60 protein-coding genes and 1 tRNA gene (1 of these 61 only partly in view) are annotated in these 54,822 nt (G+C 65.5%); 26 read left to right on the top strand and 35 right to left on the bottom strand.

Going from position 1 to position 54,822, the window contains the following annotated elements; translation table 11 throughout:
* The 3 genes from C479_RS12340 to C479_RS12330 form a co-directional block, all read left to right on the top strand.
* Nucleotides 1-1,203, top strand: the 3' portion of a protein-coding gene (locus tag C479_RS12340) for an ABC transporter permease (protein ID WP_007703066.1). The gene continues 135 nt to the left of window position 1, outside the view; 1,203 of the gene's 1,338 nt are visible here — the last part of the coding sequence; the start codon falls outside the window, past its left edge; it ends in the stop codon at nt 1,201-1,203.
* Nucleotides 1,200-2,417 carry an ABC transporter permease gene (locus C479_RS12335; RefSeq protein ID WP_007703064.1) on the top strand — a complete coding sequence of 406 codons (1,218 nt, stop codon included), beginning with the start codon at nt 1,200-1,202 and terminating at the stop codon, nt 2,415-2,417. The genes C479_RS12340 and C479_RS12335 overlap by 4 nt, the downstream gene beginning before the upstream one ends.
* An 80-nt stretch (nt 2,418-2,497) precedes the next feature.
* A complete protein-coding gene (locus tag C479_RS12330; protein ID WP_007703061.1) occupies nt 2,498-3,223 on the top strand; it encodes an alanyl-tRNA editing protein in 726 nt (241 codons plus the stop codon).
* A gap of 136 nt (nt 3,224-3,359) precedes the next feature.
* Here the strand turns inward: C479_RS12330 and C479_RS12325 are convergent, their stop codons facing one another.
* Both C479_RS12325 and proS read right to left on the bottom strand, forming a co-directional pair.
* A complete protein-coding gene (locus C479_RS12325; RefSeq protein ID WP_007703058.1) occupies nt 3,360-3,611 on the bottom strand; it encodes a HalOD1 output domain-containing protein in 252 nt (83 codons plus the stop codon).
* A 246-nt stretch (nt 3,612-3,857) separates the two neighbouring features.
* Nucleotides 3,858-5,342: a proline--tRNA ligase gene (gene proS, locus C479_RS12320; protein ID WP_007703056.1), complete on the bottom strand. Its 1,485-nt coding sequence runs from the start codon at nt 5,340-5,342 to the stop codon at nt 3,858-3,860.
* Nucleotides 5,343-5,488: 146 nt separating this feature from the next.
* On the opposite strand from proS, the gene C479_RS12315 reads away from it, so the two are divergent.
* Nucleotides 5,489-6,463 carry a quinone oxidoreductase family protein gene (locus tag C479_RS12315; RefSeq protein WP_007703053.1) on the top strand — a complete coding sequence of 325 codons (975 nt, stop codon included), beginning with the start codon at nt 5,489-5,491 and terminating at the stop codon, nt 6,461-6,463.
* Nucleotides 6,464-6,494: 31 nt separating this feature from the next.
* Here the strand turns inward: C479_RS12315 and C479_RS12310 are convergent, their stop codons facing one another.
* On the bottom strand, nt 6,495-6,977 hold the full coding sequence (locus C479_RS12310) for an 8-oxo-dGTP diphosphatase (protein ID WP_007703050.1): 483 nt from the start codon (nt 6,975-6,977) through the stop codon (nt 6,495-6,497).
* A gap of 166 nt (nt 6,978-7,143) precedes the next feature.
* On the opposite strand from C479_RS12310, the gene C479_RS12305 reads away from it, so the two are divergent.
* Nucleotides 7,144-7,566 (top strand): CBS domain-containing protein, encoded by a 423-nt coding sequence (locus C479_RS12305; RefSeq protein WP_007703047.1) that lies wholly within the window; start codon nt 7,144-7,146, stop codon nt 7,564-7,566.
* Nucleotides 7,567-7,617: 51 nt separating this feature from the next.
* On the opposite strand, the gene C479_RS12300 is transcribed toward C479_RS12305, so the two are convergent.
* On the bottom strand, nt 7,618-8,079 hold the full coding sequence (locus tag C479_RS12300) for a hypothetical protein (protein ID WP_007703046.1): 462 nt from the start codon (nt 8,077-8,079) through the stop codon (nt 7,618-7,620).
* Between the two features lie 686 nt (nt 8,080-8,765).
* On the opposite strand from C479_RS12300, the gene C479_RS12295 reads away from it, so the two are divergent.
* A complete protein-coding gene (locus C479_RS12295) occupies nt 8,766-9,797 on the top strand; it encodes an NAD(P)/FAD-dependent oxidoreductase (RefSeq protein WP_007703043.1) in 1,032 nt (343 codons plus the stop codon).
* 375 nt (nt 9,798-10,172) lie between these two features.
* Here C479_RS12295 and C479_RS12290 read toward each other — a convergent pair whose 3' ends face one another.
* A complete protein-coding gene (locus C479_RS12290; RefSeq protein WP_015301595.1) occupies nt 10,173-10,463 on the bottom strand; it encodes a HalOD1 output domain-containing protein in 291 nt (96 codons plus the stop codon).
* A gap of 160 nt (nt 10,464-10,623) precedes the next feature.
* On the opposite strand from C479_RS12290, the gene C479_RS17135 reads away from it, so the two are divergent.
* Complete coding sequence (locus C479_RS17135) at nt 10,624-10,980, top strand: DUF7344 domain-containing protein (protein WP_449271813.1); 357 nt, start codon at nt 10,624-10,626, stop codon at nt 10,978-10,980.
* 267 nt (nt 10,981-11,247) lie between these two features.
* On the opposite strand, the gene C479_RS12280 is transcribed toward C479_RS17135, so the two are convergent.
* The 8 genes from C479_RS12280 to C479_RS12245 form a co-directional block, all read right to left on the bottom strand.
* Nucleotides 11,248-11,319 (bottom strand) — tRNA-Ala (locus C479_RS12280).
* A gap of 66 nt (nt 11,320-11,385) precedes the next feature.
* Complete coding sequence (locus C479_RS12275; RefSeq protein WP_007703035.1) at nt 11,386-11,991, bottom strand: rhomboid family intramembrane serine protease; 606 nt, start codon at nt 11,989-11,991, stop codon at nt 11,386-11,388.
* A 124-nt stretch (nt 11,992-12,115) separates the two neighbouring features.
* Nucleotides 12,116-12,424, bottom strand: coding sequence for a 30S ribosomal protein S10 (gene rpsJ / locus C479_RS12270; RefSeq protein WP_007703032.1), 309 nt, complete (start codon nt 12,422-12,424; stop codon nt 12,116-12,118).
* Complete coding sequence (gene tuf / locus C479_RS12265; protein ID WP_007703028.1) at nt 12,425-13,690, bottom strand: translation elongation factor EF-1 subunit alpha; 1,266 nt, start codon at nt 13,688-13,690, stop codon at nt 12,425-12,427.
* A gap of 242 nt (nt 13,691-13,932) precedes the next feature.
* Nucleotides 13,933-14,961, bottom strand: a complete 1,029-nt coding sequence (locus C479_RS12260; protein WP_007703025.1) for a homoserine dehydrogenase — start codon at nt 14,959-14,961, stop codon at nt 13,933-13,935.
* Nucleotides 14,961-15,527, bottom strand: coding sequence for an ACT domain-containing protein (locus C479_RS12255; protein ID WP_049907293.1), 567 nt, complete (start codon nt 15,525-15,527; stop codon nt 14,961-14,963). Before C479_RS12255 ends, C479_RS12260 begins: the two co-directional genes overlap by 1 nt.
* Before the next feature lie 146 nt (nt 15,528-15,673).
* Nucleotides 15,674-16,045, bottom strand: a complete 372-nt coding sequence (locus tag C479_RS12250; protein WP_007703019.1) for a NifU family protein — start codon at nt 16,043-16,045, stop codon at nt 15,674-15,676.
* Nucleotides 16,046-16,130: 85 nt separating this feature from the next.
* Nucleotides 16,131-17,111, bottom strand: a complete 981-nt coding sequence (locus C479_RS12245; RefSeq protein WP_007703017.1) for an ROK family protein — start codon at nt 17,109-17,111, stop codon at nt 16,131-16,133.
* A 148-nt stretch (nt 17,112-17,259) separates the two neighbouring features.
* On the opposite strand from C479_RS12245, the gene C479_RS12240 reads away from it, so the two are divergent.
* A complete protein-coding gene (locus C479_RS12240; protein ID WP_007703014.1) occupies nt 17,260-18,000 on the top strand; it encodes an SDR family NAD(P)-dependent oxidoreductase in 741 nt (246 codons plus the stop codon).
* A gap of 69 nt (nt 18,001-18,069) precedes the next feature.
* Here the strand turns inward: C479_RS12240 and C479_RS12235 are convergent, their stop codons facing one another.
* The gene (locus C479_RS12235) at nt 18,070-19,113 is read right to left on the bottom strand and encodes a BtrH N-terminal domain-containing protein (protein WP_007703010.1); all 1,044 of its coding nucleotides are present in this window, start codon (nt 19,111-19,113) and stop codon (nt 18,070-18,072) included.
* A gap of 142 nt (nt 19,114-19,255) precedes the next feature.
* On the bottom strand, nt 19,256-19,798 hold the full coding sequence (locus C479_RS12230; protein ID WP_007703008.1) for a VOC family protein: 543 nt from the start codon (nt 19,796-19,798) through the stop codon (nt 19,256-19,258).
* A gap of 72 nt (nt 19,799-19,870) precedes the next feature.
* Between C479_RS12230 and C479_RS12225 the strand changes: the two genes are divergently transcribed.
* Entirely contained in the window at nt 19,871-20,326 is a 456-nt protein-coding gene (locus C479_RS12225; RefSeq protein WP_007703006.1) for a hotdog fold thioesterase, read from the top strand.
* Between the two features lie 80 nt (nt 20,327-20,406).
* On the opposite strand, the gene paaK is transcribed toward C479_RS12225, so the two are convergent.
* From paaK to C479_RS12200, 5 genes are all read right to left on the bottom strand, one after another.
* The gene (gene paaK, locus C479_RS12220) at nt 20,407-21,690 is read right to left on the bottom strand and encodes a phenylacetate--CoA ligase PaaK (protein ID WP_007703005.1); all 1,284 of its coding nucleotides are present in this window, start codon (nt 21,688-21,690) and stop codon (nt 20,407-20,409) included.
* A 215-nt stretch (nt 21,691-21,905) separates the two neighbouring features.
* The gene (locus C479_RS12215) at nt 21,906-22,628 is read right to left on the bottom strand and encodes an ABC transporter ATP-binding protein (RefSeq protein ID WP_049907282.1); all 723 of its coding nucleotides are present in this window, start codon (nt 22,626-22,628) and stop codon (nt 21,906-21,908) included.
* Nucleotides 22,625-23,449, bottom strand: coding sequence for an ABC transporter ATP-binding protein (locus C479_RS12210; RefSeq protein ID WP_007702999.1), 825 nt, complete (start codon nt 23,447-23,449; stop codon nt 22,625-22,627). The genes C479_RS12215 and C479_RS12210 overlap by 4 nt, the downstream gene beginning before the upstream one ends.
* Nucleotides 23,449-25,512, bottom strand: a complete 2,064-nt coding sequence (locus C479_RS12205) for an ABC transporter permease (protein ID WP_083893865.1) — start codon at nt 25,510-25,512, stop codon at nt 23,449-23,451. The genes C479_RS12210 and C479_RS12205 overlap by 1 nt, the downstream gene beginning before the upstream one ends.
* Nucleotides 25,513-25,524: 12 nt before the next feature.
* Entirely contained in the window at nt 25,525-26,784 is a 1,260-nt protein-coding gene (locus C479_RS12200; protein ID WP_083893864.1) for an ABC transporter substrate-binding protein, read from the bottom strand.
* A gap of 200 nt (nt 26,785-26,984) precedes the next feature.
* Here C479_RS12200 and C479_RS12195 point away from each other — a divergent pair, with 200 nt between their 5' ends.
* On the top strand, nt 26,985-27,758 hold the full coding sequence (locus C479_RS12195) for a proteasome assembly chaperone family protein (RefSeq protein WP_007702979.1): 774 nt from the start codon (nt 26,985-26,987) through the stop codon (nt 27,756-27,758).
* A gap of 114 nt (nt 27,759-27,872) precedes the next feature.
* Here the strand turns inward: C479_RS12195 and C479_RS12190 are convergent, their stop codons facing one another.
* Entirely contained in the window at nt 27,873-29,006 is a 1,134-nt protein-coding gene (locus C479_RS12190; RefSeq protein WP_007702977.1) for an SPFH domain-containing protein, read from the bottom strand.
* A gap of 185 nt (nt 29,007-29,191) precedes the next feature.
* Between C479_RS12190 and C479_RS12185 the strand changes: the two genes are divergently transcribed.
* The 4 genes from C479_RS12185 to uvrA all read left to right on the top strand — a co-directional run bounded on the left by C479_RS12185 (nt 29,192) and on the right by uvrA (nt 33,829).
* Nucleotides 29,192-29,611 carry a universal stress protein gene (locus tag C479_RS12185; protein ID WP_007702975.1) on the top strand — a complete coding sequence of 140 codons (420 nt, stop codon included), beginning with the start codon at nt 29,192-29,194 and terminating at the stop codon, nt 29,609-29,611.
* 171 nt (nt 29,612-29,782) lie between these two features.
* The gene (gene mntA / locus C479_RS12180) at nt 29,783-30,214 is read left to right on the top strand and encodes a type VII toxin-antitoxin system MntA family adenylyltransferase antitoxin (RefSeq protein ID WP_007702973.1); all 432 of its coding nucleotides are present in this window, start codon (nt 29,783-29,785) and stop codon (nt 30,212-30,214) included.
* The gene (hepT, locus tag C479_RS12175) at nt 30,207-30,641 is read left to right on the top strand and encodes a type VII toxin-antitoxin system HepT family RNase toxin (RefSeq protein WP_007702970.1); all 435 of its coding nucleotides are present in this window, start codon (nt 30,207-30,209) and stop codon (nt 30,639-30,641) included. Before mntA ends, hepT begins: the two co-directional genes overlap by 8 nt.
* Before the next feature lie 188 nt (nt 30,642-30,829).
* Entirely contained in the window at nt 30,830-33,829 is a 3,000-nt protein-coding gene (uvrA, locus tag C479_RS12170; protein ID WP_007702968.1) for an excinuclease ABC subunit UvrA, read from the top strand.
* A 39-nt stretch (nt 33,830-33,868) separates the two neighbouring features.
* Here the strand turns inward: uvrA and C479_RS12165 are convergent, their stop codons facing one another.
* Both C479_RS12165 and C479_RS12160 read right to left on the bottom strand, forming a co-directional pair.
* Nucleotides 33,869-34,048, bottom strand: coding sequence for a hypothetical protein (locus C479_RS12165; RefSeq protein ID WP_049907281.1), 180 nt, complete (start codon nt 34,046-34,048; stop codon nt 33,869-33,871).
* Nucleotides 34,049-34,141: 93 nt separating this feature from the next.
* Entirely contained in the window at nt 34,142-35,593 is a 1,452-nt protein-coding gene (locus C479_RS12160; protein WP_007702965.1) for a PAS domain-containing sensor histidine kinase, read from the bottom strand.
* A 117-nt stretch (nt 35,594-35,710) separates the two neighbouring features.
* Between C479_RS12160 and C479_RS12155 the strand changes: the two genes are divergently transcribed.
* On the top strand, nt 35,711-36,703 hold the full coding sequence (locus C479_RS12155; RefSeq protein WP_007702963.1) for a WD40/YVTN/BNR-like repeat-containing protein: 993 nt from the start codon (nt 35,711-35,713) through the stop codon (nt 36,701-36,703).
* Nucleotides 36,704-36,761: 58 nt separating this feature from the next.
* Here the strand turns inward: C479_RS12155 and C479_RS12150 are convergent, their stop codons facing one another.
* Nucleotides 36,762-37,406 (bottom strand): HAD family hydrolase, encoded by a 645-nt coding sequence (locus C479_RS12150; protein ID WP_049907289.1) that lies wholly within the window; start codon nt 37,404-37,406, stop codon nt 36,762-36,764.
* 132 nt (nt 37,407-37,538) lie between these two features.
* Here C479_RS12150 and C479_RS12145 point away from each other — a divergent pair, with 132 nt between their 5' ends.
* The 6 genes from C479_RS12145 to rdgB all read left to right on the top strand — a co-directional run bounded on the left by C479_RS12145 (nt 37,539) and on the right by rdgB (nt 41,957).
* A complete protein-coding gene (locus C479_RS12145) occupies nt 37,539-38,336 on the top strand; it encodes a helix-turn-helix transcriptional regulator (protein ID WP_007702957.1) in 798 nt (265 codons plus the stop codon).
* A gap of 343 nt (nt 38,337-38,679) precedes the next feature.
* Nucleotides 38,680-39,009, top strand: coding sequence for a 30S ribosomal protein S24e (locus C479_RS12140; protein WP_007702955.1), 330 nt, complete (start codon nt 38,680-38,682; stop codon nt 39,007-39,009).
* 1 nt (nt 39,010) lies between these two features.
* Nucleotides 39,011-39,145, top strand: a complete 135-nt coding sequence (locus tag C479_RS12135; RefSeq protein WP_007702953.1) for a 30S ribosomal protein S27ae — start codon at nt 39,011-39,013, stop codon at nt 39,143-39,145.
* Between the two features lie 6 nt (nt 39,146-39,151).
* On the top strand, nt 39,152-40,849 hold the full coding sequence (locus C479_RS12130) for a bifunctional N(6)-L-threonylcarbamoyladenine synthase/serine/threonine protein kinase (RefSeq protein WP_007702950.1): 1,698 nt from the start codon (nt 39,152-39,154) through the stop codon (nt 40,847-40,849).
* A gap of 173 nt (nt 40,850-41,022) precedes the next feature.
* A complete protein-coding gene (locus C479_RS12125) occupies nt 41,023-41,292 on the top strand; it encodes a DUF5808 domain-containing protein (RefSeq protein WP_007702947.1) in 270 nt (89 codons plus the stop codon).
* Between the two features lie 104 nt (nt 41,293-41,396).
* Nucleotides 41,397-41,957: an RdgB/HAM1 family non-canonical purine NTP pyrophosphatase gene (rdgB, locus tag C479_RS12120; protein ID WP_007702944.1), complete on the top strand. Its 561-nt coding sequence runs from the start codon at nt 41,397-41,399 to the stop codon at nt 41,955-41,957.
* A 12-nt stretch (nt 41,958-41,969) separates the two neighbouring features.
* Here the strand turns inward: rdgB and C479_RS12115 are convergent, their stop codons facing one another.
* The 6 genes from C479_RS12115 to C479_RS12095 all read right to left on the bottom strand — a co-directional run bounded on the left by C479_RS12115 (nt 41,970) and on the right by C479_RS12095 (nt 46,200).
* On the bottom strand, nt 41,970-42,443 hold the full coding sequence (locus C479_RS12115) for a DUF7384 family protein (protein WP_007702940.1): 474 nt from the start codon (nt 42,441-42,443) through the stop codon (nt 41,970-41,972).
* Nucleotides 42,436-42,573 (bottom strand): hypothetical protein, encoded by a 138-nt coding sequence (locus tag C479_RS16300; protein ID WP_161607176.1) that lies wholly within the window; start codon nt 42,571-42,573, stop codon nt 42,436-42,438. Before C479_RS16300 ends, C479_RS12115 begins: the two co-directional genes overlap by 8 nt.
* Before the next feature lie 128 nt (nt 42,574-42,701).
* Nucleotides 42,702-43,817 (bottom strand): N-acetylmuramoyl-L-alanine amidase, encoded by a 1,116-nt coding sequence (locus tag C479_RS12110; RefSeq protein WP_007702938.1) that lies wholly within the window; start codon nt 43,815-43,817, stop codon nt 42,702-42,704.
* Nucleotides 43,818-44,000: 183 nt separating this feature from the next.
* Nucleotides 44,001-44,870, bottom strand: coding sequence for a dihydrodipicolinate synthase family protein (locus C479_RS12105; RefSeq protein WP_007702935.1), 870 nt, complete (start codon nt 44,868-44,870; stop codon nt 44,001-44,003).
* A gap of 199 nt (nt 44,871-45,069) precedes the next feature.
* Entirely contained in the window at nt 45,070-45,378 is a 309-nt protein-coding gene (locus C479_RS12100; RefSeq protein WP_007702932.1) for a DUF7344 domain-containing protein, read from the bottom strand.
* Nucleotides 45,379-45,519: 141 nt separating this feature from the next.
* A complete protein-coding gene (locus C479_RS12095; protein WP_007702930.1) occupies nt 45,520-46,200 on the bottom strand; it encodes a helix-turn-helix domain-containing protein in 681 nt (226 codons plus the stop codon).
* A gap of 220 nt (nt 46,201-46,420) precedes the next feature.
* Here C479_RS12095 and C479_RS12090 point away from each other — a divergent pair, with 220 nt between their 5' ends.
* On the top strand, nt 46,421-46,615 hold the full coding sequence (locus tag C479_RS12090) for a hypothetical protein (protein WP_049907288.1): 195 nt from the start codon (nt 46,421-46,423) through the stop codon (nt 46,613-46,615).
* A gap of 180 nt (nt 46,616-46,795) precedes the next feature.
* Here the strand turns inward: C479_RS12090 and C479_RS12085 are convergent, their stop codons facing one another.
* Nucleotides 46,796-47,452 carry a lactate utilization protein gene (locus tag C479_RS12085; RefSeq protein WP_007702925.1) on the bottom strand — a complete coding sequence of 219 codons (657 nt, stop codon included), beginning with the start codon at nt 47,450-47,452 and terminating at the stop codon, nt 46,796-46,798.
* Between the two features lie 350 nt (nt 47,453-47,802).
* On the opposite strand from C479_RS12085, the gene C479_RS12080 reads away from it, so the two are divergent.
* Nucleotides 47,803-49,044: an outer membrane protein assembly factor BamB family protein gene (locus C479_RS12080; protein ID WP_007702922.1), complete on the top strand. Its 1,242-nt coding sequence runs from the start codon at nt 47,803-47,805 to the stop codon at nt 49,042-49,044.
* 28 nt (nt 49,045-49,072) lie between these two features.
* Here C479_RS12080 and C479_RS16295 read toward each other — a convergent pair whose 3' ends face one another.
* Nucleotides 49,073-49,249 carry a hypothetical protein gene (locus tag C479_RS16295; protein WP_161607175.1) on the bottom strand — a complete coding sequence of 59 codons (177 nt, stop codon included), beginning with the start codon at nt 49,247-49,249 and terminating at the stop codon, nt 49,073-49,075.
* Nucleotides 49,250-49,569: 320 nt separating this feature from the next.
* On the opposite strand from C479_RS16295, the gene C479_RS12075 reads away from it, so the two are divergent.
* The 3 genes from C479_RS12075 to C479_RS12065 all read left to right on the top strand — a co-directional run bounded on the left by C479_RS12075 (nt 49,570) and on the right by C479_RS12065 (nt 51,148).
* Nucleotides 49,570-50,247 (top strand): TIGR00266 family protein, encoded by a 678-nt coding sequence (locus tag C479_RS12075; RefSeq protein ID WP_007702918.1) that lies wholly within the window; start codon nt 49,570-49,572, stop codon nt 50,245-50,247.
* A 97-nt stretch (nt 50,248-50,344) separates the two neighbouring features.
* The gene (locus tag C479_RS12070) at nt 50,345-50,635 is read left to right on the top strand and encodes a transcriptional regulator (RefSeq protein ID WP_049907280.1); all 291 of its coding nucleotides are present in this window, start codon (nt 50,345-50,347) and stop codon (nt 50,633-50,635) included.
* Nucleotides 50,636-50,773: 138 nt separating this feature from the next.
* The gene (locus tag C479_RS12065; protein ID WP_049907287.1) at nt 50,774-51,148 is read left to right on the top strand and encodes a DUF7344 domain-containing protein; all 375 of its coding nucleotides are present in this window, start codon (nt 50,774-50,776) and stop codon (nt 51,146-51,148) included.
* Nucleotides 51,149-51,191: 43 nt separating this feature from the next.
* Here C479_RS12065 and C479_RS12060 read toward each other — a convergent pair whose 3' ends face one another.
* Genes C479_RS12060 through pabB form a run of 3 tightly spaced genes read right to left on the bottom strand, consistent with a single transcriptional unit; the run spans nt 51,192 to nt 54,483 of the window.
* Nucleotides 51,192-52,172 (bottom strand): aminotransferase class IV, encoded by a 981-nt coding sequence (locus tag C479_RS12060; RefSeq protein ID WP_007702901.1) that lies wholly within the window; start codon nt 52,170-52,172, stop codon nt 51,192-51,194.
* Entirely contained in the window at nt 52,169-52,903 is a 735-nt protein-coding gene (locus C479_RS12055) for an anthranilate synthase component II (RefSeq protein WP_007702898.1), read from the bottom strand. Before C479_RS12055 ends, C479_RS12060 begins: the two co-directional genes overlap by 4 nt.
* Nucleotides 52,900-54,483: an aminodeoxychorismate synthase, component I gene (pabB, locus tag C479_RS12050; protein ID WP_007702894.1), complete on the bottom strand. Its 1,584-nt coding sequence runs from the start codon at nt 54,481-54,483 to the stop codon at nt 52,900-52,902. The genes C479_RS12055 and pabB overlap by 4 nt, the downstream gene beginning before the upstream one ends.
* Nucleotides 54,484-54,822 lie beyond the last annotated feature (339 nt).

Raw genomic sequence — 54,822 nt, 5'->3', positions numbered from 1 at the left:
GTCCAATCCGGCAAATCGACGGCGATCGTCGTCGCCGTCGCACTCACGCTCGCGCTGCTAGTCGTCGTCACCGGACTGGCCCTGGCGCTCGTCGACGGCGGCGTCGCGTCACAGACCGACGCCGACGTCAGTATCGAACCGGCGGACGGGGGGTCGCTCTCGTCCGTAAACGGCATCGAAGCCCCTCGGCTCGCGAACGCGACTGCACACACGGCGGAACTCCGGGCCGCAGACGGCGTGGATCGGGCGACACCGGTCCTCGTCGAACCGGTGGCCGTTCGATCGGAATCGGCGTCGACGGCCGATCCATCCACGTACACACGGCTTCTGGCCGTCGGTGTCGATCCGGCGGTCGACGCTGGAACCGTGGCTGGACTCCCACTCGACGCGCTCGGCGACGGCGGTGACGAAGACGATCGGGGAAGCGAATCCGGGGCGGAGAACGAATCGGCGGCTGGAGCCCTCGGCGCGCGATCGGCCGGGCTCGTCCTCTCCGAGACGGCCGCGGATCGGCTCGGCGTGACCGTCGGTGAGGCGGTGGTCGTCACCAGCGGAACCGAGGCGTACCAGCTCCCGGTGACCGCAGTCGAGCCGACGACTGGCGACGACGAAGCGCCCGTCGCGCTGGTCGATCGGGACGCGCTCCTGACGTTCGCTGGCGGCGCCGATGCCTCGTTAGCCGACCGGATCCTCCTCTGGGGCGACGAGGCCGCCGCCGAACGCGCAGCGGCTGAGGCGTACCCGACAGCGTCAGTGGAGTCGACCGACTCGATCCATCCCGCCGCGCTGTTCGAGAACGACCTCGCGCTCGCGACGAGCCTCGTCGCGACGATCGTCGCCCTGGTCGTCTGTGCGCTGTTCATCGCGACGACGGCCGGGATGGCCGTCGCCGAAGACCGCCCGCAGCTCGCGATCCTCTCGGCGATCGGCTTCTCGGGAGCGAGCCGGCTCGCCATCGTGACGACGGCGATTCTCACCACGGTCATCGGCGGCTCGGTGCTCGGAGTGATCCTCGGGGTCGGTGTCGGTTACGGCGTGAATGCCCTGGCTGGCGTGCTGTTCGCCACTGGGTCGGTGGTGGTCTTTCACCCCCTGATCGTTCCCTACACCGTGTTCGTCGCGGTCGTCGCCGGCCTGCTCGCACTGCCGTACCCGCTCAGTATCGCGGCCAGAACCGACGTTCTCGCGGCGGTGGATGGATGATCAGGTGGCTCGTCCGGGCGAGTGCGACCGTGGGACTGGCGAAGGCACAGCTGCGGCGTTCGCCGGGGCGAACCGCGCTCGCAGTCGGTGCCGTTACGCTGGCCGTGCTCTCGGTGACCCTGTTCGCGAGTCTCGGCGTCGGCGTGGTCTCCGTCGGCCAGGATCGCGTCGAGGACGCCGAGCGCGACGTCTGGATTACGAGCGACGGGGCGGAGGCAGGCGTCGAAAACGGTATCGTCGGCGCACACGCCATCAGTGCGGATGTGAGCGAGCGCGAGGACGTCACGAGAGCGGCACCCATCGGCTTGCACACGACGTACGTCGGGAGCGATCGAGACGCCCTGGAGCCGATCACGGCCGTCGGCGTCTACGAAACGCACGGCGGCTTCGACTTCGAGTCAGGTTCCGGCTTCGAGGGCAGCGACGAAATCGCCTCCCCGTCCGCCGACCCGGGAGCGACCGACATCGTCCTCGACCCGGCTGTCGCGGACGACATCGGCGTCTCGGTTGGCGACACGATCTACGTGAGCGTCGACGCGAACGGAGAGTCGGCGAGGGCGTTCACCGTCGTCGGCACCGCCGACCTGTACTCGCAGTATCTAGGTTCGCCGACCGTCACGATGCGCCTGGCAGAGTTGCAGGCACTCGCAGGAAGTCGAGGTTCCGACCGGGCGACGTTCGTGACCGTCGACGTCACGGACGGGGCAGACCGGGCGGCACTCAGGGACGAACTCGCCGCGACGTATCCCCAGTACGACGTGCGAACGAGTGACGACCAGTTCGTGGCGATGGTCAAGGATCGCGCGCTCGTCGTCACGAGCGGCGTCGCCCTGGTCGGCCTGGCGGTCGTCGGTGGAATCGTCCTCACGGCGAACCTCTTCGTCCTCGTCGCCTACCAGCAGCGCCGGGAACTCGCCGCGCTCCGGGCGATCGGGCTGTCACGAACGGTGCTGTCCGGCCTCGTCGGCATGCAGGGGCTCGTCATCGGCGCCGCAGGGGGCGGGCTCGCACTGGTCCTCACCGGGCCGATCGCCGGCCGGTTGAACGAGTTGGTTGCACAGGTCGTCGGATTCGAGTCGCTCCTGCAGACCACGCCCGCCGTTTACGGCCTTGGCGCGGTCGTCGCCGTGACGATCGGCGCCGTCGCGGCCTTCGTCGGCGGCTGGTCGGCCAGTCGCTACGCGACCGTCGAACAGCTAGACGGCTACGCGTAGCGACTGGCGGACGCGGGCAGCCCGTGACGCGATCACCCCGACCGTCCGGTATTTACTCCTGGCGCGGCTATCGGCCCAGTATGACCGAACTCCGATACCTGCCGGCGGCGGACGACGTCACCGAGTTCACCGCGACCGTCACCGACGCGACCGACGACTCCCTCGTCCTCGACGGCACGTACTTCTATCCCGAGGGCGGCGGTCAGCCGGCCGATCACGGCCGCCTCGAGTGGGATGGAGGTGCAGCGACCGTGACGAACGTCCGGAAGGACCACGGCGACGTCAGACACGAAGTCGAGGCGATCGACGGCGCCGTCCCCGAGTCGGGAATCGACGTCACCGGTGAGATCGACGCAGAACGCCGGGACCGATTACGTCGGATGCACACCGCCCAGCACGTCGTCTCTCGCGTCGTCCTCGACGAGTATGGCGCATCGACGGCCGGCAACCAGATTCATCCCGATCGGTCACGCATCGACTTCGAACCGGCCGACTTCGACGAGGACGACGTGAAAGCGATTCAAGACCGCTCGAACGCGGCGATCGAACGAGATCTCTCGGTCACCAAGGAAAACCGAGCGCGAGCGGACGTCGAGCGCGAGGTCGACGAGGGCCGGTCGCTACTGGAGCTGATCCCCGATCACGTCGATCCGCTTCGCGTCGTCGCCATCGAGGACTGGGACATGTGCCCCTGCGGCGGCACCCACGTCGACCGACTCGGTGAGATCGGGCGTATCGAACTCACGGATCGTACCTCGAAGGGAGCCGACGTCGAACGGATCGAATTCGAACTCCACGAGTCGTAGGTAGCACACGGCATTCAGCGACAGGCGGAGTCGACCGGCGAACGGAACTGGTCAGCGGAGCGACTGCACTGGCGGATCAAATCTGGCGTCCGGAGCCACGGTCCAGCGAGGACAACGCTCGGAGAGGCTCTGTGCGTTACTCCTCGACGGCGATGGACCCGTCGGCGTCGACGTCGATCCGATAACCGAGGTAGCGAAACGAGAGCGAGAGCGACGAGTCGTGATCGGACTCCCAGAGACGATCGAGCGCCTCCGGATCGAGTGCCGAGTACAGTGGCGGGTCGAGCGCTTCGGGTTCGACGCCCTCACGCTCGGCGACGGCGTATACGACGCGATGGCTGAGCCCATCCATCGATTGGGCCGCGTCAGCCTGGTGGGAACTGTCCATATCCCGTCGAAGCTACTATAGCGTAAAAAGAATACCGGGGAAATACGACCATTATTCGACGCGAGCGCGCCGCCAGTGCTTTCAAGTGCGGACAGAACTCCGTCGACCGTGTCGGAAAGTGGACTTTTGTTTCGAAATATGTTGACTGGGCTCGGCTGATAGACATTCGATCCAGTTGCCGGGTTCCGAGTACACGACACCGGGAGGTGCACGACAGAAACCCCCGCTGGAGAACAGCTCCGTCCGTCAGTACGACTTCGCGAAGTACGCGATTTCGTCGGCCGGCTCGTCACAGACGCCGCACGTCGCATCCGCGTCGGGGCGGACGGGTTCGCCCGCGGAGTCGCCGCCTTGCTCGTCGACGGGTTGCATGACGATCTCCGCAGCGATTTCGTCTTTGATAACCGTCTCGCAGGCTTCGTCGCCGCACCACGGCGTCTTCACGTAGCCACCGTGTCGGCCGATCGTGCCGAGGATCTCCTCGGGGGAGTGGGCCTCCCGGACGTTCTCGGCGAGATTCGTTGCGGCCGCGTCGTAGAGCTTCTCGAAGATCCCGTCGAGGTGGGCGTCGACCGCATCGACGATGCCGTCGCGGTCGGCGACGGTCTGTTCGCTGTCGGGGCGGTGGACGAGCGTGACTTCCTCGTCGTCGACCTCGTTCGGGCCGATCTCGAGGCGGAGCGGGACGCCGTTGAGTTCGTGTTCGTTGAACTTGAAGCCGGGATTGCGCTCGTCGCGGTCGTCGAGTTCGACGCTGAAGCCGGCCGTCTCGAGGTCCGCGGCGATGCCCTCGGAATAGTCGAGGACGTCGTCTTTCGTGTCGGCCTGCCAGATGGGGACGATGACGACCTGCGTGGGGGCGATCGTGGGCGGGAGAACCAGCCCCTGATCGTCTGAGTGGGTCATGATCATCGCGCCCAATGCACGCCAGGACAACCCCCACGAGGTGGTGAACGCGGTCTGTTCGTCCTCGTCTTCGTCGGCGAAGGTGATGTCGAACGCCTCGGCGAAACTCTGGCCGAGGTGGTGACTGGTCGCGCTCTGGACGGACTTGCCGTCGGGCATCAGCGCCTCGACACAGGTCGTCGTCTCCGCGCCGGGGAACTTGTCGTGGTCCGGTTTCTTCCCCCTGAGGACGGGGACCGCGAGGACCTCCTCCAGCACACGTGCGTACTGGTCGAGTCGGGTCCAGACTTCCTCCCAGGCCTCACCGTCGGTCGCGTGGGCGGTGTGACCCTCCTGCCAGAGGAACTCCTTGGTGCGGAAGAAGGGCTTGGTCTCCGTGGCTTCCCAGCGGACGACCGAGCACCACTGGTTGAGCCGCATCGGCAGGTCGCGGTGGCTGCGGATCCAGTCGGCCATGAACGGCGCGATGATCGACTCGCTGGTCGGACGCACCGCGAGGCGCTCTTCGAGTTCGTCGTGGCCGCCCTGAGTGACCCAGGCGACCTCGGGGTCGAACCCCTCGACGATGTCCTTCTCGCGTTCGAGGAAACTCTCCGGGATGAACATCGGGAAGTAGGCGTTGTCGACGCCGGTCTCTTTGAACCAGCCGTCGAGCGCGTCCTGAATTCCCTCCCAGAGGGCGTACCCCCGGGGCTTGGTGACGATAAATCCACCCATCGGCGCGTAGTCGGCCAGATCCGCCTTCTGGACGACCTCCGCGTACCACTCGCCGGGCTTGTGTGACTTGGACTCGGTGATCCCGAGATCCTGCGCGTCCTCGCTCATACACGCAACGTCAGGTAGCGCGGTCTTAAACGATGCGAAGGCCGAGCGGGTGGGCCGAGACAACATCGATGCATCGCCGGCTGAACGCGGCGTCGGTTTTCGTCGGTTGACGGCCGTTTATGCATCCAGCCCTCGAACGACCGGCCATGCACGCCATCGAGGTTGCGGCGTACGGCGACAGTGACGCACTCGAAGTCACAGAGCGCGAGAAACCGGAGCCGGGCCCGGGCGAGGTCCGCATCGCCGTCGAGGCGGCGGGGATCAACTTCGCCGACGTGATGCAACGACGCGGCGTCTATCCAGGTGGACCCGACGCCCCGTACGTCCCGGGGATGGAGGCAGCGGGTACCGTCGACGCCGCTGGTGAGGGCGTCGGACTGGACGAAGGCGACCGCGTCGTCGCGATGCTCGGCGGTGGCGGCTACGCCGAATACGTTACCGCGAACGCCCAGATGCTATTCCCGATTCCGGAGGGGATGAGCTTCGAGGAGGCCGCCGGCTTCCCCGTCCAGTTCCTCACCGCACACTGCTGTCTCTTCGGCTGGGGCGGACTCGAGGAAGGGGAGCAAGTCCTCATTCAGGCGGCGGCGGGCGGCGTCGGCACTGCCGCCGTCCAGCTCGCCTCGAACGCGGGCGCGGAGGTCTTCGGCACGGCGAGCACCCAGAAGAAGCTCGACCTCGCCGCAGACCTCGGCTGTGACCACCCCATCCAGTACACCGATGTCGACTTCCGCGACGTGGTCGACAAGGAGACCGACGGCGAGGGCGTGGACCTCGTCTTGGAAAGCGTCGGCGACGACGTCTTCGACCGGAGTCTCGACGCACTCGCACACTTCGGCCGGCTGGTCACCTACGGCGTCGCCAGCGGCGTCCCCGCCAGCGCCGAGAATCGCCGCCTCCTCTTCGAGAACAAGAGCGTCCACGGCTTCCACCTCGGTCAGGCGTCCAGTCACGACCCCAGCCGGGTCATGGCCGCCGTCCCCGACCTCACGAGTGGCTTCGAATCCGGCGAATTAGAAGTGATCGTCGGTGAGACGTTCCCGCTCACGGAGGCCGCAGACGCTCACCAGTTCATCGAGGATCGCAAGAGTACCGGGAAAGTCGTCCTCGTTCCCGAATAACGTCGAAACGGCGTTCGAGACCGACCCCAATTCACTCGAATTCGATTCCCCACGCGAGGTCGTGGTCGACGAAGTCTGCATCGTCGAGCGGTTCGCCGCCCTCGAAGTCGAAACGGCCCTCGACTGTCCGCCCCTGGAGGACGCCCGGCAACCAGAGGGAGTCGTCGTCCCACATCTGGTCGTAGGGGACCTCGTCGAGGGGGAACCACTCGGGACGAGCTTCCTCGGAGGGTCGTGGCTCGCCGTCGAAGCGATCCGTCCGGAAGACGTGGCAGTGGATCTGCGGGTCGCCGTCGAGCCGAAAGGTGAGTTCGCCCGCCTTCGAGAGGGCCGGCGTGTCGACGTCGATACCGACCTCTTCGCGCACCTCACGGATCGCACACTCGCGGAGCGTCTCGCCGTCTTCGCGCTTGCCGCCCGGTCCGTTGTACCACCCCTCGCCGAGCCCGCGACGTTTCTCGATGAGCAACACCTGGTCGTCGCTGACGACGAAGCACAGCGTCCCCTCGATCATCGACGGACGTTGGGACGGCCACCCCATAAGCCCTCGTGGAAGGACGTGGGAACGCGGCGTGGTCGGTGTGAGGGCGCCGCTCTCGGCCAGTTCGCCAACCACCGGAGGGCGTCGCGAAACCAGCCGTCGAGTAAACGTTTTTACGGCAGGACTGCGACGTGCTGGCATGGAGGATATTTTCGTCGCGCGATTGATGTCGAGCGACGTGTACACGGTCGGACCGGACACGCTGGTCGAAGATGCGGCGACGGCGATGCTCGAACGCGACATCGGCTCCGTCGTCGTGGTAAACGAGTCGAACCGGATCTGCGGCATCCTCACCGGGACTGACTTCGTCAAGATCGTCTCCGAACGGAAGCCGAAGGATCAGACGCCGGTCTCGCGGTACATGACCGAGGACGTCGTCACCGGCAGCGCTCAGGACACCGTCCACGAGATGGCCGAACTGATGACCGACCACGGCTTCCAGCACGTCCCCATCGTCGACGAGACCGAGGGCGTCATCGGCATGCTCTCGACGACCGACCTGACGGCGTATCTCTCCCGGCAGGACCAACCCGCCGGGCTCGCCGCTGGTGGCGAGGAGTAGGCGAGACGGTCCACCAGCCCGCCTCCGTTCGCCAGAGTACTCGGCGACTCGTCACCGTGCGTCGTCCGACGTCGCGGCGTGCGGTGGCGGGTCGATCGGAACCGAATCGGCCGAAACGATCGAGTACGACCGACGACAGTGACCCGCCGCCGATTCGGCGTCGACGTACAGCGGGTAGCGGGTGCCGTCTCGGCCGGCGAGCACGCTCACGAACGGTCGGTCGACGGACGATTCCGTCGGCCACAGTACGGCGATCGAGGCGGCAGGGTCGTGAATACGAATCGCGTCGCCGGGATCGACTGGTGGGAGCGTGCCCTCGCCAGAGGCCTCGGACGTAGCGGCGTCGTCTCGCGAGAGAGCGGCAGTGTGCCCGCCAATCGACCGACCGGCGTTCGCTCCGCCGGTCGGCTCGGCGCTGCCAGTTCGCCGATTGGGCGAGTCCCCCACGGTTTGGTCGCCGAGCTCACCACCACTCGTCACATCCACGCCCCCGTGTCGTCGTGTCCGGTCCATAGGAAGAGGTCGAACGCGGACACAATAGGCGTCGGGCTCCCGCTTCCGATTTTCCGATAACTGAACCTGGTCGTGAGCGACGGGGTATCGCCGGAAGTGCTGTCCCGGTTTCACCGGTAGTGAAACCCGTGAGAGAGACAGATCCTACGACGAGAGATCGAACGACTACTCGTCCACACGATCATAGGGGGATCTCGATCCGCTCTCCCAGTCGAATGCGTGATACAGCGACTCGAGTCAAGAGTACCGATTCAACCAAGAGCTAGCAGGACCATCGAAAACCCTGAGAACACCGGCGAGTGCAGCCGGAGCTCCCCTACCCATGTCCGTCGTGGCGGGCACCAGTCGGCCGGTGACGTCGGAATTACGCGGCTCGCATCCCGCCGGATGGGTATCGACATGTGTCGCACATAGGCGTACTGGCCGAACGAGGACGGACGATCAAGAGTTCGTGGTGTCCGACCGAGGCGCCGTAATTTGCGTGGCGCCGATGCTCATTCGATAGACGGCTTCGAAGACAGGTGGCATCACGACACGGACGGTCCGAATCCGCAGCCTAGCGGTCAGCATCGACGGCAGGCCTGTGTTAGGATCAGTGAACGCGTCCAATCCACCACCGTCCGCAGAAGGCTCTCGATCACTGCACCCGCGTAGCTATTTACCGTGCGAGCCGTTCCCATACAGGTATGAGTGGATCGACAGATCGGCACGAGTACGACGTGGTCGTGGTCGGCGGCGGGCCGGCAGGGATGACCGCGGCGCTTTACACCACGCGACTCGGCCATCGAACGGCGCTCGTCGATCGCGGTGGCGGCCGGGCAGCGATGATGCAGGACGTGCACAACGTGCTCGGCGTTCGCGAAGAGACCAGTGGCGGCGACTACCTCGATGTTGGTCGCGACCAGCTCGCGGACTACGGCTGCGAGATCCACCGCGATCTGATCACGTCGTGTACGCGCGATGACGCCGATAACAGATCGGTTCGGCTGTCCGGCGATGCAGCCGACTACGTGGGCGAGGCCATCGTCCTCGCGACTGGATTCACCGACGTGCGGCCGGAGCCCCCACTGCCGCGAACGGGGCGCGGACTCCACTACTGCCTGCACTGTGACGCGTACATGTTCGTCGGCGAGTCGGTCTACGTGATGGGCCACGCCGAAAGCGCAGCTCACGTCGCCGGGATCATGCTGAACTTCACGGACGAGGTCGATCTACTGACCCGGGGTGCAGAACCCGAGTGGAGCGACGAGACGGCCGCGGTTCTCGAGGCCCACCCGATCGACGTGATCGAGTCGGATATCACCGGAGTGCAAAACGGCGACGATGGCTGGCTGGAAGCCCTCGAGTTCGAGGATGGCGCCGTTCGAGAATACAGGGGTGGCTTCGCGATGTACGGCGCCGAGTACAACAACGGGCTGGCCCGAGAACTCGGCTGCGAGCTCGATGCGGATGGGACGATTACGGTCGACGACCACGGTCGAACCTCGGTCGATGGCGTCTACGCCGTCGGCGACTGTACACCCGGGCACAATCAGGTCCCCGTTGCACTCGGACAGGGTGCAAAGGCCGGGATCGACATCCACTTCCAGTTACGCGACTTCCCGCGCGACCTCGAAACGATCGACGAGCTGGGGCCGGTTCGATCGGCCGAAGTCCCGGGGATTCCCGACGAACTCCTCGAACAGGCTGTCGACTTTCACACGTACGGCCGGGAGTGAGTGACAGGGGACGTACCGCTGCAAGCCTGTGCTGAATGCCCTCGTTCTGCCCAGCAGGTCGGGCGACACCGACGCTGACAGGCTTCGTCGACGGCGGTTTGCTGCCCGCTCGGAACCGCCGGCGATGAAATATAGAAACCATAGGAATCACGGACGAATACCTTCCCAGACGATTCGATATCGGGCATTCGATGGATGGAACCCGTCGGTACTGGGCGTCGAATCCGCAGAACGTGGGTAGTTGAATGCACCGGCTGCTGGCATGGGGCCGCCCAGCAGCGGCAGCGTTCGTGAACGGGTGCGCGCGGAGTAGTTGGCTGGGCCGTGAGTCGGATAGGATTCTCGAATGCGGTCCGCATACGGAAGCAGCGACGGTTAATCGACTGGCTCGGGGTCGTGACTCCGTTCTGTGGGTGGGCGAGCACCCATCCGTGCCTCGTTCGAGTCGACTGTGACAGAGTAATCTGCCGAGACAGTGACTGTGTATCCCGCGTACTCGAATTGAATCTTCCCGTTCGGACGGTTCGTCCCAGCAACCGGTTCGAACACGGCGTCGAGCGCCTCCGGATCGATTACGTCGTAGAGCGGTGGATCGAGCATCGAGGGGTCGATACCCTCACGCGCAGCGATTTTACTGACAATTCTGACACCAACGGAGTCGGCCATGCTCGTAGTTGGCCCTCGACTGCGATAACGATTGGCGAATATTCCGCGGAGCACTCCACACGCGCAAATAGACTACGCAGGACGGGACGTTCCGCTATACTCACCCACCGCCTCGACACAGCAATTGGCCTTTATTACGCGATGCGTGGTTACAGCGTACATGTCTCGGGGAAATGAGGATGCGCCCAACAAGCACCAACTCTCAGTCGATTTGGTTCTCGAAATCCTGAGTCAGTATCAACGACGAGAGATTCTCCGGTTCTGCCGAGATGCACCGACGAATACGTTCCCAATGCACCAGGTCATCACCCACCTTCGAGACATCGAGGCCGAGCTGAACGACGAAGAGCCGGGAACCGATCACTTACAATCCGTCCTGATGCACGTTCACGGCCCGAAATTGGATACGGTTGGGCTGGTGGAATACGACATCGGTGAGCAGTACATCGAGTATTTCCCCAACGAACAGATCGAAACCGCCCTGGAGCATATCGACCGGATGGAAGACGACTGGTGAGTTTCGACAAGGAACTGAATTGGAGTGATTTTGAATTGTCACTTCTGTCGAAAGTTCTCTGATGTCGGTTCATTCGCACTAATCGCCCGACTGCAGCGGGGTGGTCCGATACCCTCGTTTCACTCGCGAGAACGGAGTGGACTCGCTGGGATTTGAACCCGAAGGAAGACGGTCGCTCACTTCGTTCGCGCTGCGACTTCCAAGGCTTCAAATTCAGCGTCGACGACGATTCACGCCGCTCGCGGACGTGCTCGCGGCGTAGAATAGTGGACTCGCTGGGATTTGAACCCAGGGCCTCTTCCTTGCGAAGGAAGCGATCTACCACTGATCTACGAGCCCGCGGAATTTGGTAGCCGGGAGAGCTATTAGTAGCTTGTGTTTCGGTGGCGACGAGGTGCCACCAGCTCAGGCGGAGCGGCGACGGACGTGCGAAGGGACATCGAGGACGCCGGCGCGTCCGGCGACCAATCCGAGCAGGAAGCCCGTGAAGTGAGCGAGCAGAGCGACCCGTGGGGCGGCCGTCGCGAACGTGATGAGCGCGGCGAGGGCGACGAACACGCCCAGCGCGATCCACGGCGAGACCTGCACGCGCGAGGCCAGCCCGTCGGAGAGTCGGTTGCCCGCCAGTAGATACCCCATCAGCGCGAAGACGGCGCCGCTCGCCCCGAGCACCGGCGTCGCCACGCCGACGAATCCGGTGCCCACGACCTGTGTGATCCCCGCGATAGCACCCGTCGCCAGGAAGAACGCGTGAAAGCGCAGGTGCGTCGTGGCCCGGGCGATCGGCCAGCCAAAGAGGACGAGTGCGGCGCTGTTCGATAGCAGATGACCCAGGTTCTCGTGAGCGTAGACGCTCGTCACGATCGTCCACGGGTTGGCCTCGAGCGGCGGCGCCAGGACGAACAGTCCAGCCATCAACCCGACGCTGAACAGCCCCGCGATCCACTGCAGGACGAAGACCACGGCGAATATCACCAGCGTCTCGACGAGCGGACTCCCGGAGCGTGCCATACGTCAGGATTCGACGGACACTCCCTTAATCGGTCGGACAGTGTCGTCACTCGACGGTCGAGAAAGCGAGTCGAACGTGCTGCGAGTACAACGTGCGCGAATCGATCCGAACAGCGGGTGCCGATCAGTCCTCGAGGACGATCTCGATCGAGACGTCGTTCGGCACCTGGATGCGCATGAGCTGTCGGAGCGCACGCTCGTCCGCATCGAGGTCGATCAGGCGCTTGTGGACGCGCATCTCCCAGTGCTCCCACGTCGCCGTCCCTTCACCGTCCGGCGACTTGCGGGTGGGAATTTCGAGCGTCTTCGTCGGAAGCGGGATCGGTCCGCTCAGGTTGACGCCCGTGTTGCTTGCGATTTCGCGGACGTCATCGCAGATGTTGTCCAGATCCTGCGGGCTCGTCCCGGCGAGACGGACACGTGCTTGCTGCATTTATTTCTCGTCGACGCTCATGACCTTGCCAGCCGCGATGGTCTGACCCATGTCACGGATGGCGAAGGAACCGAGTTCCGGGATCTCGCTGGCCGGCTCGATGCTGAGCGGTTTCTGCGGACGGATGGTGACGACCGCGGAGTCGCCGGACTGGATGAAGTCGGGGTTCTCCTCGGCGACCTCGCCGCTGGAACTGTCCATCTTCTTGTCGATCGACTCGATCGTACACGCGACCTGCGCGGTGTGGGCGTGGAAGACCGGGGTGTAACCGGCCGTGATGACCGAGGGGTGCTGCATGACGACGATCTGGGCCTGGAAGGTCTCGGCGACCGTCGGCGGATCGTCGGCCGGGCCACAGATGTCGCCGCGGCGGATGTCGTCCTTGCCGATGCCGCGGACGTTGAATCCGACGTTGTCACCGGGTTCGGCCTTCGGGACCTCCTCGTGGTGCATCTCGATCGTCTTGACCTCGCCGCCAACGTCGCTGGGCTGGAAGGAGACGTTGTCGCCGATGTTCATGACACCGGTCTCGATACGTCCGACCGGGACGGTCCCGATGCCGGAGATCGTGTAGACGTCCTGAATCGGAAGTCGGAGCGGCGCGTCCGTCGGCGGCTCGGACTCCGGCAGGTCGTTGAGCGTCTCGAGCAGGGTACGACCGTCGTACCACGGCGTGTTGTCGGAGGTTTCGGCGATGTTGTCGCCCTCGAAGGCCGAGATCGGGATGAACGAGTCGTCGGCGACCTCGAAGTTGACCTGATCGAGGAGCTGGTTGACCTCGTCGACGACGGAGTTGTAGTCGTCCTCGGAGTAGTCGACGACGTCCATCTTGTTGATGCCGATGATCAGCTTCTCGATGCCGAGGGTGCGCGACAGGAAGACGTGCTCCTGGGTCTGGGGCGCGACACCGTCGTCTGCGGCGACGACGAGGACGGCGTGGTCCGCCTGGGACGCACCCGTGATCATGTTCTTCACGAAGTCGCGGTGGCCAGGGGTGTCGACGATGGTGAAGTAGTACTTGTCCGTGTCGAACTCCTGGTGGGCGATGTCGATGGTGACACCACGCTCTCGCTCTTCGGCGAGGTTGTCCATGACGTAGGCGAACTCGAAGCCACCCTTGCCCTTCTCTTCTGCTTCTTCGCGGTGCTGTTCGATGACGTGCTCTGGGACGCTCCCTGTCTCGTACAGGAGTCGACCCACGAGCGTACTCTTCCCGTGGTCAACGTGGCCGATGATGGCCAGGTTCTGGTGTGGTTTGTCGCTCATTGTTGTAGCTCACGCGCAAAGGCGCTTATACCGGGGATGTTGTCCGGATGTGGTTAAAACCATTTCGAAACCCGTATGAGCGGACCCCGACGCCGTCGTGCGGTTTGCGAGGTGTTCACACGAGGGGAGCCCGATCGCACCGCCGATCGGCCACGTCGCCGTCGCATTGGCCAGTAATCCTGTCGGCACCACCAGTGGCCCCGTCGGCACCTGCCGGTTCAGCGTCACCAGCCGATTCGAACTCACCGCGATGGCAACCGGCCGACGTCCGCGAGCACCGCAGTCGCCGTCTCGGGGCCACCAGCGCCGGCGCCGCTGTTGTGTAACGTGCCCGCGTGTTCGGTCTCGAACTGGACGATGTTTCGCGTCCCACTGACGGCCAGCGGGCCGTGTTCGGGGACCAGCCGGGGACCGACGCTGACGCCCTCCCGAGTAGCTTCGCCGACGAGACGGATCGTCTGCCCGTCTTCGGCGGCCAGCTCGAGCGCGCTCCGTGGCACTCCCTCGATACCGGTCACGTCGGCATCTTCGAGCGAGAAGCCGCCGTCTGCGAGGACGTTCGCCAGAATGACGAACTTCAGGGCAGCGTCGGTGCCGTCGACGTCGAACGACGGGTCCGCCTCGGCGACGCCCATATCCTGGGCCTCGGCCAGGACGTGCTCGTAGTCGAGTCCCTCGGTCGCCATCCGACTGAGGACGAAGTTGGCCGTCCCGTTGAGTACGCCGCGAACGGCGGTCACGGCGTCCGGTGTCAGGTCCTCAATCGTCGAGAGGACCGGGATCGCCCCGCCGACGGTCGCCTCGAATCGAACGCAACCGGCACTCGCCCCGGCGAGTCGTTGTAACTCGTCGTAGCGCTCGGCGACGGGGCCTTTGTTCGCCAGAACGACGTGACGATCGGCGGCGAGCGCTCGGCTGGCGTGGCCGAATCCGGGCTCGGCGTCACCGAGGGTCGTCGGCGTCGCCTCGACCAGGACGTCGTAGTCGACCTCGAAAATGGTCTCGGGCGCGGTGTCGCCGACCGGTTCGCCGCGGTCCTTGCGCGCCAGAGCCGACGCGACGTCGATACTGATATCGCCGGTCGTCGTGCCGGACGAATCGGCAGCCGCCTCACCGGACGAGGCGGCAGACGCTCCACCGGTCGAGTCGGCGACCATCGCACCGGTCGAATCGGCGATCCCCACGACCTCGTGGCCGTACTCGCCTGCCAGTTCGGCAACCGAACGGCCGACGGAACCCGCACCGGCGATCGCGAGACGGTGGCCGGCCATTACGACCGACCCCCGATGAGCGGCTCGACGACGGTGAGGTCCTTCTCGGCGGCGACCTCGCCGATCGCGGCGAGCGCGTCGGCGACCGATTCATCCTCGACGGCCAGTTGCAGTCGGGCGCATGAGGCGCCCTCGGTCCCCTCCGGCGCGGCAAGCGAGACGTCGACGACCGAGGCTCGGCCGAATGCCTCGATGCGGGCGAGCGTCTCAGAGAGGTCGGAATCGACCAGGTGCCCGATCAGAACCACGTTGACCGTTCGGTCGTAGCGTCGCTCCCCCGCCTGGATGATCGGGACGCCCGTCGCCTCGAGCCGCTCGACCAGTCCGTCGAACTGCGCGGGCGGACACGACAGGTCGATCTCGACCGGAATCGTCCCGCGCGGCGTTCGTTTGTCCCGTTCGTGGTGGATCGATCGCAGATTCGCGCCGTGTTCGGTGATCGGCCCGAGCGCGCGTTGCAATCGCCCCGGCTCGTCCTCGAGTTCGAGACGAATCGTGTACGCGGCGTGCTCGTCGTCGGTTGTCGACCGTGCTGTCGTCGCGCTCCCGTCGTTGTCCTCACTCATCGACGTCACCACGGTTTCGAGCACCGCCACAGGGCTGCATACGTTCCCGGACGGGAGTCGGTCCTAAAAGCGTGTAGTCCGACTCAAAATTGGCCGGCGATAGCCGACGGGCCGGGTGCGCACGGTATCGCAGCCCAGCGGACAGTTTACAGGTGGTCTTTCCCGGGGTTCGACGATCCCCAGTCGCCGCGGCCACCTTCGGTTCGATCGATGCCCATGATCGACTCGGCTTGCTCCGGACCGCCGAGTTGTTCGCGCGCGTCGGGGACCCTGATAGTGACGTCCTCGATCTCGTCCCACGTGAGGAGTTCGGCCTGGATGTTCCCCGTCGTCACGTCGCTGACCGAGCAGCCGCGACAGCCGCCACCGAGCTCGATCACGACCTCGCCGGTCTCGGCGTCGGCCGTCCTGACGGCACTCGTCCCGCCGTGCATCTGGATGATCGGCATCTGCGTCGCGAGCCAGCGCTCGACGCGATCGCGAAGCGTGTCCGACGTCTCCGACTCGGACGCTGTCATACTCGACCGTAGGCGATCCGAAAGGGAATACGTTGGGGTTTCCGTGGGAGCCGGTCGGACGCCATCGAGAAACTGGGCAGTGGAGCTATTCCCGGACAGCAATCGCCGACGCGTCACCCGATCCGCCGGTAATCGCGCTGGCGAGTGCCCCGCGGAGCACGACCGAGTCCCCCAGCGAGGACGGGCGAACGTCGGGGACGTTCGAGATGACCGCCGTCTGAAGGCGCTCCCGAACCGGGTCGATCACGCGCTCCGGATTGTTCGTCGCGACGGCCCCGCCGATGGAGACGACCATCGGAGCGACCGCGTGGACCAGCGTCGCGATGCCGATCGTGTTCCAGTCGGCGACCCGATCGATCACCCTCCCTGCGAGCGGGTCGGAATCGGCGGCCGCGAACACGGTCGCCGCATCGAAATCGTCCGCTTCGAGGGGAAGGGCGGTCTCGAGGTCGGACCGACGTGCGAGTTCTCGCGCGTACGTTGGGATTCCGCGTCCGGAACAGTAGGCTTCCCAGTGGCCCGCCCGGCCGCACCCGCAGGTGAGCGCCCCGTCGGGATCGACGACGATGTGGCCGATTTCGCCGGCGTTTCCGTCCCACCCAGCGAGGACCGAGCCGTCACAGCAGATGCCGGCCCCGATCCCCGACGAGATCGTCACGTAGCACATATCGTCGGGGTTTCGCGCGGCGTAGAAGCGTTCGCCGATGACACCCGCCGTCGCGTCGTTGTGCAGGGCGACGCCGTCGACGGCTACGAGCCGTTCGACCGGGCCCGTAAGCGGGATGCGATCGATCGAGTCGGACAGGTTCGCCGGGTCGACCACGGCGCCCTCGGCGAGGTCGAACGGCCCGATCGAGCCGATCGCGGCGTCCTCGATGGCGGTCGGCTCGATCCCGGCATCGGCGCACGCGTCCCGGAGGGTGGCCAGCACGGCTTCCGTGACGTCGATTCCGGTTGGTCCCTGCGGCGTCCGCCGACGGCTGGTCGCGATCGGCTCGCCGGCGTGGTCGCCCACGATCGCACGGACGTTGGTTGCGCCGAGATCGACGCCCGCGAAGTAGGTCATCCAGTGACTCGAACGCCGGCGATGCACTTAACGGCACAGACCCGGACAGCAGGGATCGCGCCAGTTCACCGGCAGTGCGTTTCGAGACGAGTCGCTCGGCCGTTTCGCTGTCCACTACACCTAACCGACCCGACGGCGAAGCGAGCGTATGGACGGACCCAAACTCGACGGACGGACGGTGCTGGTGACCGGGAGCGGGCGAGGGCTGGGGCGAGCGATCGCCCTCGCCGCGGCCGAACGCGGCGCTCGCGTTGCCGTCCACTACCACACGAGCGCCGACGCCGCGGCGGCCGTCGCCGAAACGGCCGAAGAGCGAGGTGCACCGGCGACGACAGCCGTCCAGGCGGACGTCACCGATCCCGACAGCGTCGACGGCCTCTTCGCGACGATCGAGACCGAACTGGGACCGGTCGAGTGTCTGGTCAACAACGTCGGTGACTTCGCCCCGAACCACTGGGCCGACATCGACATCGACACCTGGCAACGCGTCTTCGATACGAACCTCACCGCGACATGGCTGTGTTCGAAACGTGCACTCCCCACAATGCACGATCGGTCGTTCGGTAGAATCGTCAACGTCGGTTACGCCTCCGCGGCGAAGGGGCTCGTCAACCCGAAGAACTTCCCGTACTTTGCAGCGAAAGCGGGCGTCCTCATGTTCACCCGAATGCTCGCCGCCGACACCCAGGACGACGGCATCACGGTCAACGCCGTCTCACCCTACGTCGTCGAGAACTCCGCGGAGTTCCCCGACGAACTGCCCCGCGGCCGGCCCGCCAGTTTCGACGACGTCACCCGCCCGATCCTGTTCTTCCTCGACCCCGCAAACGAGTACGTCAGTGGGGAAAATCTGGAAGTCGACGGCGGCTGGCTTCCCGAGAACGTCTGACCGCGAGTGAACGAAGTGAACGAGCGGCTTTTTGGTCCAGATTGTTGCCCGATCGAGTTAGTAACGCGCTCAGGGAAGCGTTTCGCGAAGGTCCCGAAACAGCCGTTCTTCGCGGTCGGCCACGGCATGGATCGCCTCGCTCGCCTCGGCCAGCAGCGCCTCGAATTCGGGCTCGCCGGCGCTGTCGAGTTCGCTCGCGGCCTTCAGTGTGGCGCCGATGTCGGTCCAGTCGTCGGCGACGGCCGTCGTCCGCTCGGACAGGGCTGGGTCGAGTTCGTCGAGTTCGGGGACCATCCGATCGAGGAACCGGGCGTAGAGGCAGCGGAAGGTGCCGCCGCCCGTGCCGCGGCGTTCGACGTTCTGGTAGGCAAAGCGGGCCGTCCACTGGGGATCCGGGAGGGACGACCACGTCTGGACGTCGTCGGCCAGTGCACGAATCCCCGCGATGCCGTGGGTCGCCGGACCGAGCGGCCGATCGACCGCCTCCGGTTCGAGGGCGTAGGTGGCCGTCTGCGCGATCGCCGCTCGCGCGGCAGTCGATAAGTCGACCGTTGGCTCCGGGTCGGTGACGACGAGATGGCGGTAGCCCAGTTCGAAGACGGCCTCGGACGCCATCGCCGCGCGCAACTGCTCGAGCGGGATCCGCTGGAGGTCGTCGAACTCGCTGTCCGAGAGGACGACCTCGTCGCCCTCGACCGCGACGACGAGCAGCGTGTGCGGGGCGAAGTGTGTGTCCGTGTCGAAGTACGGAAGGTGGTAGATGTCGGTGTAGACCAGCACCGGGTCGCCCGCGACCGTCTGCGTGCGGAGTCGGTCGACGATCGCGTTCCAGCGGTTGTCGTCCACTGTGGAATCCGTGGCGACGCCGGGTTCGAAGAGTTCGAAGCCGATCCCGAGGTGGGAGAAGAAGGCGTCCTCGATCCAGAGTGGCCGGCCGAAGAAGCCGCGGTGAGGACTCTCCGACAGTTCGAAGAACGTGAAGCCGAGACCCGACGCGAGGCCGAAGCAGGTCGGTTCGTCGCTGTTCAATCCGTAGTGGGTCGCGAGATTGCGGAGGGAGGTCGACCCGCAGTGGTCGCCGGTGCCGTGGGCGTAGCCGTCGACGCGAGACATACGTCAATGTCCGGTGTCGATTCCGATAACGGTTCTGAAGCCGACGGCACCGGTGTGCAGGTTGGCCCCAGAGCCGTTCCGGCGGGCCCGGTCGTTCCGACAGGCCCACGGGCCCAAGGGTGTTCAGGACTGGCCGTCTGGTTCAATGCGACTCGGCCGGGTCGAGGTAGCTGTGATCGGTGAGAAGATCGTGCCCGACGCCGGGTTCGCCGTAGGCCTCGCAGTAGCCGGGTTCGTACTCCATCAACTGGAAGAGGACGCCGCCCGTCGAGCGCGGGGAGACGAACGCCTCGCGGTACTTCTCGTGGTCGGCCCGGTCGACGACGCGCAGGTCGTGGTCGCGAAGGTGTGCGACGACGTCGTCGATGGCCGCGACCTCGAATGTGACGTGGTGGAAGCCGGTTCCGTTCCGATCGAGGAAGTCGGTGAGGAACGTGTCCGGGGCGGTCGGCTCGATCAGTTCGATCCGACTCAGGTCGCCCAGTTCGTACTGGATCCAGCGGAAGCCGTCCGCGGGTTCGTCGGCGATCAGCTCCCCGCCGAGGAGTTCGAGCACGGGCGCCAGCGTGTCGCGATCCGCGACGGCGATGCCGACGTGATCGACGCGAATGCGAAGATCGCGATCGGGGTCTTCGGCCGTGCTAGCGGGGCTGCCAACCTCGCCATCCGACGACGGGTCTGTCATGGCCGCTGCAACGGACGGCATCGACAAGAAGATACCCCCGAGGCGGACATTCAAGGTGGTTCGGACCCAGTCATGGTCATGGACGAGGAGGTCGCTCCCGACCGCGAGGCGCTGATCCGCAACGATCCCTACTGTGCGTTTCTGGGCATCGAACTGGTGTCGATCGGCTCCGGCTCGGCGGCCACTCGACTGTCGATCACCGAGGACCACCTGAACTTCCACGGCGTGCCCCACGGCGGCGCCATCAACTCGCTCGCCGATGCGGCCTTCGCCGCCGCCTCGAACGCCGACGGTGACGACGCGTTCGCCCTGGAGACGAACGTCTCCTTCCTCGAAGCCGTCGAGGTGGGGACGACGCTGACCGCGACCGCCCGGCGAACCCACGAGACCCGACAGACTGGCGAGTACGAGGTGGTCGTGACGGCCGACACCGATGACGGCGGAGCAGCCGACGAACAGGAGACCGCTGGCGACCCCGCCACCGACGACCGGATCGCGACGTTCCGTGGACGGGTGTACCGACCCTGACAGCCTCGCGGCGACGGCTATGGCGAGTACTGGACGGATTCGAACAAATCGATTCGAAACGGTGAGCGCGCCGACTGCGACTACCGGTGGTCGAAGACGCGCTGGACCTTGCCGGTCTCCTGGCGCTCGATTTCGCCGTAGGGGACGACCGAGAGGTCGTCGACCGTGACGTCGAGTACCTCGTGCAGCCGACGGTCGATCAGGTCGTGGATCTCGTCGGCGCTCTTCGTCGAGTCGACGTGGCGCTCGACGGTGATCTCCATCGTATCGAGCGTCCCCTCCCGGTAGAGGTCGATACGGTAGTAGGGAGCCACGTCGTCGATCTCGATCATGAGCTCCTCGATACTGCTGGCGTAGACGTTGACACCGCGGACGATGAGCAAGTCGTCGACGCGGCCGCTGACGTTGTCCATCCGGACCGTGGTTCGGCCGCACGCACACTCGTCGTAGCTGAGGCTGGTCACGTCGCCGGTTCGGTAGCGGATGACGGGCAGGGCTTCCTTGGTTAGCGAGGTGAGCACGAGTTCGCCGCGTTCTCCTTCGGGAAGCGGTTCACCCGTGTCCGGATCGACGATTTCGGGGTAGAAGTGGTCTTCCTGAATGTGCATGCCGTCCTGGGCTTCGGCGCACTCGACGGAGACGCCGGGGCCGATGAGTTCCGAGAGGCCGTAGATGTCGATGGCGGTGACGTCCAGGGCGGCCTCGATCTCTTCGCGCATCGGGTCGGTGAACGGCTCGGCGCCGATGACGACGGTCGAGAGCGCCAGATCGCGGGGGTCGATCCCGCGCTCCTCGGCCGCCTCCGCGAGGTAGAGACAGTACGACGGCGTGCTCCCGAACGCGTCGACCTCGAGGTCCCGGAGCATATCCAGTTGGCCGGCGGTGTCACCGCCGCCGGTCGGAACGACCGACGCACCGAGTTCCTCGATGCCGTCGTGAAAGCCCAGTCCGCCGGTGAACAGGCCGTATCCGTAGGCGTTCTGGAACGTCTGGTCAGGTTCGACGCCTGCGGCGGTCAGCGAGCGGGCCATCACGTCGCGCCAGACCTGGAGGTCGTCCTCGGTGTAGGCGACGATCTTACGCTTTCCGGTCGTCCCCGACGAGGCGTGGATGCGCTGCACGTCCGCGCGATCCACGGCGAAGAGCCCGTCCGGATACTGCTCTCTGAAGTGTTCTTTCCGCGTGAACGGCAGCGCCGTGATGTCCTCGATCGACTCGATGTCGTCGGGCGAGATACCGGCGTCGTCGAGTCGTTCGCGATAGAAATCGACGTGCTCGTAGGCGTGTCGTACCGTCTCTCGCAGTCGCTCGCTCTGTACGTCGGTCAGTTCGTCTCGTGGCGTGGCTTCGATATCCTGATACATTGGTCCTCAGTTACGCAGTCTGTCTCGTTCGCTCGCCGGCCGGGCCCGGAATCGGCGTCGAGCGTCGGTCGAATAGTTGCTCGTCGATTCTGTATATTGGTACCGATACGCGAAGGGGCTGCCGCCACCGGGCGACGACGGACGATCCCTGGGAGACTGCCATCGCCGACCGGATTGGTGACACGCTCCCCGGGTCGATAGCTGGATGCAAACGGTCACAGCGACACCCCCAGATACCGGTCGAGAACGTCCTCGTCGGCCTCGAGTTCGCTGGAGCCGCCCTCCCAGACGATCTCACCCCGATCGAGCACGTAGTTACGGTCGGCCAGTTCGAGGGCGACGTGGACGTTTTGCTCGACGAGCAGGACGGTGATTCCGCGCTCGTTCAGGTCGCGCACGGCGTTCATCACGTCCTGGACGATGTAGGGGGCGAGTCCCTCCGTCGGCTCGTCGAGCAGGATGCAGTCGGCCCCGCTGACCAGCGCACGCCCGATCGTCAGCATCTGCTGTTCGCCGCCCGAGAGAGAGGCCCCGTCGTTGTCGGTCCGGTCGGCGAGATTCTCGAACGTGTCGAGCACCGCGTCGATCGAGAGGCCGTCGGCGTCGGTCGCACCGCCGTAAGCGGCGAGTTCGAGGTTCTCGCGGACTGTGAGTTCCGGGAAGATCCGCCGTTCCTCGGGGACGAGCGCGATGCCGCGTTTCGCCGTGTCGACCGCGTCGAGCCCCGTGATCGCGTCGCCGCGATACTCGATCGACCCGGCGGTCGGTTCGACGATGCCCACGATCGATCGGAGTGTCGTCGTCTTCCCGGCGCCGTTACGGCCGACCAGCGAGACGACCTCTCCCTCGCCGACGTCGAGCGAGACATCCGTGAGGATCCCCGTCTCGCCGTAGCCGGCGTCGACGTGGGAAAGCGAGAGCATCGGATCGGCGCTCATTCGACCATCCCCCCGAGGTAGGCGTCCTGAACAGCCTGGTCCGCCGCGATGGCGTCCGGCGGGCCCGACGCGATGACTTCGCCCTGATTCAACACGGTGATGCGATCGGAGAGGTCCATGACGAGTTCGATGTCGTGTTCGATGAGCAACAGCGTCTGGTCCGCGAGGACGTCCTCGATCAGGTCGATCGTCGCCTCGGTCTCCTCGATGCTCATCCCCGCGGTCGGTTCGTCGAACAGCACGACCTTCGGGTCCGTCGCGAGCACCATCCCGATCTCGAGGCGGCGTTTGCCGCCGTAGTCGAGTGCGGCCGCTTCTTCCTCATCCACGGACGCGAGATCGATACGTTCGAGCACGTCGTCGGTTCGGGCGTTGATCGGCTCGTGACGGTCGGTCGGTTTGAACAGCGACTCGAAGAAGCCGTAGTCGTCGCGATGGACCGACTGGGCCGCCAGTCGAACGTTCTCGCGGACGGTGAGTTCCTCGAAGATGTTCAGGATCTGGAACGACCGGCCGAGCCCCTGGTGGACCCGTTTCTGGGGCGAGAGATCGGTGATGTCCGTCCCGTCGAAGCGGATCGACCCCTCGCTGACCGGGAGCGCGCCCGAGAGCAGGTTGAACAGGGTGGTCTTGCCCGCCCCGTTCGGCCCGATGATGCTCCGGAACTCGCCGCGCTCGATCGAGAGGTCGACGTCGTCGACGGCGGTGAACGCGCCGAAGCGTTTCGTCAGACCGTCTGTCTGCAGGATCCGTTCGGCGCGAGACTCGGATTCGGTAGCGGCCCCGGATTCGGGCTCGGTGGATGACTCAGTACCCGCCATCAGTCATCCTCCCCCGGTCGGATATCGGCAGTCGGTTCGGGCTCCGGCTCGTTGCTCCCACGTTCGGAAACGAGCGAGGCGAGTTTCTCCGGGAGGGAGACGAGTCCTCGCGGGAGGAAGATCACGAACAGGATGAAGATCGTTCCGAGGACGAGTTGCCAGCGGTCCGTGTACTCGATGAGCGCCTCCTCGAGACCGAAGAACGCGAAGGCACCCAGGATCGGCCCGAAGAGCGTCCCCATCCCGCCGAGTAGCACCATCACGATCAGTTCGCCCGACTTCAGCCAGTGGACCGAACCTGGGGTGACGAAACCCTGTTCGAACACGAACAGCGACCCGGCCAGCGTCGCGAAGACGCCGCTGACGACGAACGCCCGGCGCTTGTACACCGTCGGGTCGTACCCGAGGAAGCGAGCGCGCTCTTCGTTCTCCCTGATCGCCACGAGGACGCTTCCGAACGGGGACTGGAGCATCCGCCTCGTGATCAGGAACGCCGCGACGAGCGCCCCGAGGGCGATGTAGAAGAACAGTTCCGTCCCCGTCAGCGAGAACGGACCGACGAAGAGTGCGATCTCGTCGAGTTCGATGCCGACGCCGCCGATCCCGTAGTACGACGAGATGCCGAACAGGCCGTCGGACCCGCCGGTGAGTTCCCAGCCGAGTGCCGCGTCGACGTCCTGTACCAGCCTGTAGAACAGTTCGGCGAACGCCAGCGTGATCATCGCGAAGTAGACGCCGTGGACCCGGATCGAGAAGTAACCCACGACCCAGGCGACGAGTGCCCCGAGGGCGAGGGCAATAGCGAGAGCGACGAAGGCGGACGCCGTGGCGTGAACGAGCACGACCGACGTGACGTACGCACCGAGCCCCCAGAACAGGACGTGCCCCAGCGACACGAGTCCGGTGTAGCCCATCACGAAGTCGAGCGAGAGGGCGAACAGGGCCCAGAGCAGGATTCGGACGAGCAGCGTGACGTAGTACGTAGAGAAGACCGAACCGGCAAGGAGCGGCAGGACGGCCAGCAACGCGACCATGGCGAGTCCGAGTTTGAACCGGGTCCCATCGGCGAGGAACCCGCCGCCGCGTCCGGTCAGTAGCTCGCCGCCGCCCTCCTCCAGTTCGGTGCCGAACAGTCCCTGTGGACGGACCATGAGAACGCCGATCATCAGGAAAAAGATCACCATTCCTGCGATCTCGGAGAAGAACACCTTGAGAATCGACTCCTCCAGCACGCCGACGAAGAGGCCGCCGATGGCGGCTCCCTTGAAGCTGCCGAGGCCGCCGAGGACGACGATCACGAACGCCGGGATGATGATGTTCCCGCCCATCCCGGGACTGACGCCCCGTTCTCCCGCGAGGATGATACCGGCGATCGCGGCGAGCGCCGCCCCCAGTCCGAAGACCAGCGAGTAGTAGTGGTCGATGTCGATACCCAGGTTCTTGATCATTTGCCGATCCTGCGAACCCGCCCTGACGATCAGGCCGAATCGGGTGTGCTCGAGCAAGGCCCAGACACAGACGGTAAGCACCCCGCCGAACGCGAGGGTGAAGAGGCTGTACGTGTTGACGGTGGTGCCGAGGATCGATATCGGTCCGGTGATCACGTCCGGCCTCGGGATCGGCGGCCGATTGGCGGTCCCCCAGATTATCTTGATCAGGTCGGTGATGACGATCACGAAGCCGAACGTGAGCAGGATGTGATACAGCGGATTTCGCCCGTAGAGGGGTTGTATCGTGAACCGCTCCATCGCCATCCCGACGAGGCCGACGAGTAGCGGCGCGATCAGCAGCGCTGCGACGAACGCGATGCCACCCCCGAAGATGGGCGTCAGGGTCCCGACCACGGCGAGTGCGAAGAACGCACCGAGTGCGTACAGCTCCCCGTGCGCGAAGTTGATGACGTGCATCACCCCGAAGATGACCGACAGCCCGGCGGCGACCAGGACGTACCCCACACCGACCGTCAATCCATTGAGGAGGCGTTCGATCCATATGGCGAGCGCGCCATCGAGAAAGGCGGGCCCGAGGCCCTCGACCAGCAAGTGAGATGTTCCAGCTACCATCGTGGATAGGCGTTACAGTTCACACCCGGTGTCCTCACAGGCTGGTGCGGCCTCCTCCCCATCGAGTTCCGTGAGCAGGTCCACGTCGGCGGCCTCCCCGCCGCCCGCCGGGGCGACGTTTTCGGCCATCCAAACCGGGTTCGTAGCCTGCTGATCGCACTCGCGGAGCGTCACGTCCCCGTAGATCGACTCGTAGGTCATCCCCGACATGGCTTCCCTGACCGCGTCCGGGTCGCGAGAGCCGGCCTCCCGGATCCCCTGGGCGACCATCATGATCGAACCGTACCCGACTCTCGAGAAGTTGTCCGGTGAGGCGTCGTACTCGGCTTCGTAGTCGGAGACGAACTGCTGGTTCGCCTCGGTTTCGATGCCAGGCACGTATCGGGTGCCACTGTAGATCCCCTGGGAGGCCTCGCCGGCGCCACCCCGGACGACGGCGAACGAGCCGGTCGTGGTCACGATCGGAATCTCCTCGTGGAGGCCGCTCCCGTGCGCCTGAATCAGGAACCGGATGAGGTGCCCGCCGGTCGCGCCGACCACGAGCGCGTCCGCGTCGGGGGCGTTGTTCGACAGCTGTGAGATGTACGCCTCGAAGTCTTCCGCCCCCTCCTCCGGCGACACGGTCAAGACGTCCTCGTAGTCGTCGGTCAGGTTCTGCATCCGACCTTCGACCTCCTCTTTCACCGATTGCCCGTAAGCGTAATCGGCGATCGAGTACATGAGTCGACCGCCCAGGTTCTCGGCGGTCCACTGCGAGAGAACTTCCGCGATCTGTGCGGTGGACGTCTCGAAGCGGAACACGTACTCGTTGCAGTTCGAGCCAGTGATCGACGTGTCCGCCGCACCTGGCGTGTATATGACTTCGTTTTCCTGCGCGATGTTGTTGCTGATCGCGAGCGCGACCGAACTCGAGATGGCGCCCGTCAGGAACTGCGCCCCGTCACGCTCGACCGCCTGGTTCGCGGCCTGGATGCCGTCCTCGGCGTTTAACTGGGTGTCGTACTCCTCGTACTCGATCTCGAAGTCGAACTCGTCGCTCGCGTTGATCTGTTCGATCGCCAGGCGCTCGCCCTGGTTTCGCTCCTCGGCCAGGTCGGCGAAGTCGCCGGTGAACGGTTCGAGAACGCCGAACTGAACCGTGTCAAAGTCCTCGTCGTTTCCGTCGTCGACCTCGCTTGGATCGCCCACGCACCCCGCCAGTGCCGAAACGCCGGCGACACCAGCTGCTTTCAGCACGGTCCGCCGCCGACGGTTTGTGATATCACGCACCATGAGATATGAGAGGAAGGAGCATATGGACCACAATAGTCTATCACCACCATATACAGGGGCTTTATATATCGAGGTGGAAATGCCGTTCCAAAAGGTAATCGCTATCCGACACGGCGAATGGAAAGGTTTCCGTCGGTTTCTGACGGCGAATCTGGCTATTGCAAAGATCCTTGACAGTCCCCGTCGAACTACCCGGTGAGATGCCCGCAGACTCTTCCACGACGTACGAGCAACTCGCCGAGTTGAGTGGCGACGAGCCGACGCTCATCGAGGGGCTCCCCGGCCACGGACTCGTCGCCTCGATCGCGGTCGACCTGCTCAACGACCAACTCGATCTCACCCACTGCGGGAACGTTACGTCCGACACGTTCCCGCCGGTTACGACGTTCGACGAGGGCCTCGTCCAGGATCTCGTCCGCGTCTACGGCTGTGGAAACCCGGCCGTGATGACACTGCAGAGCGACCTGACGATCCCCGAGAAAGCCTACGAACCGCTCAGTCGGTGTGTGATCGGGGACATCGCCGAAAATATCGGCCGCGCGATCTTCATCGCGGCGGCGCCGGCGAGTTCCGAGGAGGAACTCGGCACGGTAACCGCCATCGCCACGTCGGAGGGCGTCCGCGACGACCTGGAGGCGGCGGACATCCCGATCGCCGACGAACGGGGCGTCGTCGGCGGCGTCACGGGTTCGCTGGTCAGACAGTGCTACCAGGCGGACGTCCCCGCAGCCCTGCTCGTGGTCCGCGCGCATCCGCAACTGCCGGATCCCCGCGCCGCCAAATCCGTCGTGGAGAACGCACTGCAGCCCCTCGTCGACTTCGAGGTTGACACCAGCCCGCTCGACGAGCAGGCCGAAGAGATCCAACAGCGGATGCAACAGGTCGCCAGCCAGTTCCAGCAAGCACAACAGGCCGCCGGCGAGGGCGGTGAAGAGAGTAGCTTCCGGTCGAAGGGGTCGGGAATGTATCAGTAACGTCGACGCGTCTCAGTAACGTTTCGACTCGTACCAGTCACGTGGACGCCGACCGCTACACCGCCACGGTACGTCCGGTACCGCCGCGAGCAGCAGTCAGAATCCTGCCCGCCCTCACTCCGAATCCGACGGGTCGGGTGACACGTCCGTTCCGGCCGATTCGTCCACTCCGGCTGCGTCGTCCATCCCGATGTCCTGGCCCTCCTTGATCGCCTTGGCCTGCTCCTCCATCGCTTCGACGTCCATTTCGGCCTCCGCGTCGATCTCGCCGATCATTTCGGCGATGTCGTCGAGGCCGATCAGTTCGCGGGTCTCCTCGTCGAACTCGAGACTGTCTAGCGTGCCGTCGTCCGTGGCGACGTCGCTGCCGGTCAGGTGCTTGCCGTAGCGGCCGACGAGCGAGGACAGTTCCTGCGGGAGGACGAACGTCGTGGAGTCGCCCTGGCCGATCTCCGAGAGCGTTTCCATCCCCTTGTCGATGACCGCCCGCTCGCCCATGGACTCGGCGGATTTGGCGCGAAGGACGGTCGAAATGGCGTCACCCTGTGCTTCCAGGATCTGGCTCTGTTTTTCACCCTGCGCGCGGATGATGTCGCTCTGCTTGTCACCCTCCGCTCGCTCGACCGCGCTCCGGCGTTCACCCTGGGCCTCGAGGATCATGGCCCGGCGAGTGCGCTCCGCGGAGGTCTGTTTCTCCATCGCGCCCTTGACGTCCTTCGAGGGTGTGACCTCGCGGACCTCGACGCTCTCGACGCGAATTCCCCACTCGTCGGTGGGCTCGTCGAGTTCCTCACGAATGCGATTGTTGATCATCTCTCGGCGAGAGAGCGTGTCGTCGAGTTCCATATCGCCGAGCACCGCTCGGAGCGTCGTCTGGGCGAGGTTCGACACTGCCGGCATGTAGTCGTCGACCTCGAGGAACGCCCGCTTGGCGTCCATAACCCGGATGTAGACGACTGCGTCGGCGGTGACCGGCGAGTTGTCCCGGGTGATCGCCTCCTGATGGGGGACGTCGATGGTCTGGGTCCGCATGTCGAAGCGGTAGGTCCGCGAGACGAACGGCGGGATGATGTTGAGCCCCGGTTCGAGCAACCCGCGGTACTCGCCGAAGACGGTCAGCGCCTCCCGGTCGTAGGCGTCGACGAATCGGACGGACTGCCAGAGCGTGACGACGACTACGAGGAGCGCGAGTCCGCCGATACCGAGCAGCACCGACGAGCCAGTCGTGAGCGGAACGAGTGCGATCATCTGTCACTGTAGGCGGTCGACAGGGAAAGTGTTGTCGAGAGTTTGGTGGAACGACACGTCGATTCGGAACACGGTCGCGGAGTCGCCAGCCGGCCGGAGAGAAAAAGGAGAGGGGAAAAGGGTGAGAGGAAAAATCCACGGAACCGAGCGACATCGATTTCCCGGACGGGGACGTACCGCGGCCCATGTACGACGCGATCCTCGTCGGCATCGACGACAGCGAGCAGGCCGAGCGGGCGCTCGAACACGCCCTCTCGCTGGCCGAAACGACGGACGCGACGGTCCACGTCGTCACGGTCGTCGAATCGGCCGGCAGTCCGATGCGCTTTGGCATCGCCGAAGTCGACGACCTGAACGAGGCGGCAGAGTCGCTCGTCGACGAGGTCGTCGACGCCTACGACGGCCAGGACGTCGACATTCGCGGCGACGTGCGCAGAGGGAAACCGGCCGAGGCGCTCACCGAGTACGCCGCCGACGCCGACGCCGACCTGCTCGTCGTCGGCCAGCGCGGTGCCGACGGTGTCACGGGGGCGATCCTCGGAAGCACGGCCGATCGCCTCGCGCGGACGGCCGCGGTTCCCGTGACGATCGTGCCGGCAAACTGAGCGAGTCTGGCGTGAATTACACCCACGTGGAGTAACCACCCAGTTCCACCCCACCGAGAGCAGCGCTCCGAGCCGATTCGAGAGGCGACCATCGCGGATCACTCCCGCGCTTACTGGCGCGGGTACCCAGTTGGCGGTATTCTTTTGAGCCAATACCGCTAATAGAGACGTATGGACCCGGACGACGAATGGGGACGGCTTCGATCTGCCCTCTCGAACACTCTCAGCGACGATCCAGAGATTGATTTCGCTGTCGTGTTCGGCTCTCGCGTGTCGGGCACCGCCCGATCGTCGTCTGATATCGACCTCGCCGTCAAGTTTTCCGACGACCTCTCCTCCACGGAACAGTTTCGCAAGCGATGTTTCCTCTCGGGGGACCTGCAGCGAGACGACGCCCCGTTCGTCGACGTGTCCGATATCGAGTCGCTCCCTCCCGACGTGGCTCACGAGGCAGTCAACGGAGAGTTTCTCTGCGGCGACGAACGGACGTTCGATACGTTCCGAGAGCGCGTCGAAGCCCGTTTCGAAGCGCAGCGTGACGAGCGCCGTCAGCACCAGCGTGACGTGATCGATCGCATTGCCGAACGTGGGCTTCATGGCTGACGAACGCGTCGTCTCGGTGAAGCTCGAACAGATCGAGCAGTACTACGGAGAGTTGCGTGAGAAACAACGATCGTTGTCGCGTGAGACGTACGTAGAGAGTACGACCGAGCGACGGGCAGTCGAACGAATGTTCGAAAACGCCATTCAGGCGTGTGCGGATCTGGCCAAGCACGTCGCGACACGGGACTTCGGTTGGGACGGAAGTTCTTCGAAGGAGGCGATCACCGTGTTAGCGAACGAAGCGGTTATCGAGGAAGCGACGGCGGATACGCTCGTTTCGGCAATCGGATTCAGAAACGTCCTGGCCCACGAATATGGTAGAGTAGACACCGGCGAGGTATTCGACACCCTCCAGACCGGACTCGAGGTTTACACTTCATACAGTCAGGAAGTGGCCAGATGGTACCAAACGGACCGAGACGATTGATGGCCCATTTTCGGTACCCGACAGTATCCGACTGATCGGTGATGACAGCAACCGCTCCGACGGACACGACCCTCGATCGTGGCCACGTCTCTCGGCCGATTGGTCGGCTGAGGGTCCCCATCCACTTTCACTCCGGTACCGTTCCGAACCGACAGTCCTTACCTCCTCGGGGCGCTGTCGACTGGTAGATGACCGCCGAGCACATCGAGGTCCGCGGTGCCGAAGAGCACAACCTGAAAGACCTCGACGTCTCGATCCCCCGGGAGTCGCTGACCGTCGTCACCGGCCTCTCGGGTTCGGGCAAGTCCTCGCTCGCCTTCGAGACGATCTACGCCGAAGGCCAGCGACGCTACATCGAGAGTCTCTCCGCGTACGCCCGGAACTTCCTGGGCCAGATGGACAAACCCCAGGTCGAGACCGTCGAGGGCCTCTCGCCCGCGATTTCGATCGACCAGAAGAACGCCGCGAACAACCCCCGCTCGACCGTGGGGACCGTCACGGAACTGCACGACTACCTTCGCCTCCTCTACGCCCGTGTAGGGACGCCACACTGTCCCGACTGCGGCCGCGAAGTCGGCGAGCAGTCGGCCCAGAACATGGTCGAGCGTATCTTCGAGCTGCCCGAGGGCACCCGCCTCAAACTCGCCGCGCCCGTCGTCCGCGACCAGAAGGGCGCGTTCGAAGATCTCTTCGACGAACTCGTCTCGGATGGGTACGCCCGCGTCGAGGTCGACGGCGAGGAACACGACCTCACGCTCGACCGTCCCGACCTGGACGAGAACTACGACCACACGATCGACGTGATCGTGGATCGGGTGAAGGTCGGTCCCGAAGACCGGCCGCGGATCGTCGACAGCGTCGAGACGGCCTTAGACGAGGCCGACGGCGTCCTGAAACTGATTCTGCCCGATCCACCCGAGGCCGCCGCCGACGATCTCGGCGAGGAAGCTCGACGGACCGGCGATCTGGGGGCGGTGACCGACGACGAGGCCGGCGACGACGCCGACGCGACCGACGCCCAGGACCGGCTTGTCGTCGAGTTCTCGCAGGAACTGGCCTGTACCCACTGCGGGATCGACATCCCGGAGATCGAGACGCGAAGCTTCTCCTTCAACTCGCCCCACGGCGCCTGCCCGGAGTGTGAGGGCCTCGGCGAGACCAAGGAGATCGACGAGGACCTCGTCATCCAGGACGCCTCGAAACCACTGAAACACGTCTTCGAACCCTGGAGCTACTCCCGGTCGTACTACCAGACGCGACTCGACGCCGTCGCCGAACACTTCGACGTCTCGCTGTCGACGCCGTTCGAGGACCTGGATTCGGACGTGCAGGACGCCTTCCTCTACGGGACGAGCGAGCAGGTGCTCTTCGAGCGCTCGACGCGAAGCGGCAGCCGCCGCAAGCGCCAGCGGTTCGAGGGCGTCATCCCCAACCTGGAACGGCGCTACGTCGAGACGGACTCGGACTCGACCCGCGAGCACATCGAGGACTTCATGTCCGCGACCGCCTGCCCCGCCTGCGACGGCACCCGCCTGAAGCCCGCCTCGCGGGCCGTGCTGGTCGACGACACCTCGATCACCGCGATCAACGCGATGAGCATCGGCGACGCGCTCGCCCACTTCGAGTCGATGGAGGCCGACCTCACCGAGCGCGAGCGGACGATCGCCGAGGAGATCCTGAAGGAGATCCGTGCGCGGCTCGGCTTCATGGTCGAAGTCGGGCTGGAGTACCTCACGCTCGACCGCGAGGCGTCGACGCTCTCGGGCGGCGAGAGTCAGCGCATCCGCCTGGCGACCCAGATCGGCGCCGGCCTCGTCGGCGTGCTGTACGTCCTCGACGAGCCGTCGATCGGGCTCCACCAGCGCGACAACGACCGCCTGCTGAACACCCTGGCAGAGCTGCGCGACCTCGGCAACACCCTCATCGTCGTCGAGCACGACGAGGAGACGATGCGCCGGGCGGACACCATCGTCGACATGGGCCCCGGCCCCGGCAAGCGCGGCGGCGAGGTCGTCGTCAACGGCCCCCTCGAGGAGGTCAAAGCCTGCGAAAAGTCGATCACCGGCGACTACCTCTCCGGGCGCAGACAGATTCCCGTTCCCCAGGAACGCCGCGAGGCCGACGGACACCTCACGATCGAAGGCGCCCGCCAGCACAACCTGCACGACCTGGACGTCGAGCTACCCTTCGGCTGTTTCACCGCGATCACCGGCGTCTCCGGTTCGGGCAAGTCGACGCTGATGCACGACATCCTCTACAAGGGACTGGCCCGGGAGATGAACAACAATTTGAGCGTCGTCCCCGGCGAGCACGACGCGATCGACGGCATCGACGAGATCGAGACGGTCCGCCTGATTGATCAGTCGCCGATCGGCCGCACGCCCCGTTCCAACCCGGCGACCTACACGAACGTCTTCGATCACGTCCGCGAGCTGTTCGCCCAGACCTCGCTCTCGAAGCAACGGGGCTACGAAGTCGGGCGCTTCTCGTTCAACGTCAAAGGCGGGCGCTGTGAGGAGTGCGGCGGCCAGGGGACGGTCAAGATCGAGATGAACTTCCTCTCGGACGTCTACGTGCCCTGCGAGGCCTGCGGCGGCGAGCGCTACAACGACGCGACGCTCGACGTTACCTACAAGGGCAAGACCATCTCGGACGTCCTCGACATGAGCGTCGAAGAGGCCTACGACTTCTTCGAGTCCTCGGGTCAGATCCGTCGGCGCCTCCAGCTCCTGAAGGACGTCGGCCTCGGCTACATGCGCCTCGGCCAGCCCTCGACGACACTCTCGGGCGGCGAAGCCCAGCGCATCAAACTGGCCGAGGAACTCGGGAAGAAAGATAGCGGCAACACGCTCTACCTGCTCGACGAGCCCACGACGGGCTTGCACTCCGAAGACGAGCGCAAACTGATCGACGTGCTGCACCGCCTGACCGACAACGACAACACCGTCGTCGTCATCGAACACGAACTCGACCTCGTGAAAAACGCCGACCACATCGTCGACCTCGGCCCCGAGGGCGGCGAGAACGGCGGGAAACTCGTCGCGACTGGCACGCCGGAAGACGTCGCTCGTACGGAGGAATCCTACACCGGCCAGTACCTGCGCGACCTCCTCCCCGACGTCGACCTGGATGGCCCGCGCGGCCAGCGCGTCGAACCGGTCACGGCGCCCGCGACGGACGACGACTGACGGGCGCCGGTCCAGGAGACGACAGCGCACACATCCCCGTCACTCGATACCGTTTTGCCGCACCTTCGCCAGGAAGACCATGGCGATCGCCATTCCAACAGTTCCGGGGACTGCACCCGCTAGCGTCTTCTCGAAGACACCCCATTGCAGGAGAAACATGATCGTCGCCCCACCGACCACAGGGACCCAGAACGGGGGGAGTCGACTCGTTCCGACCATGTGTTTTTTAGATCAACTGCGTTTGTGAATCGTTCGGTTTAGCTGGAGGCCACGGCGTCCACGAGCGAGTTGTGATGAGACTGACCGACCAATTCACGCCGTCGCCAACTGTCCGAGTCCGTCGGCCGCCTGTGACTCGTCGTCACCGTAGGTGATCGTCACCTCGGTCCCACCGGATCGGGGTTGGGCGAACGAGATGTCGCCACCGGTGTTGGAGACGATCCAGTTGACGAGCCAGAGGCCGAGACCGGACCCGTGTTCGAGCGGTGTCTCCTCCCCGTCGATGATCGCGCGCCGATCGGCCTCGGGGATGCCTTGCCCGTCGTCGACGACCGTAAACTCGAGTCGGCTCGTCCCACCCGTCTCGACGGTCTCGACTGCCACCTCGACGGTCGGGTCCGGGCACGGTGCGTGTTCGACTGCGTTGTCGACCAGTTCGTTCAGCGCCTCGACGATCCGGGCGTCGACCGCCTGCAGCCCGGACTCCTCGACGTGAGAGTGAATCGAGGCGGACGGATACGTCGCCGTCGCCCGATCGACGACGGTTCGGACGGCCTCGGACGGATCGATCTGCTGGACTTCGGTGGGCCCTTCGAGCGTCTGTTCGAGGCCGCGAGCCTTGTCCGCGGTCGCGAGCAGATCGGTGATCTCGTTTCGGATGGGCTCGACGTGGTCCTGGGCCAGCTCCGGCGCTTTCTCGGCGAGGAGATTGGCGTGGCCCTGAATCACCGTGAACGTGTTTCGCAGGTTGTGTCGCAGGACGCGATTCAGGACCTGAATGCGTTGTTCGCGCTGGCGTTGCGTCGAGACGTCACGGACGACGATGACGTGGCCGTTCTCGACCGCGGAGGAGGTGACCTCTTTGGGAAACGTCGTGCCGTCGGCTCGCCGACCGGTCAACCGACCGCGCCAGTAGCGCTGTTCGGTCAGTTTCGGAATGACGTCGCGCTCGATCGTCGCGAGCGACTCGCTGGTGTAGAGACGAAACCACGACTCGCCTTCGAGAAGATCTGGACTGGGAAAGTCGTAGAGTTCGGCGTAGGCGTCGTTGACGTAGACGTGTTCACCGTCTTCGATGACCGCGATCCCGTCCATCGAGCTGTCCATCGCGCGCGAGAGGCGTGTCGCCTCCCGATTTTTCGCCGACAGCGAGGCGTAGATGTGTCCGATAACGGCACCGACGGCGCCACCGATGGTGAAGCCGAGGAGTCCGATCTGGAGATAATCGACAGACCGACCGAGGCGCAACTCGACCAGGACGACCGCCCAGCCGGCGAACAGCGCACCGAAGACGGCAAAGAGCAGCGTCCCGGCAGCGACGAGTTCCGTGCGCCGCGGTGACGGTGACTCGTCGAACGTCCGGAAGCCGTCCCACAGCAGCGCGATCCCGACCAGAACGAGCAAAAACACGTCCAGGAGTACGAGCGACAGTGCGCCCTCGTGGAAGACCGCGTACGCGGCGGCGATGGCCAGAAATCCCCCACCGACGAACGTCACCAGGTGGTGACGGAGGGCACTGACGACTGGCTCCAGGGCGGAGAGCATGCAGGGGTCTATCCGAGAATATCACCACTATGGTATAATTGATGTGGCCAAATAGTAACGGAGTCAACCGATCGATACCGGCCCAAGAACCATCTGTATCGGCGACGAACGGGCGATATGGACGTCGTTCACCTCGCACTGCCAGACACACTACTCACGGTAGCCGGGACGGGAGCCGATGCGTCGCGTCGGCCTCGTTCCCCGGACGCCGGACGACTGGAGTGCGTCGCCAGTCCACCGACCGACCCCACCACCGTGTTCCTCGGAACGTTCGAGGACGGTGCAGTTCGGCTCACGGACGACACCATCGAGGCACTCGACGTCGGAGCCGGCGATGCAGTCATGGCCCTGGCGATCTCGCCGCACGATCCGGCCGTCGTGTACGCGGGAACGGAACCGAGTCGACTCTATCGTTCCCAGGACGGCGGCGAGACGTGGACTCACCTCGCCGGACTCGCCGACGTCCCGTCGGAACCGGAGTGGTTCTTCCCGCCGCGGCCCGACACTCATCACGTTCGCTGGATCGAGATCGACCCGTTCGACCCGGATCGACTCTACGTAGGCATCGAAGCTGGCGCGTTCCTCCTGAGTACGGACGGCGGCGAGGGCTGGCAGGAGCGACCACCGGGCGCGCGACGTGACAATCACAGTCTGGCGACGCACCCGGACCGAAAGGGACTCGTCTACGCCGCTGCGGGCGACGGGTTCGCCCGGTCGACGGACGGCGGTGAAACCTGGGAGCACCCCCAGGTCGGGCTCGATCACCGATACTGCTGGTCGGTCGTCGCCGATCCCGGCGACCCCGAGTCGGTGCTCGTCTCGGCCGCCTCGGGTGCCTCGCAGGCTCACCGCCAGGGAACGGCCGAATCGTACGTGTACCGACTGCGGAGCGAGGACGCCTGGGAACGCCTCGAAGAGACTGGCCTCCCGACGGGCGACGGCGTCGTCAGAACCGTCTTCGCGACGACGGACGACCCGGGCGTCGTCTACGGGGCGAACAACACCGGCCTCTACCGGTCGAGCGACTTCGGCGACAGCTGGCGACCAGTCCCGATCGAGTGGGACGACGCGTTCGAGACGCAGACGCCCCGTGGGATCGTCGTCCGCTGAGCGACCCGTCGAGTGTCGATTGACCGACGTTCGATTTCGATGCCCGAACGTCGGTCCGTCACTCGAGCAAGGACGGGAGCCGGCGCAACGACGGGAGGTGGTAGGTAGCGGACGGATCGACCGGATCGTCGCCTCGCGCCACGATTGCCGAGTCGATCCCCGCGTTCTCGGCCGTCCGGACATCGACGGACCGGTCGCCGACGTACAGCGCTGTCTCCGCGTCGAGGGCGGCCATCGCTTCGATAATGTTCGCCGCGTTCGGCTTCCGCCGCTCGAACCCGTCGGGCGTAAGGGGACACCCGAAGACGACCTCGACGGCGGAGTCCAGTCCGAGTCGGTCGAGAAGCATCGCGATCACGGCCGGGTGGTTGTCGCTCACGATGCCGGACGGAACGGCGATCGATCGAAGGATCGAAACGTCCTCGTACACCGAACGAACGCCCCGTTCCAGCTCTCGACGCTGCGCGCGGACTACCTCCCGGGCGACCTGCGCGCAGAAGGCATCGGTGTCGACGTCGAGTCGGCGACAGCAGCCGGCGATCACACCGAATTCCCCCGTCAGGAACGCCCGAAGCGTCTCCGGACGCGGTCGGGAGCCGCCGAACGTCGAGACGGTTCGGCGGAGCGCGTCGTACAGTGCTTCGGACGTCGGTCGTTCGACGATCACGCCGTCGAAGTCGAACAGTACGGCGTCGTAGGACATGGTACCGACGTGGTACTCGTCTCCGACTCGTAACGTCACCTGACGGTGCTCGACCACGGGATGAGACGCTCCCACGGCGTGACCGTGTCGAATACCGCAATCACAAAGACGGGGGTGTCCACAGTGGCCCCTATGGACGAACCGTCGACGGAAGCGCTCGCGAGCGTCGAGTTCCTCGCCGCCTCACCGGTCCGGCTGCTGGTCCTTCGGGCCCTGGATGACGGTCCGGCCGAGCCGGGCCAGCTCGAAGACCGCCTCGAAGTCCCTCGTTCCACGCTCCGTCGGAACCTCTCGGAACTGGTCGACAGAGGGTACGTCTCCCATCGCCCGACGCGGAACGCGTACGGGCTGACGGCCGTCGGGGAAGTCGTCCGCGACGCGTTCGAGTCGGTCGTCTCGACAGTCGAGTCCGCAGAGACCGTCACCCCGTTCCTCCGGCGGTTCCCGGTCGAGATTCCGGTGCCGACCGAAGCGCTGCTACCGTGCGAAGTGACGACGGCGGCCGCGGACGCACCGTTCGATCCGATCTCGGTCGTCGTCGACCGGATCGTCTCCGCAGGCGCCGCTCGCGGCTTCTTGCCAGCGATCAACCCGACGTATCTGGACGCACTGGAGACGCTCGCCGGCGGGGACGCCGCGGTGACCGTGATCGCACCGCCGGCCGCCTACGAAGCCCTCGCCGACGGATTCAGCGACGCGTTCGACGTTGTCGCTGCGGCATCGAACGTTCGGCTCTACGAGTCGGAGGACGTGCCCGAGTTTGCCACCGGGTTCGGTGACGAGACGGCCCTCCTGGGCGCGTTCGACGAGCACGTACGCACGCACTCGGTGCTTCGGGCGAGCGCAACGTCACCGGTCTACGAGTGGGCGAGTGACCAGTACGAACGCGTCGAGGCGACCGCGACGCCGCTCGCGCCTGAGACGTTGTGAGGAAAGTCCGAACGGCGTTAGTGCCCTGAAGTCGGCGAGTCGCCGAGAAGCCCACGGTGACGAGGAGGGGCGCCGGCGAGCCATCGACGCATTCGATCCGCGCCAATTGGACGACCGACGCGGCCACGCGCACCGAAGCGACGATACTGAAGCCACGCACTGGGCCCGTCGACGGTCCGTGACCGCACATACTGGTCAGTTCCCACCCGTGACGCCGACCGGCGACCGGCCGGGCGAACCGTCCGACCGCTGCGGGTACACGCTGTCCTCGCGGCGATCACGAGACCCCGTTCGAAATCCTTTTAGCGCCGACCGGGGGATAGTAGGGTAACTGAGTGATATCATGGACGTCGACATCATCGAAGAAGACGAGAACCCCATGTTGCATCGGACGGACGTTACGTTCGAACTGACCCACGACGACGCCACGCCGTCTCGGCTCCAGGTCCGCGACAGTCTCGCCGCCAAGCTGAACAAGGACGCGAACGAGGTCGTGGTGCGCACCCTCGATACCAAGTTCGGCATGCGAAAGACCGTCGGCGCCGCGAAGGTCTACGAGACCGCGGACGCCGCGACCGAGGTCGAGCAGGACCACATGCTCGAACGAAACAAGATCGGCGTCGACGCCGACGAGGCGGCAGAGGACACCGAAGCCGAAGCGGAGGAAGCCTGAGATGAGCCGACACAAACTCTACGCCGACGACGGCACGGTCGAGCGCGAAGAGTGTCCTCGCTGCGGCGACTCATTCCTCGCAGACCACGGTGACCGCCAGCACTGCGGCAAGTGTGGCTACACCGAGTGGGAGTAAGTACGAATGCGGATCCTCGGGATCGAGGGGACGGCCTGGGCGGCCAGCGCCGCCGTCTACGATGCCGAGACTGATTCAACCTTTATCGAGAGTGACGCCTACGAACCCGAGAGCGGCGGGATTCACCCCAGAGAGGCCGCCGAACACATGCACACGGCCATCCCGCAGGTCGTCGAGGCGGCGCTTTCACACGCCCGTGAGTTACAGGCCGAAAACGACGAGTCAGCGGTAGACGATCGGGCCGGAAGTGGCGCTGACCCGCCGATCGACGCCGTCGCGTTCTCCCGGGGTCCCGGCCTCGGGCCGTGTCTGCGCATCGTCGCGACGGCCGCACGAGCGCTCGCCGGCACGCTGGACGTGCCCCTCGTCGGCGTCAACCACATGGTCGCCCACCTGGAGATCGGCCGCCACACCGCCGACTTCGCGGATCCGGTCTGTCTGAACGCCAGCGGGGCCAACGCCCACCTGCTCGCCTATCGGAACGGGCGCTACCGCGTCCTCGGCGAGACGATGGACACCGGCGTCGGCAACGCGATCGACAAGTTCACCCGCCACGTGGGCTGGTCACACCCCGGCGGGCCGAAGGTCGAGGCCGCGGCGGCGGACGGCGAGTACGTCGATCTGCCCTACGTCGTGAAGGGCATGGACTTCTCCTTTTCCGGGATCATGTCGGCCGCGAAGGCCGCCGTCGACGACGGTACCCCCGTCGAAGACGCCTGTGCCGGCCTCCAGGAGACCATCTTCGCCATGTTGACCGAAGTGGCGGAGCGCGCGCTGTCGCTGACTGGCCGCGACGAGCTCGTCCTCGGCGGCGGGGTCGGACAGAACGACCGCCTCAGAGCAATGCTCGACACGATGTGTGAGGCGCGCGGCGCGACGTTTCACGCCCCTGAACCGCGATTCCTCCGGGACAACGCGGGCATGATCGCCGTCCTGGGCGCCAAAATGTACGCCGCCGGCGAGACGGTCGCGATCGAGGAATCGGCGGTCGATCCCGACTTCCGTCCGGACCAGGTCGACGTGGTCTGGCGTGGCGACGAGACGGCCGAAGCGAACCGACTCGGGGCGGACGAGGACGATCGGACGACCGTCGACGGCGCCGAAGCCGTCGTCACGGTCAATCGCGAGGCGGGCCGGGTCACGAAACGGCGGGTTCCGAAGCCATACCGGCATCCGACACTGGACGAGCGACTCCGGCGCGAGCGGACGGCGATCGAGGCGCGGCTCACGAGCCTCGCCCGGCAGGTGGGCGTGCCGACGCCGGTGATCTACGACGTCGATCCCTACGAATCGACGATCACGTTCGCACACGTCGGCGACCGGGATTTGCGCGACGCACTCACCACCGAACGCGTACGGGCCGTCGGACGATCCCTGGCGACCATCCACGACGCCGGGTTCGTCCACGGTGATCCGACCGTCCGGAACGTTCGCGTCGCGACCGGTTCGGACGCACGCCGGACCGGACCGGAGGCGGCCGCGGACCGACCATACCTCATCGACTTCGGCCTGGGCTATCACACCGACCACGTCGAGGATTACGCGATGGATCTGCACGTCTTCGACCAGAGCCTCGTCGGGACCGCGCCGAACCCCGCGCCGCTCCGGGAGGCGGCGATCGACGCCTATCGCGAGGTCGGCGACGCGCGGGTCCTCGATCGACTCGCCGACGTGGAAGGGCGCGGTCGGTACGTCGGCGAGTGAGCGTGCCAGGCTGGCATCCGCCGATCGGCCGCCGTCAGCCTCCACGGGCGGATCAGTGCAAGCGACGGGAAGCGACGGCGCTATCGGGTTGAATCGCCGGGTCTGCAGCATCGGTTTCACAGCGTGCGGACGCTCACGCAATACTCTTGGGCCTTCGCGTCGTATCCGTCGGTATGGCAGACAAACCAACGTCCGGAGAGATCCTGGGAGTGCCGTACAACTTCGAGCGCCCGAGCATCGGCCGAATGCTCTCGTCGTACTGGCAACCCGGCAAGAGCATGCTGGTCGAGAAACCGTTCGGCGTCGGCTACACGCTCAATCTCGCGAACTGGCGCTCGTGGGTTATCGTCGGCATCGCCGGCCTCCTGCTCTGGAACGAGAGTACCAAAGGCAGCGACGAGGCCGAAGAGAGCGAACCGGTCGAAGTACTCGTCGACGAGTAATCGACCGCTCGGGCGACCGATGGTGACCCGACGCGAGTGATTGGTCCCCAACGCGAGTGATCGATACCGACGCGACTATTTCCGTTCGGCGCAGGCACTCGACCATGAGCCTGCGATTCGTCACCGGTAACGAGGGAAAGGTCCGCGAGGCGCGGGCGTACTTCGACGGGATCGGCGACGTCGAACAGGTCGCCTACGATTACGCAGAGATCCAGGCCAGCGACCTCGAGACGATCGCGAGCCGGGGTGCCGTCGAGGCCTACCGAGAACTCGACGGGACGGAGCCGCTCTTCGTCGAGGATTCCGGCCTCGCGATCGAGGCGCTCGGCGGGTTCCCGGGGCCGTATTCGGCGTACGTCGAAGACACCCTCGGCATCGAACGGGTCTGGAACCTCGCCGCCGACGAGGCGAATCGACGTGCCCGGTTCGAATCCGTGATCGCCTACGTCGACGGCGATCCCGCCGATCCAGACGTCGAGACGTTCACCGGGACGGTCGCGGGCACCATCGTCGCCCCGCGCGGCGAGGGCGGCTTCGGGTACGATCCGATCTTCGCGTACAACGGGACCACGATGGCCGAGATGGAGCCGGCGGAGAAAAACGCCATCTCGCATCGCGGGCGCGCGTTTGCCACGTTTGCCGAGTGGCTCGCCGACGACGACTGAGTCGATACCCGTTCACGCTCGCGGGTCGCGATCAGGTCCGGGATACGTGCCGCCTTCGACGTGTTCGTAGAGACTCTCGGGATCGAAGAGCGTCGCGAAGGCGTCCGGCGGCCGGATGCTCACGTCGACGCGGGGCTTGATCGTGAGTCCGGCGGTCGCCGAAGTGAGCCGCTCGTCGTCGGAGAGGAGATGAGCGGCCTCGCCGGCGTACGCCGACGCCAGCGCCGGATGGTCATCGGCCGGATGCTCGACGCTGACGCGCTCGGCGGCGAGTCGCTCGCGGTGATCGGCCGCGAGTTCGGCGTCGGCAATGGCCGCGACGAGCGCCTCCGTCGCAGCGAGCAGGTGGTCGCTCGCGACGAGTTCGACCCAGGAGTGGCGCCGAACGCAGTCGAGCGCCTCGCGTGCATCGCCGCCGACGAGCAGGTCGGCCGCGAGGACGTCCGCATCCGCGACGACGCGGGCCGGATTCGGTCGATCAGCCATCGGTTTCCTCCGTGCCGTCGACCGCCGATGCGGACGCATCGGATCGCTGTCGGTCGAGCGTCTCCCGAATCGTCTCGCGATCGGCGGCTACCGCCGCAGCTCGTTCGAACAGGTCGGCCCAGGTCGTCATCGGGCGGACTTCGGTCCGCGACGAAAAAAGCGTGTGCGTCCGGATTGTGGGGTGCCAGTCGGGGCCCAGATGGTCGCGCCGCCAGGATTGGTAGTGGTCGTGCCGCGAGGGTTGTGGTGGCCGGTCACTCACTCGTTCGAAGCGAGGTAGTTTCCGGAACACCAGGCCCAGATGCCGTAGTCGGGGACGTGTAGCCCCCACCAACGGATGCCGTCGGCATCGGTGGGTCCGTTGACGACCGTCGCGGTGGTCCCCTGTGGAAGCGTCTCGACGACGTCGTACCCGAGGCCGGGGCCGTCGCGTGCGTTAAGCGAGGAGGCCGTGGTGACGACCGCCTCGTCCATGAAGAACGCGACTTCGGCGAGGTAGTTCTCGGAACACCAGACCCAGGCGTCCTGCTTCGAAAAGTGCAGGCCCCACCAGGTGATGCCATCGGCCGTCTCTGGACCGTTCATGATTCGGCCGACCGACCCAGTTGGAAGGGTTTCGACGACGTCGTGGTCGAGCCCCGGCCCCGACCGGCCGTTCAGATCCGTCGTCGTCATCGCACCGTCTTCCATCTCGAAGGGACCGTCGCCCCCGCCTCCGCCGCCACCGCCGTCGCCGTTGCGAACGTAGTCCATGAACGTGTCGGGATCCCAGTCGGGGCCCGGACAGGACTTCGACGGCAGATCGTTGCAGTAAGCGTCCTGCGGTGCGTGCCGGTGACCGATGATGCCACCCGCCTGATTACAGCGGGCGCTGCCGTGCTCGTAGTACTCGAGCGGGATGTCGTACTGATCCGCCAGTTCACGGACGACGGCCGCCGACGCCTGGTAACACTCCTCCGTAAAGTACCCGCCGTAGTCCGAGTGCCACTCGTGTTCGATTCCGATCGAGGAGGAGTTCGTCCCGCTCGCGTGCCACGCCATATCCTCGTGGTGGACCATCTGTGTGACGTGCCCCGGATCGTAGGCGGTGTGCTCGTAGTTGCTGATTACGTAGTGCGCCGAGACGTTCGCGCTCGGATCGCGAAACCAGTCGATGGCACTCGTGTACGAGCCGACCGTGCAGTGGACGACGATCCAGTCGATCTCCGCCGTGCCTCGATTCGCCGCCGAGTAGTTGCTCGAATCCGCAGCGAGAAACCGATCCGCTGCGTTCGTCTGTCGATGCGACGCGCCCGCGGTCATCGAGCCGGCGCCGAACGCGCCGCCGATGCCCGCCGAGAGCCCGCTCGTCTTGAGGAAGGTTCGTCGATTCATCGCATCAAGGGCGATTTCCAACGGAAGTAATAAAGTACTAGCTCCGTTCACCACAACGAATGGTAAGTCTATGACCGAATGCTTTCGACGATGATCACAGGGCATCGATACGCCCCCGGGACAGTCACAGGGCGGCACACCTCTGCGGACTGTTATCGGTCGTCGATACGATCTCGCGGGCTGTCACAGAGCGTCGATACGCTCCAGTTCTGTCTCGATGGCCACTCGGCCGTCCGCATCGAGCGGGCGGAGCGGGCGACGCGGCGCGCCCGCAGGCCGATCGCGGAGTTCGAGCGCGGCCTTCACGCCCGCCACGCCGAACTCACTCACGGCGAGTTCGTTGAGTCCGGCGATCGTCGCCTGGATCGATCGGGCAGTGTCGCCGTCACCGCGCGCGTGGGCGGCCGCCAGATCCGCGACCAGTTCGGGAACGAGATTCGCGACCCCCAGAATACCGCCGTCGGCGCCCACGTCGAGCGCCGAGGCGTAGACGCCGCCGCTGCCCACGAGCACCGCGAAGTCCGCATCGGCGGTCAGCCCAACGGTGCGCTGGAGCCGGTCGACGTTTCCCGAGGAGTCCTTGATCCCAGCGATCGTCTCGTGAGTGGCCAGTCCGGCGACCGTCTCGGGAGCGAGCACGCAATCGGTGAATTTGGGCACGCTGTAGAGGTAGATCGGGATCGGACTCTCGTCGGCGAGGTCGCGATAGTAGGTCTCGAGTGCCGCCTGGCCCTGGCCGTAGTACGACGGCGTGACGACCAGTGCGGCGTCGGCTCCCGCGTCGGCCGCCGCCTCCGTCGTCGCGAGGGTGGGTTCGAACCCCTCGCGACCCGTCCCGGCGACGACGGGCCCCTCGGCCGCGTCAGCGACGGTCTCGACGACCGCCCGGCGCTCGTCGGACGTGAGTAACGGCGCTTCGCCGGTCGAGCCACACGGGACGAGAAAGTCGACGCCGTCGGCTTCCAGCCAGGCGACGAGCGATATGAGCCGGTCGTGATCGACGACACCGTCGGCGGTGAACGGCGTGACGATAGGAACGCCAGTACCCTGCATGGTGGCAACTGAACGGCGACCGAGAAAAGCTTCGGGCTCGAGGCGATTGGCGGGAGGCGCAGTCCGATCGTGCGTTCTCGTCCGTGCGCGTTTGGTCCGCTCGCCGTGACCGGCTGCGACGGCGCAACGGGGCCCCTCAGTTAGTACGACTGGTTCCGGTTTGGTCTGTGGGATCGGCCCGGTTCGATCTGAGGGATCGCTACTCTCTAAGCAAATCGGCAGGGGGTTCGGACACGATTCCGTCTCCCTGTTGGACGAAGGGAGCGATCTCGTCCCACGCAGGGCCTTCACTGACCGTCTCATCCTCCCGGTTCCAGCAGATGTAGTCCATCGCCTCGAGCTTCGGCAGATGCGCATGGTGAAGCATCACCCGCACGGAAGCGGTCCGGCCCTCGCCACAGTCCGAATCGGCGGCGACACTGCGCGTTGCGTCCGCGACGGAGAGTGGGCCCTCCTCTTGTATCGCGGCCAGCACCCGCCGCCGGCGGCCGTTTTGTAGTGCCTCCATAACCTGATCGACAGAAGTCCCGTTTCCCATAGTGTCGAGTGTATAGCCACACAATTACGGACGGTGCATGGCACACGAGGCTGTTAACCCATCCCCATCCGCTCGGTGGGCTTCTCACACGAGAGCCACGAAGAACGGCCGTCAGCTAACCCGCTGGAACGTTTCGGACTCGTCGGCTTCCATCGCGATGAGTGAGTTCATCACGAGGGTCTCGATTCCGCGACGCAGTCGTTCGGTAACGGCCTGATCGGAGATGCCCACCGCGTCGCCCAGATCCTGTGTGGACACCTGCCGTGGAATCGAGTAGTAGCCATCTTCGACCGCCCGAATCAACGTCTCTCGCTGGGCGGTCGTCAGTCCGTACCACATGCCGGTCCCCGGGCGAACGGGGTTGTAGATGCGACCGACTTCGAGGGAGATGCTGGCGTCCGAACAGTACTCCTGGAAGTCGCTAAGGCGTTCGTGAGTCTGGAAGCGAATTTCGAACTCCCAGGTGCTCGTGGTGCCGGTCGCACTGAGAACCTGGCCACCGATCTCGGCGATTCCAAGAAAGAAGTCGTCCGTGGTGACGTCCCAGTCGAGTGAATACAGCCGTTCGTTCCGGTGCTGGCTCACCTCGACGATCCGATCGACGGACGGGTGGTCACTGACGTTCCGTTCGAAGGACTCGCGGGCCTCGTCGCTGACAGAGAAGAACGGGACTGCCTTCTCCCCCAGCGGCACCATGGTTTCGAGTTCGATAGTCGTCCCGGGATCCAGCGTGAGGATACGTCCCAGTTCGAACGCGTCGGCAGGTATCCGGAGATGAGCGATGACGGCCATTCCCTTCGTTGTGTCTGGGTCCGATCCGTGTAAAAATGACCTGCTTGGTATACCAACCTCCAAGAAATAGCATGGTGTGCCATGGGAAGGACCAGCCCTTTACGGGCGGCACACCTGAAACAAATTGGACCGAACGCCCTGCGCGGAGATCGGCCTCGTCGAAGGCGACGAGGTCGTGACTAGCGTCACTCTTCGAGTCGTGGTCAGACGGCCCGCATCCATGACACGAAATCCACTCACGGACGTCTCGATTACGAGCCCCGGAGAGTTCGAGACCGTTCTCGCCGCAGCCGTCGAAACGGCGATCGAAGCGAACGTCGACGTGCGCGGTGCGTGGGAGTTCGAAACCTGCGGTTCGACCCACAACTGGGAGATCGAGATCGTCGAACTGGCGAAGGAGTTCGACGACGAGTGAATCGCCCGCGCTCGTGGCACTGTCTCCCCGTCCACAGCGACCATCTATCCGCCCACGAGCGGTGTGACTGCACCGTTACGACGAATGCGGCTCTGATACTGCGTACGACCTGACGGAGAAAACTGGCCGGCCGACAGAATACTGGCTCGCCAATAGCGTCCAGGCGAGCGGAACCGACTCTCAGTAGCCGAACTGATCGCGGACGAGGACGACGGTGGTTCGGCCCTCCTCTAATTCCTGGCGGAAGATGAGCTGCTTGGCGATGGCCGAGTCGACGCCGTAGGCTTCGTTGGCTCGTTCGTTCTCCAGCGGGTAGGCGACGGATTCGAGCCGGTCGAGCGCGTCAGAGAGCGTCGGCACGATCTTGTTCACGCCGCTGACGATGACGACCCTGCCGGCGGCGAAGGGGTACGCGCCGATACGGCTCCCCGATCGATCTGCCGCGACGAGTTCGCCGGTCCGGGCGATGGCGTTGACGCTGCCGAGGAAGTAGTCGGCCGTCTGAGACTCGCGCCGGGCCGCCTGGCGCTCCTCGTCGTCGTCGATGCTCCAGACCTGGTCCGGGATGCTCTCCCACTCGTGGTCACCCTCACTCAGATACTCGACGAACCCGATCTCTTCGAGCGTCGTCGAGTGGCCGTTCATCACGGACGCCCCGGCGGGAATCTGTGACTGAACCGCTGTGAGCGCCTCGTCGGCTGAGTCGACGACCACGACCTCGAAGCCGTGGTCCTCGAGATTCGAGACGGCCTCGTCGATGGCGTCCGCGGCGGGAAGTTCGTCGAGCGATTCGTCGATATCGGTCTGGGAGACGTAATCGGATTTTTGCTGTGACATGGTGCGTGGTTCGACGGTCACAGATAGTGTGAGATCACCCAAAAGTACTCGCGGACACCGATGTCGGGAGGTGATACCGATGTTACTCCCGGTGGTGAAAGGGATGCTTCACTCGGGCGACCGTCCCGCCGACCGGACACGAGTACGGCCCACCCTGCCGGCGTGCAGCCCAATTCAGGGCCGCTGGTCGTGTTCAGAGCCAACAGTGTCGGCGTGTCGACGAGCACGCGTGCGACAGGAGAATCGAGCAGGACAGACAGCGACCAAATACGGTGTCACGTCTCTCGCAGATTCTGCAGGCCAGGTAGCCGAACAAAAGGAATTTTATGCGCTATTTACAATTTCGGACGATGCCCTCCCGTCGACGGCTCTTGACGACACTGGGGACGACCGGCACCGTCATCCTCGCAGGCTGTAACGAGGCTGCCGAATCTGATCATCCGTCCGAGACCGACGAATCAGTGTATTCGCCCGGCACCGACGCCGATACCGGGTGGCCGATGCCCGCCTACGATCGTGGATTCTCAGCGTGCAACCCCGACGCCGCGGCGCCGCGCGACGACGTGACCGAACGCTGGTCGGTCCGAATCGATGCATCCCTGCCTCGTCGCCCCGTAGTGGCGGCGGGGAAGGTGCTCGTGGCAACCGCCTCGGGACTGGTGGCGACCGACGTCGAAAGTGGCGACGAGCAGTGGCGGTACGATCGCACTGGCGATGGGCCGGTGACGATGACTGCGCCGGTCGTCCACGACGGAATGGCGTACTTCGGGTTCAACGAGCCGCGCGGACTGATCGCCGTGGACGTCGAATCCGGAGACCGGCAGTGGCACGCCCCGACCACTGGCTTCGTCGACGCTGCGCCCACGTTCGCCCTGTCCAACGAACGACTCTATGCGGGCGACGACACCGGACGTATCTACCAGATCGATCCAGCGAACGGGGAGATTACGGCTCGGACCGAGGTGTTCGGCTCCGTGACGGAAATCGTCTACAGTGACACGACGGTTCTGGTCGGGACGTCGGGTGGAGAGGTGTATTCGTTCTACCGCAACGGTGCGGAGATCACGGGGAACTGGCGTCGGCGGGTCGACGGGGCGGTCACGGCGCTCACCGCCGCGGACAACGAGATCTACGTGTCGACGTGGAGCGGCAGTGTCTATCGGCTCGCAGACGACAATAGCGCCGGGTCGAGCCGCTGGGAGACCGACCGTAGCGCTGTCGGCGGACTCGCAGTCGCCTCCGATGACGTCGTCGGATTCGACACGAACAGCATCCGGACGTTCGATCCCAGCACCGGCGACGTCGGGTGGGATCGAGAGGCGTCGTTCACCGCCGCGCCCGCCGTCGCCGGCGACACGATCTACGTCGGTGGTGCCACGGCAGGCGACGACGGGACGGGCTTCGTCGCGGCCTATCCGCTCCGCGGCGGGGGAAATCGAGGGCCGCTTCGCCCGGGGAACGAACGGTGGCGGTTCGATGTCGACGGCGTTCCCGGGGTGGGAATCGCCGTCGCCGACGGGGCCGTCTTCGCGTGTGCTGGCGGGCTGAGCAGCGAGGATGGACCGCAAGTGTACGCGCTGGAGCCAGTCTGAGGTCGCGGGCGACCCATCGCCTTTCGCCTTACTCCGACAGGTTGTCGGGTTCGAGTTGGTATACGAGGCTTAGCAGGAGGTATCCGCCCGCGGCCAGAGTGGTCACCGTTGCCGTCTCCTCTGGCGTTTCGAGCCCGGTAACGTACACCAGCGCGAGAACGGCGGTGCAACGGCGGATCGTCCGGCGAATCGCTTGTGTGGACATGCGATGTATCGTTTCAATTTGTCCAAATACCACTACATAAAAGTGTTAGTAACTGATTCTATTTCGGCGCCGCCGTCGGTGGCACACCCGCCCTCGGCGAGTTGGCAATAACCGGCTCCAAAACCCGACGGGAGACACCATCGAGTGGGTCGGTCATCCGACGACACCCGGTCGCCGCGGTGACCCGCCGCAGAGTCGCGGGCGACGGCGCCGATTGAGCGACGCAACGGGGACAGCCCGAAATGGAGGGTTGTCAACATAACGAATAGATTGATAGGCCGATACGCGTAATCCACCTGCTGGAGGAACAATACGTCTCTATGGAAACGACATTCACCCACCAACCGTCGTTCACCCACCTCGTCGTCGAACTCGCAGCTGGCGAAACGATCCTCGCTGAACCCGGCGCGATGGTCGGGCACTCCCCGAACGTCGAGATTTCGACGACCAGCAGCCGCGATGGGTTGCTCAGCTCCGCCAAATCGATGCTCGGCGGGGAGTCACTGGTCGTCAACGAGTTCACTGCGGAAGGTGGTCCCGGCGAGGTGCGTCTAGCACCGCCAACACCGGGCGACGTCAAGGAACACGAATTGCAGGACGAGACGCTGTACACTACTGACGGCGCGTTTCTGGCGTCGTCACCAGATATCGACATCGACTCGGAATTCGGCGGGCTCAAGTCGATGCTCGGCGGAGCGAGTCTCACCCCGCTGGCTCTCAAGGGAACCGGCACCGCCTACATCGATGCCTATGGCGGGCTCGAACGCCTCGATCTGGACCCTGGCGAGTCCTACACGCTGGACAACGAGCACCTGATCGCCTGGGACGACAGCGTCGAGTTCGAGACGCGGCGCGTCGGCGGGCTGAAATCGACGCTGCTGAGCGGGGAAGGGCTCGTCTTCGACTTTACCGGCCCGGGGAGCGTCTGGTACCAGACCCGAGACGTCGATAGTTTCGTCGGCATACTCGCACCCAGAATCCAGACCAGCGACAGTTGATCGGCCGACCGACGCCGGCAGCTACCTGGTCGCGATGGAATCAGTGGTGCCCGTTACCGGAGAAACGGATAAGCCCGTTCACGTCAACTGGGTTCGTATGGTCGAGACCACTGCGACGACGCGTCGCCGACTGGCCGATCGACTGCGCGACGAACCCGGCACGCCCGCGGAACTCGGTCGCGAGTTCTCCCTCTCACCGTCGACCGTTCTCACACACGTCGAACACCTCGCGCACAGTCTCGAACACGACGACGAGGCGTTGCTCGTCGCCCCACCCGAGTGTCGCGAGTGCGGCTTCGACGGTTTCGACGACCTCCTCAATCGCCCGTCTCGCTGTCCCTCGTGCAAACACGAGGGGATCCGGGAGCCGACTGTCACCATCGAGTGACCGATCAGCGGGGTGACGACGGATTCGTATCCGATACGCCTTTCAGTGTCCGCGGAGTCCACACTGACGAACCCCCGACACCGGCGGCTTTCGATGGATTCGACGCCGAGTGACGACGCTGTCGGGGTCCGACGATCCATGACGACCTCTGCACCCGACACGGCCGACCTGACGCTCTCCGTCCTCGACGCTCTCCCAGCGGACGCGCCGGCAGCCCCGCTGACGAACGCGCTCGACATCCTCACGAACGAACGGCGGCGACACGTCCTCCGGGTCGTCGGCGAGCAGGGCGAGACGATGACGCTCCCCGACGTCGCCGACGAGGTCGCCGTTCGAGAGTGTGGCCGCCCACTCCCCGAGATTCAACCCGAGACCGTCACCGAAACCTACATCTCGATCTACCACGACCACCTCCCGCGACTCGTCGACGCCAACCTCCTCGCGTACGATCAGGAACGCGATCTCGTCCACCCCAGATTCGCTACCGACGCGGTCGAATCCTCCACGAACTAACGCACTCCTCCCGAACGAACGCACGCCAACCGCAGTCGCTCACTCAGTAACAACGCTCGTCGACGTGCTCGTCGAACGCCCGCTGCAGTCGCGCGGTCAGCGGCCAGCGCCCGGGTTCCTCGACTGCGTCGGTCCAGCCAGCGGGCGGCGACCCAGCCGCATCGTCGAGCGCCGATCGCTCGTTACGGCCCCCTCGCTCCTGACCGACCCCTCCCCCGTCGAACCGACACACGGGCCTGAGCTCCCACGTCGAGTTCGTCAGAAACACCTCGTCGGCCGTCGCGACGGCTTGCGGGTCGACCGTGCGAGTGGCCGTCGGGATCTCCAGCTCGGCAGCCAGGTCGAGCACGACGCGGCGGGTGATCCCCGGGAGGACGGGACCGTCGGTCGACGGCGTCACGAGTTCGCCGTCGGCGACGAGAAAGACGTTGCTCGTCGCGCCCTCGGTCACGCGCCCCCGGCCATCGAGCATGAGCGCCTCGTCGGCGTCGGTGCCGCGCAGTTCCAGCCGAGCGAGGATCCCGTTCGCGTAGTTGTGGGTCTTCGCCGCCGAGGGGAGGGCGTCGTCGGGAATCCGGCGAGTCTCGACGGTTCGGACGGCCGCCGGTTCGTCCCAGACCGGCTGTCCGTCGACGCCGCCCCGCGGGAGCGGTTTCACCCAGATGACGACGGTCGGGTCGACCGGCCGCTGGGGCGTCACCGTGCCGGGTTGGACGCCGCGCGTGATCGAGAGCCGAACGTACGCGTCGGCTAGTTCGTTCGCGGCGAGCGTCTCGTCGATACGCGCTCGCAGACCGTCGCGATCGAATCCGTGCGCTATCCCGAGCGTCTCGCAGGTCCGAGCTAACCGATCGGCGTGGGCGTCCCACTCGAAGATCGAGCCGCCGTAGGCCCGTACCGTCTCGAAGGCCGCGTCGCCGTAGCGAAAGCCGCGGTCGTCGACGCTGACCGTCGCCTCGTCGGCGGGCACGAGCTCGCCGTCGACGTGGTACAACAGCGAGTTCGCTACGTCGGAATCAGTCACGAGTCTGCCCTCCGGCGCTCGCGTGCGGCCAGCTCACAGAAGTTCTCGACGAGTCGCCTGCCGATGGCGAGCGAGATCCCGGTCGTCCGCTCCGGCTCGGTGGCGGTGTCGCCGGGTTCGCCCGTCGACGATTCGTCGCGGCGGGCGCTAGACGATCCCTCGATCGTGCGGGTCAAGATACTCTCGGGGTGGAACTGGACGCCGACGTGCGGACGCTGTCGGTGGCGAACGGCCATCACGACCTCGCGGTCGTCGACAGTCTGGGCGGTCTCGACGAGCGAGTCCGGAATCTCGGTTCGCGGGACGGCGAGCGAGTGGTAGCGGCCGACCTGCACCCGTTCGGGGAGCCCCGCGAAGATGCCCTCGCCGTCGTGCGTGACGACGGACGGTTTGCCGTGGACGACGTCGGGGGCCTGGCCGACGTCGGCCCCGTGGGCCGCACACAGTGCCTGGTGGCCCAGGCAGACGCCCAGAATCGGGTATCCGGTCTCCGCGAACAGCGGGATCGAAATTCCCGCATCGGCGGGCGTTCCGGGTCCGGGCGAGATCACGATCCCGTCCGGGTCGAGCCGACGCACGTCGTCGACGTCGAGTACGTCGTTCCGGCGGACGAGCACCGACCCCGCCACGCGACCGACGTACTGAACCAGGTTGTAGACGAACGAGTCGTAGTTGTCGATCAAGAGGATGGTCGGCCCCTCGCTCGACCCACCGCCATCGTCGTCGGTCACGCCCGATCACCACCGTCGGATGCTGCATCGTCGATGTCGGCACAGGTCGCACCCGTCTCGACGGCGAGCGCGGCACGGTCCCCCAGGGCGTCGTCGAGCGCTGTTACGAGCGCGCGGGCCTTGTCGAGCGTCTCGTCGTACTCGTGTTCGGGGACCGAGTCGTGAACGATACCGGCACCGACGCGGAGGTGGTAGGTCTCGGCCTGGCGGACGAGCGTCCGGATGACGATGTTACACGTCGCCCGGCCGTCGAAACCGAAGATGCCCATGCTCCCGGTGTAGGGGCCGCGACGTGTGGCCTCGAACTCGTCGATGAGTGCCATCGTCCGGGGTTTCGGCGCACCGGTGATCGTCCCACCGGGGAACGTCGCGGCGATGGCGTCGGCGAGCGTCGCGTCCTCGCGGAGGCGGCCGCGAACGTCGGAGACGAGGTGCATTACTTCGGCGTAGCGGTCGATCCGGCGGTACTCGGCGACCTCGACCGAGCCGTATTCACAGACCGCGCCGAGATCGTTGCGCTCGAGATCGACCAGCATGGCGTGCTCGGCGCGTTCCTTCTCGTCGTCGCCGAGTTCGGCAGCCAGCGCCTCGTCTTCGGCTTCGGTTTCGCCGCGTGGCCGCGTACCGGCGATCGGCTCGGTCCGGACGAGCTCGCCGTCGCGTTCGAGCAGGAGTTCCGGACTCGCACTGACGAGGTCGGCCGACCGGTACTCCAGCAAGCCGGAGTACGGCGCCGGATTCACCCGGCGAACCGCATCGTAGGCGGCGACGGGGTGAACGGCGGCGGGTGCCGCCAGTCGCTGAGAGATGTTCGTCTGAAACGTCTCTCCCGCCCGAATGGCCTGTTTGACCCCCCGGACACGATCGGCGAACGACGCGCGGCCACACTCGCTCTCGAACGTCGCGTCGGTCACGTCCACCGGTGGTGGTCCGGTCGACGGCTCACCCTCGAGTATCGCGGTCGCGAGTTCGAGCGCTCGGTCGCGGCCGCGTTCGAAGAGCGACGCCGGGGAAACGGCCGCTTCGACGCCGTCACCACCTTCGCGGTCGAGGCGGGGACAGGCCGAAATCCGCAACATCGTCGGGCCGTCGACGGGGCCCTCCCACGCGGCGAGGCGGTCGAAGACGGCGAGTTCGAGACGGGGGAGACCGCGATCGTCGACCGCCGATTCGGGCACCGTCTCGAGTTCGCGAGCGACGTCGTAGGAGAGCCAGCCGATCGCCCCGCACGGATACGGAACGCGCGGGTCGGTCTCGGAGGGCGGACGTGCGAGCGACTGGCCCGCGAGCATCCCCTCGAGGGCGGCGAGCGTCGGCGACGGCGCCGCCGACTCGATCGACTCGGCCCGTTCGGAGACGGTCAGGCGCTCGACGGGATCGACGCCGAAGTAGCCCCAGCCGGGCTGTCCGCCGGTCGTCTCGAGAAAGGCACCGCCGGGCCCCCGACGGGCCCGGCGATAGGCGTCGAACGGATCGTCGACGGTGAGCCGCACCTCGACGGGAATTCGCGACCCTGGCGGGGCACGCTCGGCGGCCGCCCGGACATCGTCGAGGGTCGTCACAACGCGCGGCTCGGTCATACGCCGACAGACACAGACGAGGGTCAATCCTCTTACGGTAGCGGTTGGCGTGGACGGATACGACAGTGGCGCCGAATCACCCCAGCCCCCTCCACAATATCGGCAGGTGACGTGGTCAGCTGGGTGAACGATTCGACTCCAGTGGTTGGAGCGGAGAAAAAGTGGCGAGAGCGTGCGGGGAATGGGCCTCGATCGAACAGGGATGTCTCGATCGGACAGGTTAGCGATCGTTCGCTCGATCGATCCACTCCTCGATGCGCGAGGCGGCGATGTCGGTCTCCGCGGCCAGTTCCTCGGCGTCACTCTCTGCGAGCGCCAGCGTCGAATCGACGCCGGCGG

The sequence above is a fragment of the Halovivax asiaticus JCM 14624 genome (assembly GCF_000337515.1).
GTDB classification, from domain to species: domain Archaea; phylum Halobacteriota; class Halobacteria; order Halobacteriales; family Natrialbaceae; genus Halovivax; species Halovivax asiaticus.
The sequence above is the reverse complement of the archived record's forward strand: the minus strand, read 5'-3'. Positions and strand labels throughout refer to the sequence as shown.

Coding starts and splice junctions, on each gene's coding strand:
- C479_RS12115 (WP_007702940.1), bottom strand. CDS start 42,443: ATGGCTGATCGACCGAATCCGGCCCGCGTCGTCGCGGATGCGGACGTC.
- C479_RS12160 (WP_007702965.1), bottom strand. CDS start 35,593: ATGCTCTCCGCCCTGGAGCCAGTCGTCAGTGCCCTCCGTCACCACCTG.
- C479_RS12335 (WP_007703064.1), top strand. CDS start 1,200: ATGATCAGGTGGCTCGTCCGGGCGAGTGCGACCGTGGGACTGGCGAAG.
- C479_RS12070 (WP_049907280.1), top strand. CDS start 50,345: ATGGTCGAGACCACTGCGACGACGCGTCGCCGACTGGCCGATCGACTG.
- C479_RS12210 (WP_007702999.1), bottom strand. CDS start 23,449: ATGGCGGGTACTGAGTCATCCACCGAGCCCGAATCCGGGGCCGCTACC.
- C479_RS12325 (WP_007703058.1), bottom strand. CDS start 3,611: ATGGACAGTTCCCACCAGGCTGACGCGGCCCAATCGATGGATGGGCTC.
- C479_RS12080 (WP_007702922.1), top strand. CDS start 47,803: ATGCCCTCCCGTCGACGGCTCTTGACGACACTGGGGACGACCGGCACC.
- C479_RS16300 (WP_161607176.1), bottom strand. CDS start 42,573: ATGACGACCTGGGCCGACCTGTTCGAACGAGCTGCGGCGGTAGCCGCC.
- C479_RS12225 (WP_007703006.1), top strand. CDS start 19,871: ATGGTCATGGACGAGGAGGTCGCTCCCGACCGCGAGGCGCTGATCCGC.
- C479_RS16295 (WP_161607175.1), bottom strand. CDS start 49,249: ATGTCCACACAAGCGATTCGCCGGACGATCCGCCGTTGCACCGCCGTT.
- C479_RS12205 (WP_083893865.1), bottom strand. CDS start 25,512: ATGGTAGCTGGAACATCTCACTTGCTGGTCGAGGGCCTCGGGCCCGCC.
- C479_RS12230 (WP_007703008.1), bottom strand. CDS start 19,798: ATGACAGACCCGTCGTCGGATGGCGAGGTTGGCAGCCCCGCTAGCACG.
- C479_RS12215 (WP_049907282.1), bottom strand. CDS start 22,628: ATGAGCGCCGATCCGATGCTCTCGCTTTCCCACGTCGACGCCGGCTAC.
- C479_RS12245 (WP_007703017.1), bottom strand. CDS start 17,111: ATGACCTACTTCGCGGGCGTCGATCTCGGCGCAACCAACGTCCGTGCG.
- C479_RS12150 (WP_049907289.1), bottom strand. CDS start 37,406: ATGTCCTACGACGCCGTACTGTTCGACTTCGACGGCGTGATCGTCGAA.
- C479_RS12075 (WP_007702918.1), top strand. CDS start 49,570: ATGGAAACGACATTCACCCACCAACCGTCGTTCACCCACCTCGTCGTC.
- C479_RS12200 (WP_083893864.1), bottom strand. CDS start 26,784: ATGGTGCGTGATATCACAAACCGTCGGCGGCGGACCGTGCTGAAAGCA.
- C479_RS12330 (WP_007703061.1), top strand. CDS start 2,498: ATGACCGAACTCCGATACCTGCCGGCGGCGGACGACGTCACCGAGTTC.
- uvrA (WP_007702968.1), top strand. CDS start 30,830: ATGACCGCCGAGCACATCGAGGTCCGCGGTGCCGAAGAGCACAACCTG.
- paaK (WP_007703005.1), bottom strand. CDS start 21,690: ATGTATCAGGATATCGAAGCCACGCCACGAGACGAACTGACCGACGTA.
- C479_RS12125 (WP_007702947.1), top strand. CDS start 41,023: ATGGCAGACAAACCAACGTCCGGAGAGATCCTGGGAGTGCCGTACAAC.
- C479_RS12085 (WP_007702925.1), bottom strand. CDS start 47,452: ATGTCACAGCAAAAATCCGATTACGTCTCCCAGACCGATATCGACGAA.
- C479_RS12095 (WP_007702930.1), bottom strand. CDS start 46,200: ATGGCCGTCATCGCTCATCTCCGGATACCTGCCGACGCGTTCGAACTG.
- C479_RS12145 (WP_007702957.1), top strand. CDS start 37,539: ATGGACGAACCGTCGACGGAAGCGCTCGCGAGCGTCGAGTTCCTCGCC.
- hepT (WP_007702970.1), top strand. CDS start 30,207: ATGGCTGACGAACGCGTCGTCTCGGTGAAGCTCGAACAGATCGAGCAG.
- C479_RS12165 (WP_049907281.1), bottom strand. CDS start 34,048: ATGGTCGGAACGAGTCGACTCCCCCCGTTCTGGGTCCCTGTGGTCGGT.
- pabB (WP_007702894.1), bottom strand. CDS start 54,483: ATGACCGAGCCGCGCGTTGTGACGACCCTCGACGATGTCCGGGCGGCC.
- C479_RS12090 (WP_049907288.1), top strand. CDS start 46,421: ATGACACGAAATCCACTCACGGACGTCTCGATTACGAGCCCCGGAGAG.
- C479_RS12130 (WP_007702950.1), top strand. CDS start 39,152: ATGCGGATCCTCGGGATCGAGGGGACGGCCTGGGCGGCCAGCGCCGCC.
- C479_RS12255 (WP_049907293.1), bottom strand. CDS start 15,527: ATGAGTGAGGACAACGACGGGAGCGCGACGACAGCACGGTCGACAACC.
- C479_RS12155 (WP_007702963.1), top strand. CDS start 35,711: ATGGACGTCGTTCACCTCGCACTGCCAGACACACTACTCACGGTAGCC.
- mntA (WP_007702973.1), top strand. CDS start 29,783: ATGGACCCGGACGACGAATGGGGACGGCTTCGATCTGCCCTCTCGAAC.
- C479_RS12305 (WP_007703047.1), top strand. CDS start 7,144: ATGGAGGATATTTTCGTCGCGCGATTGATGTCGAGCGACGTGTACACG.
- C479_RS12235 (WP_007703010.1), bottom strand. CDS start 19,113: ATGTCTCGCGTCGACGGCTACGCCCACGGCACCGGCGACCACTGCGGG.
- C479_RS12140 (WP_007702955.1), top strand. CDS start 38,680: ATGGACGTCGACATCATCGAAGAAGACGAGAACCCCATGTTGCATCGG.
- C479_RS12185 (WP_007702975.1), top strand. CDS start 29,192: ATGTACGACGCGATCCTCGTCGGCATCGACGACAGCGAGCAGGCCGAG.
- C479_RS12105 (WP_007702935.1), bottom strand. CDS start 44,870: ATGCAGGGTACTGGCGTTCCTATCGTCACGCCGTTCACCGCCGACGGT.
- C479_RS12275 (WP_007703035.1), bottom strand. CDS start 11,991: ATGGCACGCTCCGGGAGTCCGCTCGTCGAGACGCTGGTGATATTCGCC.
- C479_RS12260 (WP_007703025.1), bottom strand. CDS start 14,961: ATGGCCGGCCACCGTCTCGCGATCGCCGGTGCGGGTTCCGTCGGCCGT.
- C479_RS12135 (WP_007702953.1), top strand. CDS start 39,011: ATGAGCCGACACAAACTCTACGCCGACGACGGCACGGTCGAGCGCGAA.
- C479_RS12190 (WP_007702977.1), bottom strand. CDS start 29,006: ATGATCGCACTCGTTCCGCTCACGACTGGCTCGTCGGTGCTGCTCGGT.
- C479_RS12110 (WP_007702938.1), bottom strand. CDS start 43,817: ATGAATCGACGAACCTTCCTCAAGACGAGCGGGCTCTCGGCGGGCATC.
- tuf (WP_007703028.1), bottom strand. CDS start 13,690: ATGAGCGACAAACCACACCAGAACCTGGCCATCATCGGCCACGTTGAC.
- C479_RS12295 (WP_007703043.1), top strand. CDS start 8,766: ATGAGTGGATCGACAGATCGGCACGAGTACGACGTGGTCGTGGTCGGC.
- C479_RS12065 (WP_049907287.1), top strand. CDS start 50,774: ATGACGACCTCTGCACCCGACACGGCCGACCTGACGCTCTCCGTCCTC.
- C479_RS12100 (WP_007702932.1), bottom strand. CDS start 45,378: ATGGAGGCACTACAAAACGGCCGCCGGCGGCGGGTGCTGGCCGCGATA.
- C479_RS17135 (WP_449271813.1), top strand. CDS start 10,624: ATGTCTCGGGGAAATGAGGATGCGCCCAACAAGCACCAACTCTCAGTC.
- C479_RS12315 (WP_007703053.1), top strand. CDS start 5,489: ATGCACGCCATCGAGGTTGCGGCGTACGGCGACAGTGACGCACTCGAA.
- C479_RS12195 (WP_007702979.1), top strand. CDS start 26,985: ATGCCCGCAGACTCTTCCACGACGTACGAGCAACTCGCCGAGTTGAGT.
- rdgB (WP_007702944.1), top strand. CDS start 41,397: ATGAGCCTGCGATTCGTCACCGGTAACGAGGGAAAGGTCCGCGAGGCG.
- rpsJ (WP_007703032.1), bottom strand. CDS start 12,424: ATGCAGCAAGCACGTGTCCGTCTCGCCGGGACGAGCCCGCAGGATCTG.
- C479_RS12310 (WP_007703050.1), bottom strand. CDS start 6,977: ATGATCGAGGGGACGCTGTGCTTCGTCGTCAGCGACGACCAGGTGTTG.
- C479_RS12240 (WP_007703014.1), top strand. CDS start 17,260: ATGGACGGACCCAAACTCGACGGACGGACGGTGCTGGTGACCGGGAGC.
- C479_RS12250 (WP_007703019.1), bottom strand. CDS start 16,045: ATGACAGCGTCCGAGTCGGAGACGTCGGACACGCTTCGCGATCGCGTC.
- C479_RS12300 (WP_007703046.1), bottom strand. CDS start 8,079: ATGGACCGGACACGACGACACGGGGGCGTGGATGTGACGAGTGGTGGT.
- proS (WP_007703056.1), bottom strand. CDS start 5,342: ATGAGCGAGGACGCGCAGGATCTCGGGATCACCGAGTCCAAGTCACAC.
- C479_RS12290 (WP_015301595.1), bottom strand. CDS start 10,463: ATGGCCGACTCCGTTGGTGTCAGAATTGTCAGTAAAATCGCTGCGCGT.